Origin of the sequence: Aeromonas sp. 1805 (assembly GCF_013085525.1) — a bacterium.
Classification (GTDB): domain Bacteria; phylum Pseudomonadota; class Gammaproteobacteria; order Enterobacterales; family Aeromonadaceae; genus Aeromonas; species Aeromonas hydrophila.
In genome coordinates this window covers 1,334,929-1,391,709 of sequence record NZ_CP038515.1, presented here as the reverse complement: position 1 = coordinate 1,391,709, position 56,781 = coordinate 1,334,929, and the positions used below count along the sequence as shown (strand labels likewise).

Below are 56,781 nucleotides of genomic sequence, written 5' to 3'. Positions count from 1 at the left end.
CTCGCTCGATGACCTCTCGCTGGTGACGCCGGCCGGTCTGGCCGGCGGCTTCATGGCGCTGCGCCGTGCCATCGAGTGTCTGGAGCTGGACGAGCGCTGCGAGGTCACCGTGCTGGGCGAACCCCAGCTCGGCAAACGGGGGCTCTACCCGGATTTGTCGACCCGCTATTCGGGCTGGCAGGTGCGGGAGATGATGAATCTGCTGGCCTACAGCGACGGCAAGCTGACCCTGTTCGAGATCGCCGAGACCATAGGGGCGCCGTTCTGGCGGGTGGAGCCGCTGGCGCGGATGCTGCTGGAGGCCGGGCTGCTGCGTCGCCTCAGCCCGCAACCGGACTACTCGATCACCAGATAGGCCGGTCCCGGGTTGTGCGGGGTGCGACGGATGGCGTAGCGATCCAGCCCCAGCACCTCCTTGAGGGCCAGGGTCTCCCCCGGAAAGGCGGGCCAGTTGAGCTCATCGAATGCCAGCACCGAGCCTTTGGTCAGGTGCGGCTTGATGAGCTCGAGGCAGCGGCGGGTCGGCTCGTAGAGATCAAAGTCAAAATAGGCCAGCGCAACCATGGTCTCCGGCTGACGAGCCAGATAGGCCGGCAGCGTCTCGGTCACATCCCCCTTCACCAGCTCATGCTTGACGATATGGTCCAGCGGGCTTTCCGCCTCATGGGCGGCGAGCAGCCGGGCCAGATGTTGCTCATAGCCCGGCGTCACCCCGTAGGCACCGGGCTGGATGGCGGCGTCGCTGCCATCTTGCGGGGCGTGGGAAGGGAAGCCGCTGAAGGTATCGAATCCCACCAGCTTGCGGTTGTAGTTGTAAGGCTCATACATACCGCGAAACGAGGAGAAGAGCGCCAGGTTCTGACCCCAGCGGGTGCCGAAATCCATGATGACGCCGTGTACCGGCACGATCTTCTGATACAGCTCGTGCATGAACAGGATGCGGGAGAGCGACTGGCGCTTGAGGTAGAGGCCCAGGTTGTTCTGCAGCTCGGCCGCGGGCAGCGGGCTGGCGTGCAGCAACTCGCTGAAGGTCTGGCGGCGTGACAGCACCTGCTCGGAGGCATTGGACATGGCCTTGATCATCAGTGGTCTCCTGTGGTGGTGTCGCCGGCCGGGGTCGACAGGCAGTGCACCACTTCATATTCGAGGTAGTCGGCCAGTCCCAGCCAGTCCTGGCGCTCCTGGCACTGCAGCAGGGCGGCCACCAGTCCGGGCGGCAGGTTGCCCTGCTCGGTGAGTACCGCTTGCAGCAGTTCCGGCAATGCCTGACTCGCGGCAACCGACTGCCCCAGCCGAAACTGGTGCGCCAGGGCGGTGAGGCGGGTGATCTGGCCGTTTTTCATTGCACGTACTCCGGGTGATAGCGGCAGCCGGCGATCTCCGCCCCTTCCCGGCTGCAGTTCCAGAACTGCACCTCGGGGTGGCGCGCTATGTAGCGCTCGAGCTCGGTGCGGTAGGCGGAAAAGTTCGGATTGGTCTTGACCCGCCGGCCATGGCCGTCGAGGGCCCAGCTGAGTGCCAGCGCGGCGCTGGGGCCGAGGGCACCGTCGGCCCAGCCCGAGTGGGTGAGCTCGCCGGGAAAGGCGAAGTCGGTGCCCAGCAGGATGACCTGGTGGCAACCCATCTGCACGGCAAGATCCACGGCGGGATGAATGACGCTGCCGCCCGAGTGCAGCACGCCCTTGGGGAGCGTCTGCCGCAGTTGCTGATACATGGGGCTGCGGGAGTAGGCGGTCTTGCGCGGCCCCTGCCAGGCCAGCAGGGCTGCCGTGGGAACCGTGGGGTAATAGACCAGGGTGGTCTGGGCCGACTGGGCGGCGGGCAGCCGGTTGCCGTCGATGGCGTCATCTATGGTGACGACGATGTCGGGCTGGATGCCATGGCCAAGCAAAAACGCCAGCGCGGTATCGACGCTGATCAGCAGGTAGTCCTGCCGACGGCGCTGCAATTGGGCCTGCAGGGTGGTCAGGTTGTGCTGCAGGGTCGGACCGCTCGCCACGATCAGCGCCTGCTTGCCCTGAGCCAGACCGAAAAGGGACGCCACATCGCCGTCGCCGGCCAGCAGATCGCGGTTTTCGGCCAGCCGCCTAGTGACGTCGGGGTGCTCGGCGTCGAACCTGGCCCGGGCGAACGGCAAGTCGATTTCACTCACCAGCCGGTCGCGGATGCGGGCGGCGGCATCTTCCACCAGCAGCAGCTCGGGCGGCAGGGCGAAGAAGGGCAGCCGCACTTCCCCTTCGTCGCCAGCCATCATCAGCTCGACCCTGGGGTCCGTCAGCCAGTCCTGCTGGTCCAGCAGCCGCAGCACCAGGGCAAACAGGGCGCCATTCATGATCTTCACTTCCAGCCGCTTGAGGCTGCTGCGCCCCAGCAGGGCGCGCGGCAGATCGCCGAGCCCGGTGCCGTAGAGGTGCAGCACCGGCTGCTCGGGCAGGCTGGCGGCCTGCAGCTCGGCTTCCTTCACCCGGTCGTGCCGGCTGGTGAGCTGGATGCCGTGGAGGCTGAGGGTGGAGCCGAGCCCCTCGGTCAGCTCGGCCGGCAGGCTTTCCACGTCCTGTGCCAGCAGGCGGGGCCAGAGGGCGGGCCAGCGCTGGCTGATGAGCCTGCCATGCTGGTTGAAGAGATCATCACTCATCGTTGTCTATCCACTCCCAGCTCAGCGGTTGATTGGCGCTCAGGCTGCGGTTGACCCGCTTGCCGATGAGCCGATCGTAATCGGCGGGGGGCAGGCCGAGGGCGGGGCGCACTGACTTGATGTGCGCTGCGGTGAGCACCTCGCCGGCGGCCATCTCCTTGACCAGATAGAGGGAGCGGCGAAACGCACGGTTACCCTGTTCACTGGCGGTGAGCTGGTAATCGGCCACCCCGAGGGCGGCATGGGCGGTATTGACCGAGGCTACCAGCTCGGTGAGCTCGGCTGGTTCCATGGAGAAGGCGCAATCTGGCCCGCCGTCGGCGCGGGCCAGGGTGAAGTGTTTCTCGATGAGGGTAGCCCCGAGCGCAGTGGCGGCGATGGCCGTGGCCGACCCCAGAGTGTGATCGGAGAGCCCCACTTCGACCCCGAAGCGCTGGCGCAACATGGGGATGGTACGCAGGTTGTACTCGGCCGCCGGCGCCGGATAGCCGCTGACGCAGTGCAGCAGGGCCAGCTGGCCGTTGCCGTGCTTGAGCGCCATCTCGACCGCAGCGGCGATCTCGGCCTCGTTCGCCATGCCGGTGGACATGATGAGTGGCTTGCCGGTCTGGGCGGCATAGCGGATGAGGGGCAAGTCCACCAGCTCGAAGGAGGCGATCTTGTAGGCAGGGCAGTCGAGGGATTCCAGCAGATCCACCGCGCTGAAGTCGAACGGGCTGCTGAAGACCGTCAGGCCCAGCTCGCGCCCCTTGGCAAACAGCGCTTGGTGCCACTCCCAGGGGGTGTGTGCCCACTGGTAGAGATCGTACAGGTTGTGACCATCCCACAAGCCGCCATGGATCTGAAATTCCGGCCGATCGCTGTTGAGGGTGATGGTGTCGGGCCGATAGGTCTGCAGCTTGACCGCACTGGCCCCGGCCTCCTTGGCGGCGGTCATGATGGCCAGTGCGCGATCCAGGTTGCCGTTGTGGTTGGCCGACAGCTCGGCGATCACATAGGGAGCCTGCGCTGGGCCGATGGATTGATGGGCGATCTGCATCTGTGTTCAGACTCCTGTGCCAAGTTGCCAGCCTTGCGGCGCCGGCTGCCAAGGGGCAGGGGGCGCTATCTGCGGTGGCTCGGCAAGATAGAGGGGAAATTGGGAGAAAATGGTCTGCAAGCGATGTGCCAGCTCTTGCCACTGCGTGGGCTGAAGTGGCCGGGTGGCCAGCCATGTCAGCCGCTGGCCGTTCAGGGTCAGGGTGAGCAGCGGCTGGTCATCATGGCGTAGTTGCCACTGTTGGCCATCTGGTAACAGCTGATAATCCGATTGTTGCAGCAACCGGGCGGTGAGGCGATCCAGCCCCAGCCCGTCCACCTGCTGCTGGCCACGGTGGCGGTAGTCGTCTGACTGTTGCTCCAGCCGTTGCAGAGCTTGCTGCAGCCGCTCAGGCTCGGCCAGCTCGCTCAGGGTCAGCCGCTCGGCCAGCCGAAAGCGGGCGATCACCTGGTCGTTGAACTGCTGGTTGTCGACGATGGGCACCGCCAGGGTCGGCAGGCCGAGACAGGCCCGCTCCCAGGTCATGCCGCCGGCGGCGCCGATGGCGAAGTCGTGCCGGTTCATCAGGTCGGCCATCTGGTCGCTCTGGCGCAGCAGCACCAGGTCGAGGTCGGCCAGTTCGGCCACTCTCTGTTCCAGCTCGGGCCAGAAGGGATTGGCGCCGCCCGCCACCAGGGTCCACTGGATGGTGCGGGCCCAGGGCAGCCGTGCCAGGCTGTTGAGGGTGATGAGGCAGGCACCCGCCGGGTCGGCGCCGCCAAAGCAGACAAGCCCCCGTTGCCACTGACTGGCGTGTTGCCGCGCCAGCTGGCGATAGGCGGGGCGCAGCAGGGCATAGTCGGTACCCAGCAGCAGCTGGCAATCGGCGGGGGTGAGCGGCTGGTAATCGGCGGCGCGGCGCAAGGGGCCCTGATCCAGCAGCAGCTGGCAGTGATGCGGTCGGTCGGCCAGATCATCGATCACCAGCACGCGGCCGCAGTGGGCGGCCAGCTGGGTTTCGAGCCGCTGGTCAATCTGGTAGTGATCGACGATCAGCCAATCGGGCTGCAAGCCAGGTAACGGGCCGACGTCATCGAGCGCGCTCAGGGGATGATGGTGATGGGGCCGCAGCAACGACAGCAGGTGCGCCGGCAGATCGTGGCAGAGGAAGTGGCACTCGGCCCCGGCGGCGTGCAGCCGATCGGCGATGGCCAGGCAACGCATCAGGTGGCCCAGCCCTATTTCGGCGCCGGCGTCGAGCCGGAAGGCAACCTTAAACGTCATCTTGGGCCAGCACTTGATAGAGCAGTTCGGCCAGGTGCCAATCTTCCGGCGTGTCGATGTCGACCACCCTGTGCCTTGGCAGTATGTGGCCAATCCCTTCTCCCCCCACCGGGCTGATGCCCCCCAGCCAGGCCGCGCGGCTGCCCCAGTAGAACTGGCCGGCATCCTGATAGGCGGGCTCCAGATCCTGAGAGCGTTTCGCCATCTGCTCCGGCCAGAAGGGGGTGACTCTGCCCTGTGCGTCCATGCGTACCGCCCGCTGGATCGGGAAGCCGAATTCGGACACCGTGTAGACGAAGGGAGCCTGGCTGGCGAGCAGGCGAGCGTGTGCGGCGCGCAGGTCGGCCGCCTGGATCAGCGGCACGGTGGCATAGATGCAGCAGTAGTGTGCTGCCTGGATGCCGAGTTGGTCGAGCCGCTGGATGGTGTCGATCACCACAGGGGTGGTGCCGGTATGGTCATCGGCCAGCGCGGCGCCCCGCAGGAAGGGCACGTCAGCCCCGAGGCGACGGGCCACCTCGGCGATCTCCGGGTCATCGGTGGAGACCACCACCCGACTGAAACAGCCCGAGTCTCTGGCCGCCTCAATGGCGTAGGCAATCATGGGCAAGCCGCAGAAGGGACGGATGTTCTTGCGGGGAATGCGCTTGCTGCCGCCCCGTGCCGGGATGATGGCGATGGCCATGATGCTCTCTCCCTGAGGAGCCCGACGTGGTCGCCGGGCCGGATAATTGATGACAACTCGTTGATTATTTTTGAGATTATACCGAGTTTTCATCTTATATTATTGAGCTTTGCTACGGAATTGCCCGGCGATGGTCGATAACATGGGCAAGTGATGGGACGTCATTGGTATTGAACATGAGTTATGGTGTCGAATTGCGCCCGCTCCAGCCCTGGGATCTGCCCACTCTGCGACGCTGGCGCAACCAGGACGAGGTGCGGTTGCAGATGGTGGAGCAGACGCTCATCTCCCCCCGCCAGCAACGGCAGTGGTTCGTCAGCAGCCTGGAACGGTCTGACCAGCAGCACTGGGTGCTCTGGTGCCGCGGCCTGCGGGCCGGCTACGTCAACCTGAAAGGAGAGACTCGGCAATCGCTGCAGGGGCAGCCGGTGGCGGATGCCGGCCTCTATCTGGGCCGCTCCAGCGTGCGCCACCCCATGCTGGCCGTCGCTGCCGCCCTGTCACAGCTCGATCAGGGCTTCGATACCTTCGAGCTTGGCTGCATCCGTACCTTGGTGCGCACCGGCAACGACGCCGCCCTGCGCCTCAATGCGCAGCTCGGCTATCGCCAACAGGGGCAACAGGGCGACTTCATCGCCCTCGAACTGCAGCCCGCCGACTATTATGCCGCCCGAGAACGGCTACGGAGATTTTTCAGATGACTACAGCGTTGGAACAGGTTTTTGCCGATGCCCTCGGCATCGACGTCGGTAGTGTCAGCGACCAGCTGGCCTACAACAGCATTCCCCAGTGGGACTCCGTCGCCCACATGGGCCTGATCGCCCAGCTGGAGGACTGCTACGGCGTGCTGCTCGATACCGATGACATCATCGACATGAGCTCGGTCGCCAAGGCGCGGGAGATCCTCGCCAAGTACGGGGTCGCCCTCTGATGCAGGGGCTGCTGCAAGGCAAGCGGGTGTTGATCACTGGTGCCGGGCGCGGTATCGGGCTCGCCATTGCCCGGCTGTTTGCCGCGCAGGGGGCCGAGCTGTGGCTGGCGGGACGTGACGAGGCGGCCATGAGCCGGCTGGCCGATGAACTCGGCGCCGAGTTCGGCGTGCCTTGTCAGCCGCTCTGTGTCGACGTGGCGCAGCCGCAGGCAGTCAAACAGGCCTTTCAGCAGCTGTTTGCCCAGACGCGCCAGCTGGACGTGCTGGTCAACAATGCCGGCATTCTGGAAGAGGGGCTGCTCGGCATGGTCAATCAGGCCCAGCTGGAGCAGACCTTCAGTCACAACACCTTCAGCGTGGTCTATTGCAGCCAGTATGCCGCACGCCTGATGCAGCGCAGCGGTGGTGGCAGCATCATCAATCTCACTTCCCTGATGGGACGGGTGGGCGCCGCCGGGCTCAGCAGCTATGCCGGCAGCAAGGCGGCGGTGATCGGCATCACCCAGTCGCTGGCCAAGGAGCTGGCCGCCAGCCGGATCCGGGTCAATGCCATCGCCCCCGGCTTCATCGATACCGAGATGGCCCACGCCATCCCGGACGACAAGTTTGCCGAGCGACTCGCCAGCATCGCCATGGGGCGCATCGGCACGCCGGACGAAGTGGCCAAGGTGGCGCTGTTTCTCGCTTCCGACCTGGCAAGCTATGTGACCGGTCAGGTCATCGGCGTGGATGGAGGCATGACAGTCTGATGGATCACGCGCACGCACTGCTCGCCCACCTGCGGGAAGACAACCCGGCGCCGGCCTGGTGCGATCCGCAAGAGGGCTGGCTCTCCTACGGCGAGCTGGCACGGCGGGTGGCGCGGCTGGCGGCCAGCTATCCGGACGAGCGCAGCCTGGTCTATCTGCCCTTTTTCACCCGCACCGCCCACCTGCTGCACTATCTGGCCGCGCTCAAGCTGGGGCATGTCGTGATGCTGGCAGACCCCACCCTCCCAGCGAGCCAGCACGATGCCAGCTGCCGGCAGTTTGGCGTGAGCTGGCGGGTCAATGACGCCGGCCAGCTGGAGCGGCTTGCCGCGACGACGCCCACCCTGCACCCGGAACTGTCAGTATTGCTGCCGACTTCGGGCAGCACCGGCAGCGCCAAGTGGGTGCGGCTGTCGGGGCGCAATCTGGCTGCCAACGCCACCTCCATCGCCGACTATCTGGCGCTGACGGCGGCCGAGCGGGCCATCACCAGCCTGCCGCTGTACTACTCCTACGGCCTGTCGGTGCTCAACAGCCATCTGCTGGTGGGCGCCTCCCTGGTGCAACACGAGGGGAGCGTGCTGGAGCGCGACTTCTGGCAGCAGATCGATCTGCACGAGGTGAGCAGCTTTGCCGGGGTGCCCTTTACCTATCAGATGCTGGCCCGGCTGCGCTTTGACTGGGCCCGTTACCCCTCGTTGCAGACCCTGACCCAGGCGGGCGGGCGTCTCGAACCCGCGCTGGCGCAGCAGTTTGCCGAGCAGGCCATGAGGCTGGAGCGGCGCTTCTTCGTCATGTACGGCCAGACCGAGGCCACCGCCCGCATGGCCTGGCTGGCGGCGCCCGAGGTGGCTGTTCATCCGGATGCCATCGGCCGCGCCATTCCCGGCGGCCAGTTCGCTTTGCGCGCGCTGGAGGGGGGCAAACCCGGGGAAGGGGAGCTGGTCTATCGCGGCGACAACGTCATGCTGGGCTACGCCGGCACGGCCGAGGATCTGGCGCAGGGCGCCCAGCTGCAGGAGCTGGCCACCGGCGATCTGGCCCGTTGCGATGAGGCGGGCCGCTACTACATCTGCGGCCGGCTCAGCCGTTTTCTCAAGCTGTTCGGCAAGCGGGTCAGCCTGGCGGAGGTCGAGAGCCAGCTCCATCGCTGGGGCTGGACGGGGGCCTGCGGCGGGCGTGATGACAGCCTGCTGGTGGTCGTCGAGCCCCGCGGTGACCAGCCGGCCGACGGCTTGCAGCGCGAGCTGGCGCAGTGGCTGCAGGCCCCGCCGTGGGCGGTGCAGGTGGTGCAGGTGACACAACTGCCGCGTACCGCCAATCACAAGATTGACTACGCTGCCTTGGCCAGACTGGCGGGGGAAGCGTGATGGAGCACTTGCTGAGTGCGCCGGTCTTTGCGCTGCCCCAGGCCGCCAAACAGGCGCTGCTGCTGGCGCGGCTCAACGCGCTGACTGCGCATCATCGGGCCCACTGCATGGCCTATGACAATGTGCTGCAAGCCTTCGGCTGGACGGCAGCGGCGACCGATTACGATGCGTTGCCCTACCTGGCGGCCCGGTTGTTCAAACTGGCCCAGTGGCAGAGCGTGCCGCAGAGCGAGGTGTTCAAGGTGCTCACCTCGTCGGGCACCACGGGCTCGCCATCACGGATCGTGTTGGACAGGGAGACCGCCGCCCTGCAGAGCAAGGTGCTGGTGAAGATCCTGCAGGAGTTTGTCGGCAAGCAGCGCCTGCCCATGCTGCTGGTGGAGCAGCCCGCCCTGATCCAGAACCGCAGCGGCTTTTCGGCGCGCGGCGCGGGCGCGCTGGGGCTCTCTTTCCTCGGCCGTGATCATACCTATGCCCTTGACGAGCAGATGCGGCCCAACTGGCCGGTGATAGAGGCTTTTTGTGACAAATATGCCGGCCAGCCGGTGCTGCTGTTCGGCTTCACCTTCATGATCTGGCAATGCCTGCTGGAGCCGCTGCGCGAGCGCGGCCTGCAACTGCCGCTGACAGAGGGCATTTTGTTTCACAGCGGCGGCTGGAAGAAGCTGCAGCACCTGGCGGTGGACAATCCCGCCTTCAAGGCCCGCTGCCGTGACCAGCTGGGTTTGGGTCGGGTTCATAACTTCTACGGCATGGTGGAGCAGGTGGGCTCCATCTTCGTCGAGTGCGAGCAGGGACACTTGCATGCTCCGGTGTTTGCCGATGTACAGGTGCGCGATCCGCTCACCCATCAGCCGCTCGGGATTGGCAGCCCAGGCTTGCTGCAGGTGCTCTCCGCCATTCCCGGCAGTTATCCCGGCCACAGCCTGCTGAGCGAGGATCTTGGCGTGCTGCTGGGAGAGGATGATTGCCCTTGTGGCCGCCATGGCCGTTATTTTCACGTAGCGGGACGCCAGCACGGCGCCGAGGTGAGGGGATGCAGCGACACCTTCCAATGACCCCGCCCGGGACGACCACCGGGCTCTGGCAGGAGGGGCCGGCGGTCGGCTTCGTGGCCCCGACGGCGGGCTGGCACACTTTCTGCCCGCAGTCCTTGCCCTGCTTTGCCCCCGTCATCTGTGACTTCGTGGCGGCGCTGTCGGCCCGCCTGCAGCAGGAGGGGCGTCGTCACCCCGATCTGGCTGCGTTTGGTTTCTGGCTGCGACCGCGCCAGCTGGCCAGAGAGCAGCAACGCTTGCAGGGACGAGGGCCGCTGGGGGTCACTTTTCACCTGGTGCCCTCCAATGTGCCGACGGTGGCCTTCTACTCCTGGCTGGTGGCTCTGCTGATGGGCAACCCCTGCGTGGTGCGGCTGTCGTCACGCCGCGATCCGCAGCAGGAGGCCATGTTGGCGATCCTCAACGAACTGTTCGACCTCGGTGAATGGCAAGAGATCGCCGCCCGTACCCGCTTCATTCGCTATGACCACGACGAGGGCATCACCGCCTGGCTGTCGGCGCGCTGCCGGCTGCGCATCATCTGGGGCGGCGACGAGACTATTCGCCAGGTGCGGGCCATTCCACTGGCGCCGGCGGCGCAGGAGGTGGTGTTTCCGGATCGCCGCTCGATGGCGGTGCTCGACAGCCGCTGGCTGGCCGGGCTGGAGCCGCAAGAGTGGCAACGGACGCTGGATGCCTTGCAGCAGGACTGCACCCGTTTCAACCAGCAGGCCTGCGCCTCGCCAACCACCCTCTGCTGGCTGGGTGAACCCGACGAGGAACTGCGCCGCCGCTTGCTGGAAGCCCTGTTTGCTCCCTTTGCCGCCGATCCCGCCCTGGCGATGGAGAGGCTCATCCACAGTCAACAAAATGCCGCCGAGCAGGGGGCAATGAAGGTGACCAGCTTGCCCGGCGTCACCTTATTGACTCCGGCGAGCGGGCTGCGGCTCGCACACGTCGGAGGAGGTACAGTTGCCGAATTTGTGGCCGATACCCTGAATGAGCTGCTGGCACAGCCCTGGGACATGCAGACCTGCGTCTGGGTCGGCGGTGACAGGGCCGGGGTCGAAGCGGCGCTGCCGACTGCCCCCACCTGCCGGATTGACCGGGTGGTGGCGCCGGGACAGGCGCTCGCATTCGAATGGCATTGGGATGGTATCGACATGCTGCAACTGTGCAGCCGTGGCCTCAGCCGACGCGAATAATCGGGTGTGGCTCACATAAATCCCGCAGCTTCAATGGATTAGCTTGGTCAGGCATACCTCTTGCAGTAAAACCTGACAGAGAGGGAGAAGGGTTGACAGGGACCGTGCGGTAGCCTTGCCCATTTTCTCCCATCCGCTTCATTTCTATTCATTTTCCCTTGGATTTCCCTATGAAAGTCAGCGTATTGGTGCCCGTCTACAATCTGGCGCGCTTCATCGAACCCTGCCTGCTCAGCCTGCTCGAGCAGCAGACGGATTTCGAGTTCGAGGTGATCGCCATCGATGACGGCTCGAGTGATGACTCCTGGTCCATCATGCAGCGGCTGGCACGGCAGTGGCCGGCCCTGCGGGCCCTGCAAAACGAACAGAACATGGGGCTGGCCAGAACCCAGAAGCGGCTGCTTGGTGAAGCAAAAGGGGCCTACCTTGCCTATGTGGATGGCGACGATCTGGCTTTGCCGGGCAAGCTGCAGCGTCAGGCCGACTATCTGGACGCGCACCCCGGCTGCACGCTTTGCTATCACGAGGCGGAGATGTTTGATGATGAGACCGATGCGCGCATCAAGCTCTTCACCCGCGATTACTACAATGCCCGTTACCTCGAACCCGTGATGACGCGGGAGGCGCTGATCCGCTTCGGAGTCTTCGTCAATGCCAGCTCCATTATGTTTCGTCGTTATGACGGCATGGCTGATGCCATCGATGAGGGGTGCAAGATCATTCTCGATTACCCCTGGCACATCCTGAATCTCTCCCGCAATCCGGGCACCCTGGATTTCATCCCTGAGCTGCTGGGGCGTTATCGCTTCCATACCCAGAGCTTCGGCGGGCAGACCCGCAAGTCGGCAGAGCGCCGTGAGCAGTCGCTGCGCGACCTGCTACGCGCCTGTGACAATGCGGCTGCATTCGGCGCTGATCCCGTGATCATTGCCCAGGGGCGCGCCCATCACTGCTACTCTGCCGCGCTCTACTTTTTGCGGCAGGATGACGTCGCCCGCTTCACACAGCTCATCGAGCAGTCGGTGGCAGAGGTTGCGGAGTTGGCGCCAGGCTGGTTCTTCGACGAGCGGCATCAACTGGCGTGGGCGCAGCGGGCCCATCCTGCCCGGGTCGTACAACAACTGTTTGGAGAAGCGGCGTGAGTTATCAGGCAATCGTCATTGGCGCCGGGCTGTCTGGCGCCGTCATGGCTGAACGCATGGCCAGCCAGCTTGGCTGGAAGGTGCTGGTGCTGGAACAGCGCGACCACATCGGGGGCAACTGCTTCGACGAGTATGACGAGCATGGCGTGCTGATCCATCGCTATGGGCCGCACCTCTTTCATACCGACAGCAAGGAGGTGTGGGATTACCTGTCGCAGTTTACCGAGTGGTTGCCTTACGAGCATCGCGTGCTGTCACGTATCGACGGGCAACTGGTGCCTATCCCGTTCAACCTGACCAGCATCGAATGCTGCTTTCCCGCCGACAAGGCCGGCGCCATGATTGAGGCCCTGCGTACCCGGTTCGGGGATGACGCCAGAGTACCGATTCTCGAACTGCGCAAGGAGCAGGATCCTCTGCTGGGTGAACTGGCGGATTTCATCTATCAGAAGGCTTTCGTCAACTACACCAGCAAACAGTGGGGGGTACCACCAGAGCAGATCTCCCCCGAGGTGACGGCACGGGTACCCGTGGTGGTCAGTCGGGATGATCGCTACTTCACCGACCCCTGGCAGGCGGTACCGGCCGCAGGCTATACCGCTATGTTTGAGCGCATGCTCGCGCACCCACTGATTGACGTGAGGCTGTCGACCCCCATGGCACAGCACGTCAGGCTGGATTGGCAGCAGAAGCGGGTGCTGCTGGATGGCGAGCAATTTGACGGCCCCTTGGTCTATACCGGGATGCTGGATCATCTGCTGCCGGCAGAGGGGAATTACCTGCCATACCGTTCACTATGTTTTGAGCATCGCCATCTGGCGCAGGAACAATTTCAACCGGTTACTACCGTCAATTATCCGAATGAAGAAGCCTTCACGCGGATCACCGAGTTCAAGCATTTCAGCAGGCAGGTACATCCCGGTACCAGCATTGTTTACGAATATCCCTGTGACTATCGGCCGGAACAGGGGCTAGAGCCTTACTACCCGCTATTTACCAATGCAGCCAAACAGCATTATCAAGCGTGCCGTGATGAGTTGACCGGGTTCCCGCAGCTGATCGCCCTGGGGCGCCTTGCCGAGTATCGCTATTTTGATATGGATGATGCGGTTATAAACGCTCTATTGTATTTTGATAAAATGCGGAATATTCGGTTGCCATTAATATCAGTAGTTATGCCCGTCTACAATTGCGAAGAGTTTGTTGGAGAGGCTGTCAATAGTATTCTTTCTCAAACCTTTAGAGATTTCGAATTCATCATCATAGATGATGGGTCAACAGATAATACACACCACATCCTACAAGCTCTTTCCAAACAAGACCAGCGAATAAGACTATATCGTCAGAGCAACAAAGGTCTGGTATATAGTTTGAATAAAGCTATTAAACTTGCACGAGGGACTTTTATCGCTCGAATGGATGCTGATGATATCTCTATAAAAGATAGATTCGAACTGCAAGTTGAATTTATGAGAAGTAATCCTGATGTATATATATTAGGAGGGTGGGCTAAGCTTTTCGGTGAGATAAATGAAGTATGGCATCACAGACAAGATGACAATTTCATAAAAAATCTGCTTATGTTTAGAACATCTGGTTTTCAGCATTCTTCGGTGTTAATTAGAAAGTCTGTGTTTGATAAATATGAATATGAGTCTCAGTGGCCTCATATTGAGGATGCAGCTCTTTGGTGCAAAATAGCGGCCAATGAGAAATGGAAGTTTCACAACCTGAGATGTATTCTTGTTTACTACAGGACACATCACCAACAGGTAAGCGAGATATATCGAGAAGTACAGTCCACAGGCTTCACCAAAATTACTGAGCTATATGTTAATCAGCTTGGTGGAAATATTGGCCCTCTTGCTCTATGGCGTAAAATAATTGAATTATCCTCAATGGATACGTCGGAAGTGGTAGCTGCTGGCTTGATTTTGACTGATATCAGGGCAGAGTTAAAACTGTCTGATGAGTTTTTTGTAATTGAAGAGCGATGGTTAAAAATTTGCTTGGCAAACAAGGTATCACACCACCTTTATAAAAGCCATGGGCCATGTCGAGATGATTTTGTATTCTTGGCTGAGTCACAACTAGCTTGATGGGCATAAAAATGAAGAAAGTGATTGTCTTTGGTGCTGGTGGGTTGTTTAGAGTATTTCTTCCATTTATAAAATCCAGGTATCAACTGGCGGCTATTTCAGACAACGATACAACGCGACATGGACAATTTGTTGATGGGGTTAGGATTGTATCACCTTCGAATATTATATGTTTGGACTTTGAACTTGTTATTGTCGCGAGCATGTATTTTGAAGAGATAAAGGAAAATCTCATTTCTCTTGGTATAAATAATAATGCTATTGTAAATATATATGATGATCTTTTGATTCGTGAAAGTGTTGCTAATTACTTGAACGAGCATGATGAGTTCATTATAGCAATAAATAAAATATCATCTCTTTCATTAACAAAGAAAAAATTAATAGTGATGAACTCTTTAGGGAATGGAGGGGCTGAGAGAGCATTATTAAACTTATGCCGCAGAATTGAAGAGAAAGAAAAAATATTTCTGATTGTCATTGAAGGCGGTGGAGAGTATTTTGATGCACTTAGCCATATTCTTCCCGTAGTAGAGATCTTTTCATCTATTGAAAACAGGCTGCTTTCTCGTTGTTTTTTTATGTATTTTTCCGCCAAGGATATATGCTCTCGGTTATTTGGCCGAAATGCATACGATATTACTATTGCATATATTGAAGGACTTTCTACCTATCTTGTCTCAGGAATAAATAGCAACTATAAAGTCGCTTGTGTACATGCGAATCTATTTTCCCATCATGTTAGTGCGCCTTATTACGCATCATTAAAAGCAGAGTATGATGCTTATGCTAGCATGGACCGGCTTATCTTTGTATCTAATTCTGTCAAAGATGGATTCAGTGAAAGAATAGAATTGAGAGACTATGAGTCAAGCGTAATAGGAAATATCTTTGATATTGAGGTCATCAATAGCAGGTCTAAAATGGAGGATGACTCTCATATCTTATATCCATATATCGTTGCTGTTGGGCGACTAGTCGAAGTAAAAGGGTTCGATAAGTTGATTCGAGCCTTCACCAAGATTAAAAAAAATGGTCAGGAAGATCTCAAGTTGGTTATTATAGGGGATGGTCCCCTAAAGTCAGCCCTGGATGATCTGATATCTACATTGGGAATGAAAGAGCATATTACTTTATTAGGAAAGAAAGAGAATCCCTATCCATATATTAAATCTGCTCAATGTTTAGTATCGTCCTCAGTTAGTGAGGGACACCCACTGTCCATTGGCGAGGCTATAATCCTCGGTACACCGATCATTGCAACTAGTTGTGAAGGGAATGTAGGGATGCTAGCACATGGCCGTTATGGCTATCTATGTGAAAGCGATGAGGATGGCTTAGCGTCAGCACTCTATAGTTTAAGTATCATACCGATGCATCATGCGACCTTGATTTTTAAATCAACAGATGGTCAGAGCAGCCTGTCTGGGAAAAATGAAAGTAATCAATGGAATGAGATGTTATCAGGGGAAAGATAGTATGAGGAAAAGAATAATCATATTTGGCTTAGGCAGTTTGTATAGACGAGCGATTATTTATATCAAAGATCTGTATGAGATAGTTGCGTTAACAGATAACAATCAGTCTCTGCATGGCACTATATTTGACGGAGTTTTGGTAATTCCTCCCTCTGAAATTTCATCAAAGAAATGTGATGGGATTATCGTCCTGAGTTCATTCTACAAAGAAATACATAAGCAGATAATTAGTTTTGGTGTTGATATCACACTTATCAACAACGGTTTAAATATTCTTGTGGATGTATTCAGACCTCTACTTGAAAGCGCCTTGATTAATAAAAGTGAAAACATGAATGACACCGAAAGCAACGTGTCATTTTTTATCGATACATTAGGCAATGGTGGCGCTGAAAAAGCTTTAGTTGATCTTACAAAGATGCTTTCAAACGAGAAAATTTCAGCGTCTATAGTGGTTACTTTTAATATCGGGGATTACTTCAGTTCGATCCCTAGCCGATTTCCAATAAGAACACTATTTGATTATAAAGATAAAGAATTGATCGACCTTATTTTTACATTAGTTGAATGGCAAGTCATAAGAAAGATAGTAAAGATTAATGATAGTCGGATTGAAGTATCCTTCCTCGACGGGTTTAGCTCATGCCTTGTTGTCGCTAGCAGTGCAGGTAAAAAAATTGGGTGGGTACATTCAGATTTATCTTATTATCTAGATAATGAGCAGAAAAAGAAAGAGGCATCGGCTTTATATTCATTGTTCACCGATATTGTCTTTGTGACAGGAAATTCTAAAGTAGCATGGGAAAAGTTATTTCCTGATAATTCAAATATTAAAAAACACGTAATTTACAATCTGGTAAGTGTACAAGATATTACAGCTCATAAAGGAAAGAGTAGTCTAACATTTGATAAGTTGACATTTATTGCTGTAGGGCGCCTTGATTATGTAAAAGGTTTTGATTTACTGATAGAGATTTGTCATAGATTAAATAATGAAGGTTATGATAATTATCAACTTCTTATTATCGGAGAGGGAAGTGATAGACCTCATCTTGTGAAGAAAATAGAAGAGTTTCATATACCAAATGTTAGTCTTTTAGGGCATCTTGCATATCCATATCAGTATATTGAGGCTGCTGACTTTGTTATCTCATCGTCCCGAGCAGAAGGTTTTTCTCTGGTCATTCTCGAGGCTCTCTTACTCGGCACCCCAGTGATTGCGACAAGAACAGCAGGCTCTATGGAGCTGATGACTCGTTTAGGGGGAGGGGTACTGGTGGACAATAATATTGACGCTCTTTATTCTGCCATGAAGAACGCATGTGAAGGAGAACTAAATAATGCCATTCCTCCTACCAGAGAAAGCTTCGAAGATATATATAGGGATACATGTGATGCAATAATCGGTATTCTGGGAGGCGGAAAGGATGTATTTTGATGTTACTGTTATGGCAGGCTATCGAGTGGGAACTGACTCACTCTGTAAATATATATCAAAACACCCAAACATATATTGCCCAGGATACTATGGTACGAAGTTTAGAGCTAACACATATTCAGACAAAACATTTATTGATGTTATAGGCTGTAAACGAAATGTTTTTATTTGGCATGATATTAATGTCGATTTCATATACAGTGGCGATATACCATTAAAGAATCATCATTTAATTCATCCAATTCGACATCCATATGAACAAGCTATCGCAAGTTATAACTCATTCTTACAACAGTTAGTTCTTGATAGCAAAGATATCCCTGACGTTGAAGAGTATATTCTGCGAAATGGCGAGTTATATTTTAATAGTTCATTACGCTGCTCCAAGTATTATGATAAATATGAAAAAGTGAAGATCGTTGATTTTTCTGAACTAGCACGTTGCTCTGTAAATAGAACAATGAATGATATTTATCAATGGTTAGGGGTTGAGGAGTGTGCAAATTTTGTTGATGACTCTGCATTCAAAAAAAGCTACATCGATACTTTTCTCGAAAAGTTACCATTACGAATAAGTTACAAGGGAATTTATTGGACTATACATTTTGTCAGGCTTGTTGATTTTATTCCAAAGTATCTTTATAAAATTGGCTCTATCAATACAGATGACTTTGGAATATTAGCAATGTGTATGACCAAAGATGAGATCTACATTAATAGGGCTCGGTACAATGACATAATAGCTAAAGAGTTGGAGTTAATTATTGAGAGTCATTTTTCAACATGGTCAGATGAGTTAAATCATAAACTTGATTTTTTTATGATGAAGAAGATAAACTCATTACCACAAAAAATTTATAGCCTTATTGATAACGAATGTGAAAGTGACTATGAAAAAATTATAGAATACTGCCCTAAAATAGAGATGTTATGGAGGGACAAATGGATATAAAGATAGACCTCGACTTTGAAGCTGTATACCGAACACTGGAATTAGATGGAGAGCGTGATAAAAATTCATTTCTTTCTATTACAAAGTTAAATCAAGTGTTTAATCGATTGCACAAATCTAATGGTGCACCAGTGTATATATTCGGGCTGGGTGTCGGTGGCCGCAACATAATCGGATCGATGATTTTTGATGGTATTCTTTCGGGAATAATTGATAATGATAGTAAAAAGTGGGGAGAGCATTATAATGGGTTGGATATATTATCTCCTGATATATTGAAAGACAAAAAAAATGCGTTGATCTTTGTGATAAGTGATTGGTTTCATGACATAAGGCTGCAATTAATTAATATTGGAATCTCAAATGAGAATATTATAAATGTGATGCCAATATATACAGCGTACCAATGGTTGCTTGAGACATCCCCTATAGAGTATTATATATCTTCATGTGAAGGGATATGATGTATGGATCCTAATGAACATGTAGACAAATATGATCTTTTCGTCATGTCTCTTGCTCGATGTGGTACAAATTTCATTTCAAGATGTCTAAATGGACACCCCTATATAAACCCTCTTGATTATACTAGGAATGAAATAGTAACAAGGCATCATAGGGTCGATGTTTTTAATAACCACAGACTTTCATACTATCATCTTCATGTGGTAAATCATCTATCTCATTGGGATCTATTTAGTAAAATCCTTACAAAAAAGCACTTCTTATATACAGTAAGGAACCCTCTTGACTTGGCTGTATCATTTTATAACTTTAGTTTATTACAATATTACTATGGCTATAGAGTGCAGCGCCCATCATTAGATTCTATTTTATTAAGTAGAGATTTTCTGGTTCGCCAAAACTCTATTGCAATTGGTCTCAGTTTGGAATCTGAATTTCATGATTCAAAATGTATTGGTTTTTCCTCATTGAGGTTGGATAAAGCTCAAAATACAATAAATGATATCTCACATTGGCTGGGTATTGAAAGTTACAATATTGATGATTTATCTAAGCAGGTCGAATCTTCCCTATCACTTGTTTTATCTTTTATTCCTATGACTTTGATTGCTTATTCTAAGCCAGTTCAAATTTTTTTCTGTGAACATGAAGGTGGACCTGCAACGAGTGGTTTCGTAAAGCACATATTCAGAAGATATATCAAAGTAGTTGAAGTTGATTTTTGTGAGTATAATAAGTTATATGGATTTGTAGATAGTGATTTCTTTGCGAGTATAGCACCTCATGAGCTTGATAGTGTGCTCTACGAGCTTGGTTATAAAATTCGAACAGAATTTAAAGAATGGATTGAAATACCACTTTCAATGCTTCATTCTGCCCGGTCAGGATATATTGAACGTCTACCTAAAAGCATTGAAAATAAAATAACAAATTATTATAAACCCTACGTATCACAACTTGATAAATCCCATCCGAACATTTCGGATGAATGGTGAAAATATGGTCATATGGATTACCGGTCTTTCTGGTGCAGGGAAAACGACGGTTGCAAAGCATTTAGTATCTATACTAAAACATGAAGGAATACATGTCGTTCATTTGGATGGTGATATTCTTAGAGATATATTTTTTTCTGATATTTCAGGGGATCCACATTCATCTGGTAATCGACTAAGAATCGCTTATAAATACTCTGCTCTTTGTGACATGTTATCTAAGCAAGGTGTAACAGTTGTAATATCTACAATATCACTATTTCACGAAATACATAAATGGAATAGGGATAATATACTAGGATATTATGAAGTATATTTAGATGTTCCTTTGAGTGTTCTGTCATCCAGGAATCAAAAAGGACTTTACAAAGACTATGCCGCTGGCTATATAGATAATATCTGTGGACTTGATATACAAAGTGAATTCCCACAGCACCCAGACTTAAAGATAGAATACTCAGAAGAAATTAATGCAGAAGAAAATGCTGAAAATATATACGAGAAATTAAAGGGAGTTATAAATGAATGTAAATAAAGGTGACTTTACCGGTCTGGCTGAAAGATATTCAAAAAATCGCCCAGATTATAGTGTTTCTGTATTAAAGGCTCTGCTGTCTCTTGTTGACAAACCTGTGTATGAGATTGATTTTGTTGATGTTGGTGCTGGTACAGGAATTTGGACTAGAATGGTCAGGGAAGCTGGCGTTAAGAGTGTTATTGCTGTTGAACCTAATGATGACATGAGACGATTTGGTATTTCTGACACATCTAATAATATTAAATTACCCGACGTAATATGGAAGTCTGGCTCTGGTGAAAATACGGGGCTATTATCCGGAAGCTGTGACTTGATTTCTATGGCCTCATCATTTCATTGGGCTGATTTTGATAAGGCGACACAAGAGTTTCATCGGGTTTTAAAAGACAACGGTCGATTCGTTGCATTGTGGAATCCTCGTCTGATAGAAACAAACCCACTTTTAGTGGAAATAGAGAATTATTTAACTTTCTTAAAAAGTGATATAAATAGAGTATCATCTGGACGATCAGGTATTACTGATATTTTAACTCAAAAATTAAACGATAGTCCATACTTTGATGATGTGATATATATAGAAGGGCGTCACTCTGTATACATGACACCAGAGCGTTACTTGGGCGCATGGCATTCAGTTAATGATCTTCAAGCTCAACTTGGTAGCAAGCTATTTGATGACTTTATTAAATTTGTTGAATCTAAGGTCAAAGGACTTGACTTTATTGCAGCTGATTATTTAACAAGAGCTTGGTCTGCCAGAAAAGCCGTCTAAATTGTTATCATTAATAAGAGTTTAAAATAAAATAAGTGGCTACTGTTTAGCAACCGTGGCCTTATATTAAATGTGGTGACTAATGATGCTTAAATTTGGTACTAAAGCGGAAACACTGGCTACTTTAAATGGGGTCAGACTAAGTGCGAGCATTCCATTTTCTATATATTTTTCTTATGGAGAATGGATTGAGAATCACCATACTATCATAAGGTCAGTACACGATAACATTCCTGGTAGATTAATTGTAAGATCTAGTTGTTTGGCAGAAGATAACCATTTTCATTCTAATGCGGGGGCATTTCTCTCTGTTGCGAATGTCGAAATTGACTGTTTGGCATCAGCTGTCTCTCAAGTCTTTTCATCGTATGGCGATCACCCTGACGACAATGAACAGGTGTTAATACAGCCAATGCTGGAGCATGTTGTCTTGTCCGGCGTCGCGTTCAGTCACGATCCAAGTACTTGCTCTCCTTATAGAGTTATTAATTGGCATGAAGGTAATGACACTGCTTTTATTACATCAGGATGTGGAGGGAGAATATGGGTCTCATCCAGCCATGTTTCTTCAAATAAAATTGAAAATCCTCATATATCACAAGTTATAAAATTGATTGATGAGCTTTTGATATATTTTGGAGGGACGCCTGTCGATTGTGAGTTTGCTTTTACAAAATCAGGTAACCGTTCGACTCTGTGGTTATTACAAGCCAGGCCTCTCATATTGAAAGCTCAACCTGACTCGGATAAAGAGCATCATAATAAATTAAGGCAAATTGCAGATAAAGTGGAATTGGGCATGTGTGAACACCCATTTCTGATGGGCAAGAGGACGGTTTACGGTGTGATGCCTGATTGGAATCCTGCCGAAATAATTGGGTTAAGACCAAAACCACTGGCTTTATCACTATATCGTGAACTTATAACAGACAGCACATGGGCCTATCAACGAAATAACTACGGCTATCGTAATCTTAGAAGCTTTCCTTTGATGCTACATTTTTATGGCATGCCGTATATTGATGTTCGCATATCATTCAACTCATTCATTCCTGCCCACTTGCCAGATAATGTTGCCGGAAAATTGGTCGATGCTTATATAGACAGGTTACTTGAGAAACCTTATTTACATGATAAGGTAGAATTCGAGATAGTTTACTCATGCTATACACTTGACCTTCATGAGCGACTGCAGTCATTGAAAAGTGAAGGTTTCTCTGAGCGTGAGATAGCGAGTATTACTGAGCATCTCAAAGAATTGACGAACAAGATTATTGATCCGGAGTTGGGGCTTTGGAAAGAGGATGCAAGCAAGCTTGATATTCTTAAAGAGAGAAGAGAAATACTTCTTCAATCAAGCATTGGTACATTAGATACAATTTACTGGTTAATTGAAGATACCAAGCGTTATGGAACTCTACCTTTTGCGGGATTGGCTCGTGCCGGTTTTATTGCAGTGCAATTTCTAAAGTCTCTGGTTAGAGTCGGTGTGTTTACTCAACATGATTATGATGCTTTCATGAATAGCTTGACTACAGTTAGTGGTCAGTTATCCCATGATAGAGCCATTTTAAGCAAGGAGCTTTTTTTAAATAAATATGGGCACTTACGCCCTGGAACATATGATATAGAATCCCCCCGTTATGATGAGGCCCCAGATTTGTATTTTGATTGGAGCTCTTCATCACCAAGTTCGACAGCAATAAATCCTCCTTTTTCGCTGACGATTAATCAGATGAAGGCGATCTCTGCGTTGCTTAAAGAGCATGGGTTAAAATCGGATGTAGTGGGTTTGTTTGATTTTTTGGAGTCAGGAATTGAGCTAAGAGAATGGTCTAAATTTGAGTTTACGAGGAATTTATCTGATATTATTGCGTTAGTAGGTTCCTATGGTGAGTCTTTAGGCTTTAGTCAAGATGATATGTCATATTGTGATATTGCTGTCTTCAAGGAGTTGCAAGTCGGAGCTATGAACCCAGTAGATTCCATTCGACGCTCTATTGATGTAGGAATGAGCAGATATAAAGACAGTTTGAAAATAATTCTGCCTCCCGTGATTACATCACCGAATGATGTTTGGGGATTCGAATTGTCCGAAGCAAATCCTAATTTTATCACCCAAGGGATTACGACTGGACATGTGGTAACTGATTCCAATAAAGATAACTTCAGTGGAGCGATTATATTTATTCAGAGTGCAGATCCTGGCTATGACTGGATATTTTCATATCCGATAGCAGGCTTGGTGACCGCCTGGGGGGGGCAAACTCTCATATGGCTATTCGTGCTGGTGAGCTGGGTATTCCTGCAGTGATTGGTGCAGGTGAGGTTCTGTTCAAAAAATGGTCATCATTCAGCAGAATAACAATCAATTGTGCTGCTAAGAAAGTCGATATATTGAGTTGAACTAGATATGTTCAAAGTGATAATTACTCAGCGTGTGGACCATCTCAAGGAGCGGAATGAGAGTCGTGACGCCTTGGATGAGAATCTTTGTCGATGGGTGATAGCTGCTGGCGGGCTACCTTTTCCAGTGTCTAATGTATTGGATGATGTATTGCTGTTTGAATATCTTCATCATATAGATCCTGATGCGGTCATTCTCTCTGGCGGGAATGATATTGGTGATTTTCAGTGTAGGGATAATACGGAGACCCAGATACTGAACTGGGCTCACTCACATAAAGTACCTACCTTGGGTATTTGTCGTGGAATGCAAATGCTGATCACTTGGTCTGGGGGGACATTGAATGAGGTAACCGGGCATGTAGGGAAAAGACATAATATACATGGTGATATCTCTGCCAGCGTTAATAGTTTCCATCGTTACGGTGCATTATCTGTTCCCGAAGAGTTAAGAGTTATAGCAAAATCTGCTGAAGGCTGTATTGAGGCGATTGCACATAGAGATTGGCCGTGTGAAGGGTGGATGTGGCACCCTGAGAGAGATTTACCTTTTAGTCCATTATGGCTTGATCGATTTTATAAAATGGTGACGAGAGGATAATATGACAAGAGCGATTATTTTGGCCGCAGGGCGAGGTAGCCGAATGAAAGACATGACAGCAGAGAAACCAAAATGCCTTACCATGCTGTATGGCAGACCTCTTTTAGAACATCAACTTTCAGCCTTAAGAGCGGCCGGCATTACAGATATCGCAGTTGTAACAGGTTATATGAGAGAGGCTCTCACATCCTATGATTTAGTAGAGTTCTATAATTCAAGGTGGGCTGAAACCAACATGGTTGCCTCACTATGCTGTGCGCGAGAGTGGCTTATGGATGAAGAGTGTATTGTTTCATACTCAGATATATTTTATAGTCCCGAGGCTGTAACTACCTTGCTTAATACTAACAATGATGTTGCTATTACTTATGATCCAAACTGGTTGAATTTATGGCGCCAACGTTTTTCTGATCCCTTATCTGATGCCGAGAGCTTTAAGCTAGATGAGGAGAGCTATCTCATCGAAATAGGAAATAAAACTACAGATGCTGCTTTGATTCAGGGACAATATATGGGGCTATTGAAGTTTTCCCCAGTAGGGTGGAAGCGTGTAGAGGAATATCGTGAACGGTTACCAGTTGTAATGCAAGATAATATGCATATGACTGGAACTTTAAATTCAATGATTCAACAAAATGATATAAAGATAAAAGCTTTGCCTTATGACGGAGAGTGGGGAGAAATTGATTCACCAGAGGACTTAGCGTGTTATGAACAATCATGAGTTACCATTGGGTAACTCATGATTATCAGAGATTTTTTGTCTGATGGATGATCTCTATCAGAGCTTCTTCTTGTTCCAATAAGGTAGGGTACAGCGGTAAAGTAATCAGTTGTTCGTAGAAGGATGCAGCCTCCCCATAATCACCTGTATGATAAGGATGATTCCCTATCGGGATGTAGTGCACATTTACGCCTATGCCATGTGCTCTGAGCTTTTCGAATTGTGTTTTACGATATTTCGCTGGAACTTTGATAACAAACAGATGCCAAGCTGAGAGTCGATTATTACGGTCTGATAGAACTTCTAAGCCAAGACGTGGTAATTCAGCCTGATAACGTGCGGCAATTTTCCGTCGTTTAACCAAGAATTCCTCGAGTCGAGCCATCTGACTCAACCCCAATGCAGCCTGGATATCGGTCATGCGGTAGTTGAAGCCCAGCATTTGTTGCTCGTAGTACCAGGGGCCGTCCGGCTCATTGATGAAGTCTTCCGGATCCCGGGTGATGCCGTGGCTGCGCAACATGCTCATGGTTTTGGCGAGCGCAGGGTCATTGGTCATCGCCATGCCGCCTTCGCCGGTGGTGATGATCTTCACCGGGTGGAAGCTGAAGACGGTGATATCACTGTAGCGTCCATTGCCGGTGGGCTCACCCTGATAGCGAGCGCCGAGAGCATGACAGGCATCCTCGATGATCCGAAAGCCGTACTCTTGTCCCAGGCGATGGATCTCTTGCATGTCGCAGGGCAGGCCGGCGAAATGTACCGGGATGACCACCTTGGGCAGACATCCTTGCGCCTTGGCGGCTACCAACTTGCGCTCCAGCTCCATGGCGCACATGTTGCCGGTATCGGGCTCGATGTCGACGAAGTCGACCTGGGCTCCGCAATAGAGAGCGCAGTTGGCCGAGGCGACAAAGCTGATGGGGGAGGTCCAGACCCAGTCACCCGGGCCGACACCCAGTGCCAGACAGGCGATATGCAGGGCGGCCGTGCCTGAGTTGACCGCCACCCCGAAGCGGGCTCCGCAGTAATCCGCCACTGCCTGCTCGAAGCGGGGCACCACAGGCCCCTGGGTCAGAAAATCTGACCTCAATACTTCGACTACGGCTTCGATATCCGCTTCGCTGATCGACTGTCTGCCGTACGGGATCATTCCATTACCACCTTGCTGTTCAATGCTTTCAGCTGTTCAACCGTCAGGAAATCCTCGTTGTCACGGGAGTTGTATTCGAATCCCTGGGCTACCATGGTTCCCTTTTCACCTGAGGCGGTGACGGAGAAGTCATTGTTGCGATTGTTGAAGTTGATGGTCGGTCCGATGATGAAGAAGTCGTCGAACTCGAAGGTGTGGTAGGAATCGTCACACGGGCACATCACTTCATGCAGTTTTTCACCCGGGCGGATGCCGATGATCTCCTGGTCCAGCTGAGGGGCCATGGCGGTAGCCAGGTCGGTGATCCGCACCGAGGGCAGCTTGGGCACGAAAATCTCTCCCCCCTTCATGCGCGGGAAGTTGTTCATCACGAAGTCCACCCCCTGCTGCAGGGTGATCCAGAAGCGGGTCATCTCGGCATGGGTGATGGGCAAGGTGGTGACACCCTGATCGATTCGTTTCTGGAAGAAGGGCACCACAGAACCGCGCGACCCCACCACGTTGCCGTAGCGCACTACCGCAAAACGGGTTGGATCCTGGCCGGCGATGTTGTTGGCGGCGACGAACAGCTTGTCGGAGGCCAGCTTGGTGGCGCCATACAGGTTGATGGGGTTGGCGGCCTTGTCGGTGGAGAGGGCAATCACCTTCTTGACCTGATTGAGCAGGGCGGCCTGGATGACGTTCTCGGCCCCGTGGATATTGGTCTTGATGCATTCCATGGGGTTGTATTCAGCGGCCGGCACCTGTTTGAGCGCCGCCGCATGCACCACATAGTCAACCCCGCGCATCGCCATGGTGAGCCGGTTGGCGTCCCGCACGTCACCGATGAAATAGCGCATGCAGGGGGCGTTGAAGACCTGCTGCATCTCGAACTGTTTCAGCTCATCGCGGGAGTAGATGATCAGCCGTTTCGGCTTGTAGCGTTCCAGCACTGTCTTGACCAGCATCTTGCCAAACGAGCCAGTGCCGCCGGTAATCAATAGGGTTTTATTGTCGAACATGACGGATTCTCGCTAGTGATGCCAAGTGACAAGCAATTAATGTGCCTTGGGCCAGTTTAGCCGAAAAGGGTCGGAGGCGGCCTTGTATGATGCCAGTTTTATTCCACTCTGAGTGAACTAACTAGATGATTCATAGAGAAATCCAACTCAGCTCAAACAACTTTATGCGATCTCGGGGTCTTTAACAAAAAGCGGAACCCCGGGGTTTCGCTTTTTTGACGCCTAGCTGGAGAGCAGTACTCTGGCCGAGTTGGCGGGGATAGTGAGCTGCACCTCGCCCTGCACCACTTCGAATTTGTCGCCGTTGAAGGCGTCGGTGAAGCGGCTGGCGGGGCTCGCGGTCTGCCACAGGGGCAGGCTGATGGTACGCGGCTCGCTGGGGTGACGGTTGCAGGCCACCACCACCTGATCGCTTTGCAGGGTGCGGGCAAACACATAGCTGTGTGGACCGGCATAGAGGGTCTGGATGTCGCCGCGACGCAGGGCCGGACGCTGCCGGCGGATCTGGATCAACCGGCGGTAGTGGTCGTGCAGCACGTGATCCCAGGCGGTGGTCTCCCACGGGAAGCAGCGGCGGCAGTCCGGGTCATTGCCGCCAGAGAGTCCCACTTCATCACCGTAGTAGATGGACGGCACGCCGATGTAAGTGAGCAGCAGGGTGGCCGCGAGCCGCATCCGCTGCTTGTCCTCCCCCAGCAGGTGGAGGAAACGGGCAGTGTCGTGGCTGTCCAGCAGGTTGAACTGGGCCAGCTGGTTCTTGAACGGAATATGAGCCCGCGCCAGCTTGAGCCAGCGATCTAGCTCTTCGGCGCTGATCTTGATGGGGTGGTAGGCGATGTCCTGCCCCGCCAGGAAGGCGCGGATCGGGTGGGCGAAGCCGTAGTAGTTCATGGCGCCGTCCTCCTGATCCCCCTGCAGCCACTGGCTCGCCTCGAAGAAGTGCTCGCCCAGCACGTAGGCGTCCGGGTTCTCCTGCTTCACCGCGCCGCGAATGGCGCGTACGTGGCCGCGGTTGCCCTCGGCTGTGCCACGCTCCCCCAGCATGTGGATGACGTCGAAGCGCCAGCCATCGATCTGGTAGGGGGCGCGCATCCAATAGCGCAGGATGGCATCGTCGGCACGATAGACGGCGTCTTGCACCTGCTCGCTGGAGAAGTCGAGCTTGGGCAGGCTGCGGATGCCCTTCCAGCTGACATAATCCCCTTCGTTGTCAAAGGTGTAGAAGCTACGCCACGGTGAATCCGGGTTGCTTTGGGCGCCCAGCGGCGGGCAGAACCAGGGGTGCTCGGTCGAGGTGTGGTTGACCACTGCATCCAGGATGATCTTCATGCCGCGCTGGTGCAGGTTGCGGGTCAGCTCGGCAAACTGGGCGTTGGTGCCCAGATGCGCATCCACCTTGAAGTAGTCCTGAGTGTCGTATTTGTGGTTGCTCGGCGAATCGAAGATGGGGTTGAGATAGAGCGCCGTTACCCCGAGAGATTGCAGGTAGTGCAGCTTGGCATCGATGCCCGCCAGGTCGCCACCGTAGAATTCGCAGGCGCCGTGGCCCTCTTCGTGGCGGCTGACCGGCTCGCCCCACGCCTTGCTGATCACCGCCTTGCCGCGGTACTCGTACTCGTGATGCTTGACGCTGAGCGACGGGTCGCCGTTGCAGAAGCGATCGGGGAAGATCTGGTAGAACACCTGGTCCTGCACCCAGGCCGGTGGCTGGTGCAGGCTGTTGAAGCGAAAATGCTGCTCGCGCGGCGGCATGGCGGCGCTGACGCCGGCCCCGTGCAGCCACCACTGCTCCTCATCGGTGAGGCACTTGAAGCAGTAGAGGTGAATGTCCTGCCCCTTGATGAGCGGCAGGGTAGCCTGCCATACCTGCAGCCGGTCGCGGGTGGAGACCGCCGTCATCGGGATCAGGTACTCCTCGTTGTCCGGCTCGTGGCGCAGCCACACCTCGCGGATCGGGGCATCCAGCTCGCTGAACAGGGTCAGTTGCAGGACATCGGCGCTCTCTTTGAACCAGGGCGCCACCTGGGGATGAAACAGAAATGGATGGGTCATGATGCTTATTGAGTCAGAAGATCGGCGAGGGCATTGCCCTGTTCATGCAAGGTTTCGAGCTGGCCGGCGAGCGACTTGGGATCCAGCCCCAGCTGGTCGGCCAGCGGCTTGGGGAAGCGGGCGATGATGGCCTGGGCCGGCACTCCTGCGTTCCAGGCGAAGGAGATGAAGACCGCCAGGCGGATCAGTACCGCCTCCTTGCTGACCGGGTCGTGGGAGAGGGGATCCAGCTGCTGGGAGATGGCATCGACGAAGGCCTCGGAGAGGTTCCAGCGTCGTGCCAGCTCGGCGCCGAGCTGGGCGTAGTCATAGCCCAGCATCTCGCGCTGGGCCTCGACCCGGCTGCTTCCCTTCTGGATTGCCAGACTGATGAGCTCGGCCTCTTCCGGCAAGGTGCTCTGGATCAGCAGCTCGCCAATGTTGTGGATGAGGGCGCAGGTGAAGGCGGTCTCGGGGTCGAGCACCTTGGCCTCCTGGGCCAGGGTCTTGGCGATGGTGGCGACCTGGAAGGTCTCGGTCCAGAACTTGTTCTTGTCGAAGCTGGGAGGCGCCTTGAAGCTGCCGATGATGCCGGAGGCGACCACCACAGATCGCAGTCGGTTGAAACCGAGGCGGATCACCGCCTGTTCGATGGAAGTGACTTCGTTGCCACGGCGCAGGGCGGCCGAGTTGGCCATTCGCAGCACCTTGACGCTGATCACCTGGTCCATGGCGATCTTGGCCGCAATCTCGTCGATGCGGGCATTTTCATCGCTGAAGCTCTGCATCAACTCATGCAGCAGCTGCGGGATAGTGGGGAGTTGTTTGATCTTGTCAAACAGACGGTCCATCGACATGGCTGAGGCAGCCTCCATTGCGAGCACTGCCTCATATTGTGCCACAGGCGGGGCACATGTTCCTGTTTGTGATGCCGGTTTGTGAGCCCTAGAGCACCCAGTCGCGCAGGGTGTATTCCAAACGATGCCGTTTGCCCTGCAGGATCAGGGTCTGGGTGGTGCCGTCCAGGGTGGCCCCTTCGGTGAGGGTGGTCAGCACCGCCTGCTCCACCGCATCGAGCGGGGCCAGACAGGCCATCTCGGTGCTGCCCAGACTGGTCACCCAGAACTTGTTCCCCTCGAGGTGGCCCTGCCCGAAGTAGCGGTTGCAACCGGCGATGCCGTTGACGGTGAAGTGCTCACCTATCTCGAAATCGGGCGGATTGTCTCGCGGCGCGGCAACGGGCTGGCCATCCAGCTTGTCGAGCACCCAGTGGTGGTGCTGCAGGTCTTGCGAGGCGAAGCGGGGAGTACTGCTGCAGGCGCTGAGCAGAAGCAGGGCGAGCAGCAGTAGCAAGAATCTGGGCATGAAAGGGCTCCGGTAGTGGGAGTGACAAGCATACCCTCTGTGCGCGCCCTCAGGCAGGGCGAGGGGGAGCGCCCCCGACTGCTTCTGTCGCCCTGTGGGTGGGGCCTGTGTCGTTAAATGGCAACACAGCCCCCATGCCTGGCTGCAGTTGGGTCAGATCGGGGTGGGTTGAACGCTGCCAAACAGCCGCTCGGCGTAACGGGCCAGGCCGGAGGCGACCGAGCCGAAGTCATCACCCCCTTCCAGCGGCACCTGGGGCAGCTTCTGGCGGATGAAGGCCTGGATCAGCGGGGAGCGGGCGCTGCCGCCGGTGATGAAGACCCGATCCGGCTGCACGCCGGCGGCGGCGATGGCTTCATCCATCAGCTCGCCAATTTTCTCCAGCAGCAGGGCAGAGGCGTTGGCCAGCTGTTCGCGGGTCAGCTCCGCCTCCAGCCCTTTTTCCAGCTCGCTCAGCGATTGGTGATTGGACTCCTGCGTCGAGAGGGCGATCTTGCCCTGCTCGGCGCGCCACACCAGCTGGTGGCTCAGTTTGTGGGCGCGCAGGCTGGCGAGGCGGCCCAGCTTGCTGCCGGGCTGGCTGTCGAGTTGCAGATCCTGCAGCTGGCGGGCGGTCTCCAGGCTGTAGAAGCGGCTCTGGGCGCTGACGTCGTTGATGGCGGCAGCGTCCCAGAACAGCGGGTGGGGCAGCGGCTTGCCGGTCTTGAGGGTCTCGTGCATGCCGAGCAGCGGCATCATGCCCTCCACCGTCAGCCGGATGTCGAAGTCGTTGCCGCCGATGCGCTGGCCGCTGTGGCCGAGCAGATCGCCGTCGCGATCGAGCCGGTCGCGGTGACTCGGGCCCATCCGCAGCACCGAGCAGTCGGTGGTGCCGCCGCCGATGTCCACCACCAGCACCACCGCATCCTCGGTCAGGCGGGCCTCGAATTCGAAGCCGGCCGCCACCGGCTCATAGAGAAATTCCACCTGTTCGAACCCGGCGAGGCGGGCCGCTTCGCTCAGGATGGCGATGGCCTGGCGGTTGCTCTCTTCCCCCGCCAACCCCTGGAAGTTGACCGGGCGGCCGACCACGGCCCGGCGGATCGGTGCGCCGAGCTGCTGCTCCGCCTCGCGCCGCACGTGCAGCATCATGGCGCAGACGATGTCTTCGAACAGGGCGATCTGCGGAGCCTTGAGGCCGTAGGCGCCGAGGAAGGATTTCGGCGACTTGAGGTAGTAGCCGTCGTCCGGCTCTTCCAGATAGCGCTCCAGCGCCGCGGCGCCAAAGCTGAGCTCGTCGATCAGTCCCTCTTCGCGCATCTGGCGGCGTACCGCCTGGGCCCGGGTCACCACGGGGCCGCGCAGCTTGAGGTACTCGCTCTGCTGGGCGGGTGCCAGCCCTTCGGCCAGCAGGCCGGCAATGGCATCCCGGTGGGGGGCGTGCAGGGTGGAGGGAAGGTAGTGGGCACCGCTCAGGTTCAGCAGCCTGGGGCTGCCTTGTTCCATCACGGCGACGGCACAGTTGGAGGTACCGTAATCAAATCCGATAAACATGGGCAGCCAGACTCCTGAGCAAAAAAGGGCTGGTAGCCTACCCGAAGGCGCCGGGTCTCACAACCCGGCGCCTCGCTTATTGCGTGGTGGTTTACTCCACCTCGTTGTCGCAGCGCCCCTGGCTGTCGATGGCGCGGATGTTGCTGAGGGTGGTGTCGGCGATGGCGTGCAGCGCCTCGCGGGTCAGGAAGGCCTGGTGACCGGTGAACAGCACGTTGTGGCAGGCCGACAGGCGGCGGAACACGTCATCGGTGATCACCTCGTTGGACTTGTCGGCGAAGAAGAGATCTTCTTCTTCCTCGTAGACGTCCAGCCCCAGCGCGCCGATGCGGGCGGTCTTGAGCGCCTCGATGGCGGCATTGGAGTCGAGCAGGCCGCCCCGGCTGGTGTTGATGATCATCACCCCGTCCTTCATCTTGGCGAACGCCTCCTTGTTCAGCAGGTGGTAGTTCTCCTTGAACAGCGGGCAGTGCAGGCTGATGACGTCGGACTGGCGGAACAGGGTATCGAGATCCACGTACTCGGCACCGAGATCGATGGCCGCCTGGTTCGGATAGGGATCGCTCACCAGCAGGCGCATGCCGAAGCCCTTGAGGATGCGCAGGGTGGCGATGCCGATCTTGCCGGTGCCGATGATGCCGGCGGTGCGACCGTGCATGTTGAAGCCGACCAGCCCCTCCAGCGAGAAGTTGGCGTCACGGGTGCGCTGATAGGCTTTGTGGATGCGACGGTTGAGGGTCATCATCAGGCCCACCGCGTGCTCGGCGACCGCTTCCGGGGAGTAGGCGGGCACCCGCACCACCTTCAGCCCCAGCTCCTTGGCGGCGGCCAGATCCACGTTGTTGTAGCCGGCACAGCGCAGGGCGATCACCTTAGTGCCGTGGGTGGCCAGCTCGGTCAGCACCTCGCGGTCGGCATCGTCGTTGACGAACAGGCACACCACGGGGAAGCCGTGGGCCAGTCGGGCAGTCTTGGCCTCCAGCCGCACGTCGAAGAACTCCAGTTCATAACCGTACTGGCTGTTGGCCTGATTGAAGTGCTCTTTGTCGTAGCTCTTGGTACTGAAAACGGCGACTCTCATGGTGCGCTCTCCGCAGATAATGATGTAGTTAAATTACAACAAATATGGGTCTTCATCACGGGATAAATGGTGGGAATTCAGCCCCACGGCATGATAGGCACGGCGCTGACCGCACTCTTGTAAGAACCATCCACCAGCTTGGTGCTGTAAGTCAGATAGACCAGCGCGTTGCGCTTTTGATCGTAAAAGCGCACCACTTTCTGCTCCTTGAACACCAGCGAGGTGCTGACGTCAAACACCTCTTCCCCTGCCTTCAGCTTGGCGGGCAGGGTGATGGGGCCGATCTGGTGGCACGAGAGGGAGGCGTGGGAGGGATCTTCCGCTAGCCCGAGTCCGCCCTTGACGCCGCCGGTCTTGGGGCGCGCCAGGTAGCAGGCGACGCCATCGATGCGGGGATCGTCGAACGCCTCCACCAGGATCTTGTGGTTGGGGCCAAACAGCTTGAAGGCGGTGCTCACCTCGCCGACGGGGTCGGCCTTGTCGGCCAGCGCCGGGCCGGCAATCAGTGCACCCAGCAGCAGCGGCAGGGGGCGAGCAAGGATCTGAGGATGTCTCATGGTCTCTCCTGTTGGCTTCCCTCAGTAGGGAATGCCCAAACGACGATAGAGGCTGGCCAGCACCCAGGCGGGGCCGATCAGCAAAAACTGCAGGTCGGCGAGGAAGGAGGGGCGCTTGCCCTCGATCTTGTGGCCGACGAATTGGGCTATCCAGAGCAGCACGAACCCGGTCAGCGCCGGCCACAGCAAGGGGCCTTGCCAGCTGTGGCAAATGACCAGCCCCAGCGCGGTCAGCACCGTCATGCCCACAAACAGCGCAAATGACAGCCGCAAGTAGAAGGCCAGCACCGGGATGGCGACCAGCGCGGCCCAGTTGAGCGACGGCGGCAGCGGCCCGGTCGGCAGGCACCAGAGCAGGGCCAGGGCACAGAGATAGATGCCGGGTACCGCCAGCTTGTGGATCGCCACATTGACCGGGTGCCGGTGGCTCTGGCCGTACAGTTCAAACCACTCCTCGATTCCCTTCATGGCACCTCCCTGGCGCGCTGTGGGTGCCACCCCGGTTGAGGTGGCAGATTCGTCATCCCTGCGGGGGATACTCCCAATATTGGGCCGGAATGGATTTTAGCAACGGTGTCATATCGGGATTGGGCAGGGAGATGGTGACCCGCCGCTCGAGATTGGCGCTGGCCAGGGCCTCGCGGATCTTGGGGTTCTCCCGAAAGAACTTCATGAAGCTGCCGTCGGCATAGGCCCGCTCAAGCCCGGTCTGGATCGCCTTGGCCAGCTTGGGGGATTCCGGGCTGACGAAGAAGAACTCGGCAAAGGGGTAGCGGATCAGCAGGTGCTGATCGATGACCAGGTTGGGATATTGCGCCACCAGCTCGCTGCGCTCGGCAAAGATCTCCACCAGGTTGCGCGGGAAGAAGTCCAGTTTGTCGCCGTCGTTGATCAGTCGAAACAGGTTGCTGTAGCGCCCCGAATAGGTGGGGATGCCGGCGTTCTCCAGGATCTTGTTGTCGGCCCAGCCCACCCCTTGCGCCGCCTTCAGTTTCTTTAGGTCGGCCAGCGAGTTGATCTGGTTGAACTTCTCCTGGGCATCGGCGTGGATGAAGGATAGCCGCAGCCCTTCCAGACCGCGAAACAGCGGGATCGGCACGGCGATGAGCGAGGATTCGAGGGCGCTGGAGGTGCCCATCCAGAACACATTGATGGTTTGGCCCTTGCTCAGCTGTTGCTGCAGGCTGTACTGGTTGAGGTTGAGTTCGACCTGCTTGATGCGAAACGGCTGGTCGGCATGGGTCAGCGCCAGTTCCAGCAGCTTGAGCTGGTACTCTTTGTCGAGGTCGTTGATCGGCCGGCTGGGAACCTTGACCGTGAGGGTCTGTGCTTGTGCCAGCAACGGCAGACACAAGCACAGTTTGAGGAACCATTTCACTCTCTGCTCTCCTGTAGATTCCGGGCTTGCCCGGAGTCTAACAGAACTTGTCACTCTCTTGCTGCGTAGCCGTGATCCGCCAGGGTGAGCAGCCTGGTGTCCTCATTGTCACCTGCATGCCCACCCCGCTGGCGACGCTCGCCGCACGACAGTGAGCAGGCAGCGAGGCGTCAGGCGACGCGACGATACACGTGGGTATCGTTGAACTCCTTGGTGCTCTGGCATTCAACGCAGAAGCGGGACTCGGGACGAGCCTGCAGCCGCTTGAGGGAGATCTCGTCACCGCAGGATTCGCAGTAACCGAAATCCCCTTCGCTGATGCGCTTGAGGGCACCACGCAGCTTGCGCAGATGCAGCTTGTCATGCTCGATGCGGTTCAGCTCCAGACGACGGGCTTCCTCGATGCTGGCACGGTCAATTTCATCAGCCATCTCGTTGGTATCGGTGGCGATGGCCTGGCTGGCCTGGGAGTTGAGGCGATCTTCGAGTTCGAGGATCTGGCGCTCGATCTGTCCCTTGTAAAAGGCCAGTTGGTCTTCAGTCATGAAATCACACATACGATTTACTACCAGTCAGTTTACTAACCCAATTATCCCTGTTTATGGGGGCTGTCTGCCTGCAGACCAAGCCCTGTGTCCTGAATTTGCACCAAATCCAAGCAGGAGAGTGCAAATCAGGGCGGGCCTTGTACCAAAAAAATGCAGGCATGCAAAGCAAAGAGGACAAGTATTGTGCGCCCTTGCAAAAAAATGACCCGATTCAGACAGGGTCTGACTGAGAACATGGGGGATCCTGCACGCTTGTTGGCACCGGGCTTGCAGTGAGTCGTTACCACGCCAGGGTGTTTAGTATTTGTCCCCGCCATGGTCATTATATGCGCCGTTATTTATAGTTTTTTAAACACCACCGCTTGACATTGCCCCTGATGGCGGGCTTTTATGGTGGTGTTGATTACAATTTGATAACAAGGGTGTTCCATATATTAGACACCCTTGCCAATGGTAACCGTAGAGTCGGGGTTTAACATGGACAGTATCAAGGGCTGGATGGAGAGCAATCGCATCACGGAAGTGGAGTGCCTGTTTCCGGATTTCACCGGCAATGCCCGAGGCAAGATCATTCCAGCCAACAAGTTTCTGCGCGAGGGGGGCATGCGCCTGCCCGAGGTCATCTTCACCCAGACGGTGACCGGCGAGTATCCGGATGACGACAGCATGATCGACCCGCTGGAGCGGGACATGCAGCTCTATCCCGATCCCAACACCATTCGTTTCGTACCCTGGGCGCTGGAGCCGACCGCCCAGGTGATCCACGACTGTTTTGACATCAATGGCAAGCTGATCGACATCGCGCCGCGCTCCGTGCTGCGTCGGGTCCTGTCATTTTACGAGAAGCAGGGCTGGAAGCCGGTGGTGGCCCCCGAGCTGGAATTCTATCTGGTCAAGCGCAACGAAGACCCCGACTATCCGTTGGTGCCGCCGGTAGGGCGCAACGGCCGCCCCGAGACGGCCCGCCAATCGTTCAGCATCGACGCGGTCAACGAATTCGACCCCATCTTTGAAGACATGTACGACTACTGCGAGGCGCAGGAGCTGGAGGTGGACACCCTGATCCACGAGTCCGGCGCTGCCCAGATGGAGATCAACTTCCTGCACGGCGACGCCGTCGATCTGGCGGATCAGGTGTTCCTGTTCAAGCGCACCATGCGGGAAGCGGCCCACCGCCACGGGATTTACGCCACCTTCATGGCCAAGCCGATGAGCGACGAGCCCGGCTCCGCCATGCACATCCACCAGAGTCTGGAAGATGTGAACGGCCGTAACCTGTTCGGCACCGAGAACGGCGGCCACTCCGAGCTGTTCATGCACTTCATCGCCGGCCTGCAGAAATACACGCCGGCGGTGACCGCGCTGCTGGCCCCCAACGTCAACTCCTACCGCCGCCTCACCTTTGGCGAGAGCGCGCCGCGCAACGTGCAGTGGGGGGTGGAAAACCGCACCTGCGGGCTGCGGGTGCCCTTCTCCGAGGCCAGTGCCCGTCGGGTGGAGAACCGCTTCGCCGGCGCCGATGCCAACCCCTATCTGGCGCTGGCCGCCACCCTGGCCTGTGGCTACCTCGGCATGATGGAGAAGCTGGAGCCGCTGCCGGAGATGAAGTCGAGCGCCTATGAGTTGCCCTACAGCCTGCCCCGCTCGCTGGAGGAAGCGTTGAGCCACCTGGAGCAGTGCGACCCCATCAAGGAGATGCTGGGCGAGCGTTTTACCCGCGCCTTCGTAGCGGTCAAACGCAAGGAATATGAGACCTACTTCGGGGTGATCAGCCGCTGGGAACGGGAGTTCCTGCTGCTGAACGTATGACCCGGATGCGCGCCGGTCGCGCATCACCCTGCCCGGAGGGGCCGCCGGCCCCTCCCGCGTGAATCGAGACAGTTGGGGTGCAGGCACTGCACGACACCCGGTGAATCACCGTGACCGGGGGAGTGTCTGCCCCTCATCAACTGACCAACAAACATCGCTTAAATCGAAGGAACCGAGGAGCAAGCAATGCAGCATACCACCCGTGAGTGGCAGCAACTGGAAGCCAGCCATCACCTGCATCCGTTTACCGATTTTCAGGCACTGAACAAGAAAGGCAGCCGCATCATCACCCGGGCCGAGGGGGTCTATCTGGAAGACTCCGAAGGCAAGCGCATTCTGGATGGCATGGCCGGCCTGTGGTGCGTCAACCTGGGCTATGGCCGCCAGGAGCTGGTGGACGCCGCCACCCGCCAGATGCAGCAACTGCCCTACTACAACCTCTTCTTCCAGACCAGCCACCCGCCCGCTGCCGAGCTGGCGACCCTGCTGGCCGAGATCACGCCGCCGCACCTCAACCACGTCTTCTTCACCGGTTCGGGCTCCGAGTGCAACGATACCGTGCTGCGCATGGTGCGCCACTACTGGGCCAGCAAGGGGCAGCCGGACAAGCAGGTGATCATCAGCCGCCACAACGCCTACCACGGCTCCACCGTGGCGGGCGCCAGCCTGGGTGGCATGAAGGGGATGCATGCCCAGGGCGGGTTGCCGATCCCCGGCATAGTGCACATCGACCAGCCCTATCACTTCGGCGAGGGGCAGGGGATGAGCGCCCACGAATTCGGGCTGGCCCGTGCCCGTCAGCTGGAGGAGAAGATTCTGGCGCTGGGGGTGGAGCAGGTGGCCGCCTTCATCGGCGAGCCGATCCAGGGCGCCGGCGGCGTCATCATCCCGCCCGACAGCTACTGGCCGGAGATCCAGCGCATCTGCGACAAGTACGGCATCCTGCTGATCGCCGACGAGGTGATCTGCGGCTTTGGCCGTACCGGCCACTGGTTCGCCAGCGAAGGCTTCGGCATCAAGCCGGATCTCATGTGCCTGGCCAAGGGCATCACCTCCGGCTATCTGCCGATGGGGGCCGTGATGGTGGGGGACAGGGTCGCAAAGGTACTGGTGGAAGAGGGGGGCGAGTTCAATCACGGCTTCACCTACTCCGGTCATCCGGTGGCCTGCGCCGTGGCGATTGCCAACATTACGCTTATGCAAAACGAAAGCATAGTTAAGCGAGTTCATGATACCATCGGCCCCTATTTGCAGCGCCGCTGGGCGGAGCTGGCGGACCATCCGCTGGTGGGCGAAACCCGTGGCAAAGGCCTGGTGGCCGCGCTGGAAATAGTGCAGGACAAGCAGACCAACAGCCGCTTCCCGGCTGGGCTGCAGGCCGGTATGACCTGTCGGGAGTTCTGCTTTAACAATGGCTTGGTGATGAGGGCTGTCGGCGATACCATGATCATATCGCCCCCCTTGGTGATCACCGAGGAACAGGTGGATGAATTGGTCAATCTGGCCAGGCTCAGTCTCGATCTGACGGCGGCAAAGCTGCGGGGATAGGCGGGCGCCGGGCAGGTTGGCTTGCGCATACAATTTGCTTAGGAGACAAGGACGATGTCTTTCAAAACGGGAATGATTGCAGCCTCTGTGGCACTGGTCATGATGAGTACCGGGGCGATGGCCGAGGACAAGGTGTTGCACGTCTACAACTGGAGCGATTATATCGCGCCAAACACGCTGGAAGACTTCCAGAAAGAGACTGGCATCAAGGTGGTCTACGACGTGTTCGACAGCAACGAGGTGCTGGAAGCCAAGTTGCTGGCCGGCAGTTCGGGCTATGACATCGTCGTGCCGTCCAACCCCTTCCTGGCCAAGCAGATCAAGGCGGGCGTGTTCCAGAAGCTGGACAAGTCCAAGCTCTCCAACTGGCAAAACCTGGATACCTCGTTGCTCAAGGCGCTCGAACCGAGCGACCCGGGTAACCAGTACTCCATTCCTTACCTGTGGGGCACCATCGGTTATGCCTACAACCCGGAGAAGGTGAAAGCCGTGCTGGGTGACAAGGCGCCGGTGGATTCCTGGGATCTGGTGTTCAAACCGGAAAACATGGCCAAGTTGAAGGAGTGCGGTGTCTCCTTCCTCGACTCGCCGACCGAAATGCTGCCGGCCGCCCTGCAATACCTGGGCTTCAAGCCGGACAGCCAGAAGCCGGACGAGCTGAAGAAGGCGGAGGAGCTGTTCCTCTCCATCCGTCCCTATACCGCCTACTTCCACTCCTCCAAATACATTTCGGATCTGGCCAACGGCAACCTGTGCGTGGCGGTCGGTTACTCCGGTGACTTGCAGCAGTCCAAGTCACGGGCGATCGAGGCCAAGAACGGCGTCAACCTGACCTACGTGATCCCGAAAGAGGGGGCAGGCAGCTTCTTCGACATGCTGGCCATCCCGGCCGATGCCAAGAACGTGGAAGCAGCCCATGTGTTCCTGAACTACCTGATGAAGCCGGAGGTGATCGCCAAGATCTCCGATGCCGTCAGCTACCCGAGTGGCAACAAGGCCTCCGTGCCGCTGGTGTCCGAGAAGATCCGCAACGATCCGGGCATCTACCCGAGCGACGAGACGCTGGCCAAGATCTACACCTTCCCGGATCTGCCGGCCAAGGTGCAGCGTCTGATGACGCGTAGCTGGACCAAGATCAAGTCAGGCAAGTAAGTGACGAGTGCCCCTCCCGGTCCGCAGTTCGGCCGGGAGGGAGGTGACCCACCCGACAGGTTGGACGGCGCGTAAGGATGCGCGACTGGCAAATCACACATTAAGAGGACTGAGTAAGTGCACACAACCAAGATAGTGACGATGGCCCTGGCTCTGGGGTTGGCAAATGTGGCTCAGGCAGCCCCTGTGGTCCACTTTTACAACTGGTCCGACTATATCGGCGAGACCACCCTCAGCGACTTTCAGCGGGCGACCGGGATCCAGACCGTCTATGACGTGTTTGATTCCAACGAAACCCTCGAAGGCAAGCTGCTGACCGGACGCACCGGTTACGATCTGGTGGTGCCCTCCAACAATTTCCTGGCCAAACAGATCAAGGCGGGGGCCTTCCAGAAGCTGGATCCCGCCCTGCTGCCCAATCTGGCCAACCTGGATCCCGTGCTGCTCAAGCAGCTCGACAAGGTAGATCCGGGTCATCAGTACGCCGTGCCCTATCTGTGGGGCACCAACGGCATCGGTTACAACATCGACAAGGTCAAGGCCGTGCTGGGGGTCGACAAGATTGACTCCTGGGCCGTGATCTTCGAACCGGAAAACATGCAGAAACTGGCCCGTTGCGGGGTCGCCTTCCTCGACTCGGCAGACGAGATGATCCCGGCGGCGCTCAACTATCTGGGGCTCAACCCCAACAGCCAGGATCCGGCGGATCTCAAGCGCGCCGAGGAGCAGCTGCTCAAGGTGCGCCCCTACGTGGCCTATTTCCACTCCTCCAAGTACATCGGCGATCTCGCCAACGGCGACATCTGCGTGGCCGCCGGTTTCTCCGGCGACATCCTGCAGGCGGCGGCCCGTGCCGACGAAGCCGGCAAGGGGATCAAGATCGCCTACAGCATACCGAAGGAGGGGGGCAACCTCTGGTTCGACATGATGGCGATCCCGGCCGATGCCACCAACGTGAAAGAGGCGCACGCCCTCATCAATTATGTGCTGCAGCCTGAGGTGATTGCCCAGATCAGCAATCATGTGGGCTACGCGAACCCCAACGCCAAGGCGGGGGAGTTCATGGAGGAGCACGTACGCAATGACGAGTCCGTCTACCCACCCCAGGCGGTGCTGGAGCGGCTGTATGTGCAGCAGGCACATCCCCGCGCGGTGCAGCGCCTGATCACCCGGAGTTGGACCAAGATCAAGTCCGGAACCTAACCTTGGCGCCCATCCCGGGGCGCCAGACTGTTTTATGGATCGGCCCCGGCCGGTATTACCTTTGGGAGTTTGGTAATGGCGATAGCCTCCAGTGCCTACAAGAAAGCCCTCGAGGGCAGCCAGCAACGCAAAGAAGTGCTGGTCAAGATAGACAGGGTAAGCAAGCAGTTCGATGAAACGCTGGCGGTCGACAACGTGTCCCTCAACATCCACAAGGGCGAGATCTTCGCCCTGCTGGGCGGGTCCGGCTCCGGCAAGTCGACCCTGCTGCGGATGCTGGCGGGGTTCGAGCGTCCCACCGAGGGACGCTTGTTCCTCGACGGGGTCGACATCACCGACATGCCGCCCTATGAACGCCCCATCAACATGATGTTCCAGTCCTACGCCCTGTTCCCCCACATGACGGTGGCGCAGAACATCGCCTTCGGCCTCAAGCAGGATGGCCTGCCCAAAGCGGAGGTCGATGCCCGGGTGGAGGAGATGCTCAAGCTGGTGCAGATGACCCAGTATGCCCGCCGCAAGCCCCATCAGCTCTCCGGTGGCCAGCGCCAGCGGGTGGCACTGGCGCGCTCGCTGGCCAAGCGGCCCAAGCTGCTGTTGCTGGATGAGCCCATGGGGGCGCTGGACAAGAAGCTGCGCTCCCAGATGCAGCTCGAGCTGGTCGAGATCATCGAGCGGGTCGGGGTAACCTGCGTCATGGTGACCCACGATCAGGAAGAGGCGATGACCATGGCCGAGCGGATCGCCATCATGCACCTGGGCTGCATCGAACAGATCGGCAGCCCGATGGACATCTATGAGACCCCGGCCAGCCGGCTGGTGTGCGAGTTCATCGGCAACGTCAACCTGTTTGACGGTCTGCTGGTGGAGGATGAGCAGGACCACGCCACCATCGCCTGCGCCGATCTGGAGCAGCCCATCTATGTGGGCCATGGCATCAGCTCCCGCGCCGAGAACAAGAAGGTCACCTACGCCCTGCGGCCGGAAAAACTGCTGATGAGCCTGCAAAAGCCGGTGGAGATCGAGCATCCGGACTTCAACTGGACCAAGGGCGAAGTCTATGACATCGCCTATCTGGGCGGTCATTCGGTTTATCACATCCAGTTGCCTTCGGGCAAAATCGTTCAGGCTTTCATCGCCAATGCCGAACGCCACGGCAAGCGGCCGACCTGGGATGACCAGGTGTTCCTCTACTGGGAAGATGACAGCGGCGTGGTGCTGCAATCATGATGGCATTGAGACGACTGAAGGCACTGGGGGGGCGGCAGCTGGTGATCGGCATCCCGTTCTTCTGGCTGTTCCTGTTCTTCCTGCTGCCCTTCATCATAGTGGTGAAGATCAGCTTCGCCGAAGCGGACGTGGCGATCCCGCCCTACACCGACGTGGTGAGCTGGGCCGACGATCAGCTCACCATCTTGCTGCACATGGGCAACTACCTGCTGCTGCAGGAGGATGAGCTCTACATTGCGGCCTATCTCGGCTCCCTCAAGATGGCCTTCATCAGCACTGTGCTCTGCCTGCTGATCGGCTATCCGATGGCTTACTCCATCGCCCGGGCCAACAAGGAGACCCAGACCGTTCTGCTGCTGCTCATCATGATGCCGACCTGGACCGCGATCCTGATCCGGGTCTACGCCTGGATGGGCATTCTCAGCAACAACGGCCTGCTCAACAGCCTGTTGATGGGCATCGGTCTCATCAACGAGCCGCTGCAGATCCTCAACACCAACCTGGCGGTCTACATCGGCATCGTTTACTCCTACCTGCCGTTCATGGTGCTACCGCTCTACGCCAACCTGGTCAAGCACGACCAGAGTCTGCTGGAGGCGGCCTCCGACCTCGGCGCCCGCAACCTGACCCGGTTCTGGCAGATCACGGTACCGCTCTCCAAGAACGGCATCATCGCCGGCTGCATGCTGGTGTTCATCCCGGTGGTGGGCGAGTTCGTCATTCCGGAGCTGCTGGGCGGCCCCGAGACCCTGATGATCGGCAAGGTGCTGTGGCAGGAGTTCTTCAACAACCGTGACTGGCCGGTGGCGTCCGCCCTGGCGGTGGTGATGCTGGCGGTGCTGATCATTCCGATCATCCTGTTCAACCGCAACCAGGCCAAAGAGCTGGAGGGTAAAGTATGAGGCGCTTTGGTTTTGCCAAGCTGATGCTGTGGCTGGGGCTGCTGTTCATCTACCTGCCGATGATCATCATGGTGATCTACTCCTTCAACGCCTCCAAGCTGGTGACGGTATGGGGCGGCTGGTCGCTGAAGTGGTATTTCGGCCTGCTCGACAACAAGCAGTTGATAGGTTCGGTGCTGCGTTCGCTGGAGATCGCCTTCTATACCGCCATCGCGGCGGTGGCACTGGGGACGGTGGCGGCCTTCGTGCTGACCCGGATCCCGCACTTCCGTGGCCGGACCCTGTTTGGCGGCATGGTGACGGCGCCGTTGGTGATGCCCGAGGTGATCACTGGTCTGTCGCTGCTGCTGCTGTTCGTGGCCATGGCCCAGCTGGTGGGCTGGCCCGCCGAGCGGGGCATGGTGACCATCTGGATAGCGCACACCACCTTCTGTACCGCCTATGTGGCGATCGTGGTATCGGCCAGACTGCGGGAGCTGGACCTTTCCATCGAGGAGGCGGCCATGGATCTGGGGGCCAAACCCTGGAAGGTGTTCTTCCTGATCACCATCCCGATGATAGCCCCGTCGCTGGCGGCGGGCGGCATGATGTCGTTTGCCCTGTCGCTGGATGACCTGGTGCTGGCGAGCTTCGTCTCCGGCCCGGGCTCGACCACCCTGCCGATGGAGGTCTTCTCGGCGGTGCGACTCGGGGTGAAACCCGAGATCAACGCGGTGGCCAGCCTGATCCTGCTGTCGGTGTCGTTGTTCACCTTCGGCAGCTGGTATCTGATGGCCAAGGCGGAGAAACGTCGCCGCGCCGAGATCGCCATGACCACCCAGATGCAGGCAGTCGCCTGACCTCGTGTTAAGATCCGCATTCTCTCGTCAATCCGGAGGATGAGAATGCGGATCTCCATCTTTAGCGGCCAGGGTACCGAACTGGTTCCCGGCCTTGTCAGTGCCATCCACAAACAAGCCACCTCCATACCGCTCTGGTGCGGTGCCAATGGTCTGGCTGGCGACGAACAGTGCGACCAGCGCCACCATGGCGGCCCGGATCGGGCGCTGCACTACTATCCCGCCGATCACTACCCCTGGTGGCACAACTGGCAGACGGCGCTGGGCCTGCCGGCCCCGCGTACACCCTGGCAACCGGCCGCCTTCGGCGAGAACCTCTCCGGAATCGGGTTGACCGAGGCGCAGGCCTGCATCGGCGATGTCTATCGTCTCGGCGAGGCGCTGATCCAGATAAGCCAGCCCAGATCCCCCTGCTTCAAGCTCAACCAGCGTTTCGGCTATGGCCAGATGTCGCAGGTGATGCAGCTCAGCGGCCGCTGCGGTTGGCTGCTGCGGGTGCTGGAGGAGGGGATGGTGATGCCGCAGGAGCGGCTGGAGCTGGTGGACAGGCCCTACCCTGAACTCACGGTAAAGCGCACCGCCGACATCCTGTTCAACCAGCTGCGCAACGAGGCTGACCTGCTGTTGCTGCTGGAAAATCCGGCCCTCTCGCCCAACTGGCGCAAGCATGCGGCAGACTGGCTGGAGCATGGTGTGGTCGCTGACTGGCGTCGCCGCTTGCTCGGCCCGGCCGAATTCCAGCTCACTGTGTCATAAGCGTTGCCAGGCCATTTTTTGGCCGCTGACGGCTCAGGACGGATGGAACTGACGAATAGTTGAGCGAACAGCCATTTTTTTGCTTCCAAACGTAAAAAAGGCTTGTGTCGAGTCGGGGCTTTCGGTAAATTCCCGTCCCGCAGACATCGGTGTGTAGCGCAGCTTGGTAGCGCACTTCGTTCGGGACGAAGGGGTCGGAGGTTCGAATCCTCTCACACCGACCACATTAGAAAAGGCCGCTCAATAGAGCGGCCTTTTCGCATTTGGCGTTCACGCAAGTCGAGGGCGATATTCAGGCTGGCGGCTTGTTAGGGTAACTGCAATGCTCCCCTGTCTCTCTGTCTCTCTGTCTCTCTGTCTCTCTGTCTCTCTGTCTCTCTGTCTCTCTGTTTAATCCGTCTCGTCAGTTCCGTTGCCCGGCGCAGGGCAATAAAAGGGCCACCGCTCGGTGGCCCAGGGTGGAGTCTGATCCTGACTCCGGCACTCTAGATTGTGGCAATCTCTGGTTGGGTTCTGTCTATGGTGCCCTCCTTGCGCGCCAGGCGCCTGTTAGATATGCCAGTGCTGATGCCGCAATGCCTTGAAGCCATGCTGAGGTTGCAAGGCCGCGTGCTTGGGGTACTCACTAATGAAATGTTCGATTCCCTCCATCAGTTGTTCACGTAATGAAGACACGGGCTCATGCCAGGCTTGCAGGCATAGATGGCCGGGGATCAGCTGCTCCTGATAATCTTCCAGCAGCTGTTCTGGCCAGGGCTCAATACCGGAATTGCGTTGCAGCAAATAGTGGGCGGCGGGCTCACGGGCATAGATGAACTGAATTTGGGCCAGATCGCGTTGGCTTAGCGTTTGACTGTTGATATGACAAGTCAGGTATTTTCCCGTCTTCAGGTCCAAGAAGTGACCGCGTTGCCGACAGGCTATGATGCGATACCAAGGCAGGGGCGAACAGAGAGAGTATCCCTCAAGCTCCTGTTCCAGCCAGTGGCGACACTCGGGTGTCTGCACCTCGTCGAGCATGGACTCGAGCTGCCTCAACAAGGCTCTGGATGGTTTGGTGGCCAGTTTCGCACTCATCGCCTGCAATCCTCCCTCTGCACACAATCCCGACTTTCAGTATGAACCCGGTGGCGGCAGAGGGGGTAAGGTTTCTAATGATTAAAATCAGATTAGCAGCGTGGTTTTTATGCAATAGGCTGGCTCAGCCCACCAGGTAGGTGCCGGTACCGAAGGCGATATGAGTCCCTTCTTCGTTGTGCAGTTCCATGCGGGCAACCGCGACCTTGCTGCCGGCCCGGATGATGTGGGCGGTGGCGATGAACTCGTTGCCGCGCCCCGGCCGCAGGTAGTCCACCCGCAGATCGATGGTGCCGAGGCGGGAGAAGCGCTCCTTGAGATAGCTGGGGGAGAAGTCTTCCAGCTCGTCGATGCAGGAGGCTGCGACTATCATGCCGCCGGCCACATCGAGCAGGCTGGCGGTGACGCCGCCGTGCAGGATGTTGTGGAAGGGGTTGCCGATCAGCTTCTCCTCCATCTTGATGCGCAGCTCCACCTTGTCGAAGTCGTAGTGCGTCACCTGCATGCCGATCAGCTTGTTGAACGGCATCCTCTCGGCGAACAGGTTGGCAATGCCACTGAGCGCCATCTTCTTGAGCATCTGTTTCATTCCTTGAGTCCGATCCCTGGCAGTACGACCGAGTAAAAACTCCAGCCAGTCTGCAACACTTCCTTAACAGTCGCAATGGCAGGTTTATTGTGGGCGGCGGCTGCTTTAGAATGGCGACCCCAAAGGAGAGCCCATGACCGCCATTGCCGAAACCCTGCCTGACCCCCAGCCAGAGAATCCGCTTGCCCTGCTGCAGGCGGTGTTCGGCTATCAGCAATTCCGGCCGGGCCAGCTCGAAATCATCGAGCAGATCGTGGCGGGGCGCGATGCGCTGGTGCTCAAGCCCACCGGCGGCGGCAAGTCGCTCTGCTATCAGATCCCTGCGTTGTTGCGCCCTGGGCTCGGGGTAGTGGTCTCTCCCCTCATTTCGCTGATGAAGGATCAGGTGGACAGCCTGCGCGCCAACGGCGTGGCGGCGGTCTACATCAACTCGGCCCTCAGCCGGGAGGAGATGATCCAGAATTTTGCCGCCATGCGGCGCGGCGAGATAAAAATCGTCTATGTCTCCCCCGAACGCCTGCTGCAGCACGAGTTCATGGATCGGCTGGCCGAGCTGCCGCTCGGCCTGTTTGCCATCGACGAGGCGCACTGCGTCTCCCAGTGGGGGCACGATTTTCGGCCGGAATACGCGGCGCTGGGCCGACTCAAGCAGTGGTTCCCGCAGGTGCCCGTGGTGGCGCTCACCGCCACCGCCGACGAGGCGACCCGCAGCGACATGCTGCATCGGCTGGAACTCCACGACCCCTTCATCCACACCGCCAGCTTTGACAGACCCAATATCCGCTACAGCCTGGTGGAGAAATTCAAGGCGGCGGAGCAGCTGCTGCGCTATGTGCAGAGCCAGAAGGGCAACTGCGGCATCGTCTACTGCTCCAGCCGCAATCGGGTGGAGGAGGTGGCCGAGCGGCTCTCCCGCCACGGCTGCAAGGCGGCGCCCTATCACGCCGGCCTGCCGCTCGAGCTGCGCCAGCGCACTCAGGAGTCCTTCCTCAAGGACGACATCGAGATAGTGGTGGCGACGGTGGCGTTCGGCATGGGCATCGACAAGCCCAACGTGCGCTTCGTGGTGCACTACGACATTCCCAAGAACATCGAGTCCTACTATCAAGAAACCGGCCGGGCCGGCCGCGACGGCACCCCGGCCGAGGCGCTGCTGCTCTACGATCCTGCCGACATCGGCCGGGTGCGCCGGCTGCTCGACAACATTGAAAACCCCCAGCAGTTGCAGGTGGAGCAGTACAAGCTCAACGTGATGGCGGCCTTCGCCGAGGCGCAGACCTGCCGGCGCCAGGTGTTGCTCAACTACTTCGGCGAGTACAACGACAAGCCGTGCGGCAACTGCGACATCTGCCTCGACCCCCCCCAGAGCTATGACGGCACCGAAGATGCCCAGAAGGCGCTCTCCTGCGTCTGGCGGGTGGGGCAGAACTTCGGGGTGGGTTATGTGGTGGAGGTGCTGCGCGGGTCGCTGAACCAGCGCATCAAGGATCACGGCCACGACAAGCTGTCGACCTACGGCATCGGCAAGGATCAGAGCCACGAGTACTGGATGAGCGTGATCCGCCAGCTGATCCACAAGGGGTTGCTGACCCAGAACATCACCCGCAATCTGGTGCTGCAGTTGACCGAGGCAGCCCGTCCCGTGCTGCGCGGCGAGGTGAAGCTGGATCTGGCGGTGCCGCGCCTGCAGCCCATCTCCAGCCGCAAGGAGAAGCGCAACGGCCTGCTCGACAACGCCAACTACGACAAGCGGCTGTTCAAGGAGCTGCGCGCCCTGCGCAAGCAGATCGCCGAGGATGAAGAGGTGCCTCCCTACGTGGTGTTCAACGACGCCACCCTGGTCGAGATGGCGCAGCTGATGCCGATGACCGAGGCGGAAATGCTGGCGGTCAACGGCGTGGGTCACCGCAAACTGGAACGCTTCGGCGAAGCCTTTATGGACCTGATCATCGACTACTGCCGTCGGTAAAAGGTTGGTGAAGTTGCACCGGACGGGTGCGTCGCCAACGGAAGGTGCCCGTCTGCCGGGCGCGCCTGGTTATTTGAGGCTGGCGTAATAGGCCGCCAGGTTCTCCATGTCCGCATCGGTGAGCGGCGCCATGAAGGGCACCATCAGGGGCTCCTTGCGGCTGCCATCCTTGAAGGCCTTCAGCTGTTTCACCAGATAGGCGGCGTTTTGTCCCGCCAGATGGGGATAGTTGGGTATCAGAGCCTTGCCTTCGACCCCGTGACAGGCGGCGCAGACGGCGGCCTTGGCCTTGCCGGCCTCGACATCGGCCGCCTGGGCCGGCCCCCACAACAACAGCAACAGGGGCAAGGCGCCCAACCATCTTTGCATCTTCTTCTCCTTGAAATGAAATAGCGCATCGTCCGTTAGCCAGTGCTGGCCGACGGCGGTATAAAGAGTGACACGAGCATACGCAGGGACGAACCGCACCACCATGAAGCTGATCAACACTTTTGCCACCGAACTGCCCTGGGCCTGTGAGCCCGTTGCCCCCCAGCCACTGCATGCCCCCGGTCTGCTGCACCTCAACCGTGCGCTGCTCGGCGAGCTGGGACTGGGGGCGGTGAGTGAGGCCGACTGGCTGGCCTGCTGTGGCCATGGGCTGCCCTTGCCCGGCATGCAGCCGGTGGCCCAGGTCTATGCGGGCCACCAGTTCGGCGGCTACAGCCCGCGTCTTGGCGATGGCCGTGCCCTGCTGCTGGGGGAGCTGCAGGCGCCGGATGGCAGCCGCTGGGACCTGCACCTGAAAGGGGCGGGCAAGACCCCCTTCTCCCGTTTCGGCGATGGTCGCGCCGTGCTCCGTTCCAGCATTCGCGAGTATCTGGCCTCCGAGGCGCTGCATGCCCTCGGTATTCCCACCACCCGGGCCCTGGTGCTGGTGGGCAGCCAGGAGCCGGTCTACCGCGAGCAGGTGGAGACGGGCGCGACCGTGCTGCGTACCGCCCCGAGCCATCTGCGCTTCGGCCACGTCGAGTATTTCGCCTGGAGCGGGCAGGGGGAGCGGATCCCGGCCCTTATCGATTATCTGCTGCGCCACCATTTCCCCGAGCTGGCCGATGGTGCCGAGCTGTTTGCCGAAGTGGTGCGCCGTACCGCGCGGCTCATCGCCAAGTGGCAGGCGGCAGGCTTCTGCCACGGGGTGATGAACACCGACAACATGTCGCTGCTCGGGCTGACCCTGGATTATGGCCCCTACGGCTTTATCGATGCCTATGTGCCGGACTTTGTCTGCAACCACTCGGATCCGGGCGGTCGCTATGCGCTGGATCAGCAGCCGGCGGTCGGTTACTGGAATTTGCAAAAACTGGCGCAGGCGCTGGCCGGCCACGTCGATGGGGACGCGCTGGCAGCGGCCCTGGTCCAGTACGAACACCAGTTGATGCTGCACTACTCCGAACTGATGCGCGCCAAACTGGGGCTGGCGGTGTGGGAAGACGACGATCCGGCGCTGTTCCGTGAGTTGTTCCGGCTGTTGGCGGCGCACGGGGTGGATTACCACCTGTTCCTGCGTCGTCTCGGTGAGGTGACGCGAGAGGGGGCATGGCCCGTCAGCCTGCTGGCCCTGCTGCCGGAGCCTGCCGCCTGGCAAGGGTGGCTTGAGGCCTATCGGGCGCGCCTCGACCGGGAAGGGAGTGAGGATGGCGTGCGCAAGGGGCTGATGGATGCGGTCAACCCCAAGTATGTGCTGCGCAACGCGCTGGCCCAGCGGGTGATCGAGGCCGCCGAGCAGGGCGACATGGCACCGTTCGAGCGGCTGTTTGCGGCCCTGCAACGCCCCTACGACGAACAACCCGAATACGAGGATCTCGCTACTCCGCAACCGGCATGGTATTGCGGTGGCGAGCTCTCTTGCAGCAGTTGAGGAACCGCAGATGAACTGGCGTATCGCGCAGACAGACAGGGAAGCCGGGGTGGTGACGCTGGTGAACCCCGCGCTCGACTGGGACAGCTTTCCGACTCTGGCTAACACCCTGTTGCAGGAGTGGGAGCTGGTAGCGCTCGAGCGGGAGTGTGGCGCCGATCGTCACAGCTGGCTGCTGGAGTTTGAGGGGAGCCGCTTTCGGCTCGAATACGAACACTACAGCGGCTGCTGGCTGGCGGCGGAGCAGCCGGCCGATGCCGAGGTGCTGTTCTGGCTGGCCCGCCAGCATCAGGGGTGAGGATGGTACGGCAGCCTCAACCAACCGCATAAAGATTGAACTATCAGTATGGGGGCGTATAATCTCGCCCCTCAATTATCGCCAATGGTGGCGGTATGGGTTCCCTAACCCCATTAACCAAAAAGGTCACAATATGAATCTGACCCCTGCTCAGCACCAGACGGCGCTGGTGCGCCTCTCGTTGTTTCACATCCTGATCATTGCCAGCAGCAACTACCTGGTGCAGCTGCCGATCACCATCTTCGGCTTCCACACCACCTGGGGTGCCTTCAGCTTCCCGTTCATCTTTCTGGCCACCGACCTGACGGTGCGGATCTTCGGGGCCGGTCTGGCGCGCAAGATCATCCAGACCGTGATGCTGCCGGCGCTGGCGATCTCCTATGCCCTGTCGGTGCTGTTCTTCGAGGGCAGCTTCCAGGGCGTCGGCAACCTGGCCGAGTTCAACCTGTTCGTGGCGCGCATCGCGCTGGCGAGCTTCATGGCCTATCTGGTGGGCCAGTTCATGGATGTGGTGGTATTCAACCGGCTGCGGCTGCTGAAAGCCTGGTGGGTGGCACCGGCGGCCTCCACCCTGTTCGGCAACCTGGTGGACACCATCGCTTTCTTCACCATCGCTTTCTGGCGCAGCACGGATCCCTTCATGGCCGAGCACTGGGTCGAGATTGCTACCGTGGACTACGTGTTCAAGCTGCTGATAAGCTTGGGATTGTTTGTGCCGCTCTACGGCGTGCTGCTGCGTTATCTCAGCCGCAAGCTGGTGGGCGAGGCCGGATTGGCCGGCCTGCAAACGGCCACGCGACAAGCCTGACGAGATTGACCACCCCCAGGGGTGGTCAATTTTTTTGCATTTTTGGCAAATAAGGGTTGCTAAGTTAAATGAGAATGATTATTGTTACCTTGTTTTCCGGGAAAGACTTCATTCGTTCCAACGTGATGGACTTCTTGTGAAGGCACGACATTGCTCACATTGCTTCCAGTTAAGGGGCCAGTTTTTACTGGCCCTCTTTTTTTGCGTGTTTTCGGCCAGCGACGGGCATAAAAAATGGGAGCCTTGGCTCCCATGTTCACTCTGCTCTGCTTACTCGATGTCGAGTGCATCGGGGGAGAGGATCACCCCTGTGGTATCGGCGTAGAGATGGTCGTCCGGCAGGAAGGTGACGCCGCCGAAGTTGACCGGTAGATCGGTCTCGCCCACGTCCTTGCTGTCGGCGCCCACCGGAATGGCTGCCAGCGCCTGAATGCCGATATCCAAGTCTTCCAGAATGTCGACCTCGCGTACGCAACCGTAGCAGACGATCCCTTCCCACTCGTTCTCGGCCGCCGTGGTGGCGATCTCGCTGTCGATCAGGGCACGGCGCATGGAGCCACCGCCGTCGATCAGCAACACCCGACCGACGCCGTTCTCTTTGACGAGTTCACGGATCAGGCCGTTTGATTCGAAGCATTTGACTGTGGTGATGACGCCGCCGAACGAGGCGCGGCCGCCGAAGGAGCAGAGCATGGGTTCGAGCACATCCACCATGTCCTGATAGATGTCGCACAGTTCTGAAGTGTTGTATTCCATTGTGTCAAATCCACCGCTGGAAACAGGTGGGATCCAGTATAAGGAGTGGGACCGGCATTTCAATGAATATTCCTTGAACAACAACGGGGATAACGTTTTCCGCATAAGCTCAATGCAGTCCATCCCGTGCTTGTGAGAGGTTCATCGTGCTGATCCGTCATAAATTGATCCTGAATACCGCGCTGGTCGCCGTTGCCATGCTGGTATTGAGCGGCCTGTTTCTCTACTCCAACCAGGTGAGTCGCCATCTGACCGAGGCCCAGCGCAACGTGGACGGGCTCGAGATCGCCATGCTCAACCTGCGACGGGCCGAGAAGGATTTTCTGATCCGCAAGGATCCGGCCTTTGTGGCCCGCTTCAACGAGGTGCTGGCCAATTTCCACCAGCTCAACCAGACCCTGGGTCAGGATGACAACCTCAGTGCCGTGCAGGGCGAGCTGACCCGGCTGGATCAGCAGATGGGGGCCTATGGCAAGGCCTTCAACGATCTGGTGGCCCAGCAGCAGATCATCGGGCTGGGGCCGGAAGACGGCCTCTACGGGCGTTTGAGAACCGCGGTGCATCAGGTGGAAGAGGGGCTCAAGCAGCTGGATGAGCAGGGGCTGCTCATCACCATGTTGCAACTGCGGCGGGCGGAGAAAGACTTCATGCTGCGCTCGGACATCCAGTATCTGGAGCGCTTCCAGACCCTGCACAAGGATTTCCAGCAGCGGCTGGCAACCTTGCCGGAGGCGGATCGCGGCAAGCTGGAGCAGGCCAGCGAGCAGTACCGGCAGGACTTCGTCGCGCTGGTGCAGGGCATGCAAGTGCTGGGGTTGAGTGAAGATGAGGGGCTGCGCAATGAGATGCGGGGCCTGGTGCATCAGACCGAGCAGGGCTTTACTGCCGTCGGCAAGCACATCGCCGACGAGCTGGTACGGCAGACCTCGCGCCTCAATACCCTGATGCTGGTCTGCGGCGGCATCATCATAGTGCTGATCGGCATCATGAGCATGCTGCTGGGGCGCAGCATTGACCGCCCCATCTCGCGGGTAAACGACACCGTCAACCGCATCCGGCAGGACAACGACCTGCGCCTCAAGATAGAGCTGCAGGGGGCGGACGAGATGGCGCAGCTGGCAGGCAATCTGGACGTGATGCTGGGGGGATTTCGCCACCTCATCGGCGACGTGAAGCAGAGCGTTCACACCCTGACTGAGGCGGCGGATCACCTCTCCGGCAACGTGCGCCGTACCAGCGAGGGGGCCGTTCGCCAGCTGCAGGAGACCGACATGGTGGCGACCGCCTCCACCGAGATGGGCTCCACCATAGAGGAGATCGCCCGCAACACCGAGCAGGCGGCCAACAATGCCCAGACCACCAACAACAAGGCGATGGAGGGACGCAGTGCGGTGGAGAACACCGTTAGCCAGATCCGCTCGCTGGCCGACAATCTGGAGAGCTCCTCCCGCGAAGTGGCCCAGCTGCAGCAGGAGAGCGAAACCATCGGCTCTGTGCTGGACGTGATCCGCGGCATCGCCGAGCAGACCAACCTGCTGGCGCTCAACGCGGCCATCGAGGCGGCGCGGGCGGGGGATCAGGGACGCGGCTTTGCGGTGGTGGCGGATGAGGTGCGCAGCCTCGCCATCCGCACCCAGAAGTCGACCCAGGAGATCGCCGGCATCATCAGCTCGCTGCAGAAGCAGACCGGCAACATAGTGGGCATGATGGCGACCTGCCGCGAGCAGGGCAACAGCAGCTCGGAGCAGGCCAGCATGGCGGGCGAACTGCTGGAGCAGATCACCCAGGACGTCACCCATATCATGGACATGAGCACCCAGATTGCCGCCGCCATCGAACAGCAGAGCCTGGTGGCCAACGAGGTGAACCGCAACGTCAACAACATCCGTGACATCGCCCAGGAGTCGAGCCTGATGGCGGAGGAGAACGCCAAGTCGAGTCACGGCCTGACCGAGCAGGCCAAGCTGCTCAACCAGGCGGTGGCCAAATACCGAGTGTAGCGATCACGCCGAATGAACAAGGGAGCCATAAAGGCTCCCTTTTTATTGCCAAGCGGATTAAAGCAGGAACAGGGTGGCCAGCCCCAGGAAGATGAAGAAGCCGCCGGTGTCGGTGATGGCGGTGATCATCACGCTGGCCCCCACCGCCGGGTCGCGGCCCAGCCGGCTCATGGTCATGGGAATGATGACCCCCATCAGCGCCGCCACCAGCAGGTTGAGCATCATGGCGAGCGTCATCACCGCGCCCAGCGCCGCATCCTGATAGAGGATGTAGGTGGCCACCCCCATGGTGCCGCCCCACACCAGGCCGTTGATCAGGGCCACCCCCAGTTCGCGCCACAGCAGGAAGGAGACGTTGCCGGTCTGGATATGCTGCAGCGCCAGTGCCCGCACTATCATGGTGATGGTCTGGTTGCCGGTGTTGCCGCCGATGCCGGCGACGATGGGCATCAGCGCCGCCAGCGCCACCAGCTGGGAGATGGTGTGCTCGAACAGACCGATCACCCGCGATGCCACGAAGGCGGTGCAGAGGTTGATGGCGAGCCAGGCCCAGCGGGTCTTGACTGCCTTGGAGACGGGCGCGAACACGTCCTCCTCTTCACTGATCCCCCCCATCCGGCGCAGGTCGGTGTCGCTCTCCTCATAGACCAGATCCACCACCTCGGCGACGGTGAGCCGGCCCATCAGCTTGCCGCGGCCGTCGATGACGGCGGCGGAGACCAGGTCGTCCCGCTCGAAGGTACGGGCGGCGGCCTCATCGTTGTCTTCCGGATCGAAGGTGACCGGATCCTTCTCCATCACGTCGCGCACCAGGGTCTCGGGTCTGTGCAGCAGCACTGTGGTGAGCGGCAGCTCCCCCTGCAGCCGGTTGCGCCGGTCGGTGACGAACAGCTTGTCGGTGTTGGCGGGGATCTTGCCGCGCAGGCGCAGGTAGCGCTGCACCGTGGCCAGGCTCACCTCAGCCCGCACCGTGATGAGCTCGAAGTCCATCATGGCGCCGACCGTGTGCTTGCCGTAGCGGATCACCTCCCGCACCCGGTCGCGCTGGGCCGGGGCCATGGAGGTGAGCAGCCGCCCCATCAGGTTGCGGGGCAGGTACTGGCCCAGATAGATCTGATCGTCGATGTCGAGGGTGCGCAGGGCGTGCAGCAGCTCCTTGTCGCTCATGCCGCTGATGAGGCTGTCCCACACCGTCTCCGATGCCTCGACCAGGATCTGGCCTTGCTTCTCCTCGTCCACCTGCTGCCACAGCACGTGACGTTCGTCCGGCGGCAGGGATTCCAGCGCATCGGCGATATCGGCGGCGGGCAGGCTGTTGACCAGCCGGGTGAGCTCGCTGGTCTGATCCCGCAGGGTGGCATCCTGCACCCCTTGCGGGTCGAGCAGGCTGTCGGTGAGGGCATCATCGGCCAGCAGCAGGGTGAGAATGCGCGATCTGTCTTGTTCACGCTGTTTGGCGCTGTTCTTGGCGGGGAGGGACATGAAGCAGAATTCCTGAATTCGGTGGTCCGGCTGACACACCCCATAGGATACCAGACTCAAAACAAGAGGTTATGACAGTAAATGCAGAAAAAGAAACGCCACCCGAGGGTGGCGTTGGAATGGATGCCGCGATCAGGCCGAGGCGAGGGCCGCGTCTGCGGCGCATCCTTGCCCGAACCAGGCAAGCTGGTCCGCCAGGGTCACCACAGATCCCACCATGATGAGGGCCGGGCTCTCGACCCCCACCGCCAGTTCGGGCAGCTGATCGAGGGTACCGCGAATGACCCGCTGGCTTGGCTGGGTGCCACGCTCGATCAGCGCCACCGGGGTATCGCCCGCCTTGCCGTGGGTCAGCAGCTGCTCGCGGATGGTGGCACAGGAGGAGAGCCCCATGTAGAACACCAGGGTCTGCTTGTCTTTGGCCAGCAGCGGCCAGTCGAGATCCTGGGCGCCCCCCTTGCCGTGGGCGGTGACGAAGCGCACGCTCTGGGCGTGATCGCGGTGGGTCAGCGGAATGCCGGCGTAGGCGGCGCAGCCGCTCGCCGCCGTGATCCCCGGCACCACCTGAAAGCCGATGCCGCTGCCGACCAGCGTCTCCAGCTCCTCGCCGCCACGGCCGAAGATGAAGGGGTCACCCCCCTTCAGCCGCACCACCCGCTGGCCCTTCTTCGCCTCGTCCAGCAACAGCTGGTTGATCCCCTCCTGCGGCACGCAGTGGTTGCCCGCCTGCTTGCCGACGAAGATGCGTTTGGCATCTCGGCGCACCAGCGCCATCACCTCATAGGATACCAGCCGGTCATAGACCACCACGTCCGCCTGCTGCATCTGGCGCAGGGCGTGCAGGGTGAGCAGGCCCGGATCGCCGGGGCCGGCTCCCACCAGCACCACCTCGCCACCGGTCTGGCTCTCGTCGGCAAACAGGCTGTCGGCCAGCTGATTGGCAGAGGCGCTATCGCCCCGTGCCAGCGCCTGCCCGAGCCGGTCCGCCCCGAGCAGCCGCTCCCAGAAGCGGCGCCGTTCCCCCATGCTGGTGAAGCGGGCCTTGACCCGCTCCCGCAGGCTGCCGGCGAAGGCCGCGACGGCGCCCAGATGCTGGGGCAGCAGGGCTTCGAGTTTTTCCCGCAGCAAACGGGCCAGCACCGGGGCCTTGCCGCCGGAGGAGATGGCCACCATCAGCGGCGAGCGGTCGATGATCGACGGCATGATGAAGCTGGAGCGTTTCGGGTCATCCACCACGTTGGCAAAGATCCGCGCCTGATTGGCGCTCTGGTAGACCAGGGCGTTCACCTCGC

General features: G+C 57.6%; 56 protein-coding genes, 1 tRNA gene and 1 pseudogene (2 of these 58 cut by a window edge). 35 read left to right on the top strand and 23 right to left on the bottom strand.

All coding sequences use genetic code 11. The features are described 5' to 3' along the window. Positions 1-355: the 3' portion of a DUF4910 domain-containing protein gene (locus E5E96_RS06640; RefSeq protein ID WP_171281790.1), read on the top strand. It extends 1,007 nt beyond the left edge of the window; the window shows 355 of its 1,362 coding nt (coding positions 1,008-1,362); the start codon falls outside the window, past its left edge; its stop codon occupies positions 353-355. On the opposite strand, the gene E5E96_RS06635 is transcribed toward E5E96_RS06640, so the two are convergent. Genes E5E96_RS06635 through pseF form a run of 6 tightly spaced genes read right to left on the bottom strand, consistent with a single transcriptional unit; the run spans position 337 to position 5,622 of the window. Beyond that, positions 337-1,083: a class I SAM-dependent methyltransferase gene (locus tag E5E96_RS06635; protein WP_171281789.1), complete on the bottom strand. Its 747-nt coding sequence runs from the start codon at positions 1,081-1,083 to the stop codon at positions 337-339. The genes E5E96_RS06640 and E5E96_RS06635 overlap by 19 nt on opposite strands. After that, positions 1,083-1,343, bottom strand: coding sequence for a hypothetical protein (locus tag E5E96_RS06630; protein ID WP_049048130.1), 261 nt, complete (start codon positions 1,341-1,343; stop codon positions 1,083-1,085). Before E5E96_RS06630 ends, E5E96_RS06635 begins: the two co-directional genes overlap by 1 nt. Next, positions 1,340-2,635, bottom strand: a complete 1,296-nt coding sequence (locus E5E96_RS06625; protein ID WP_017409712.1) for a motility associated factor glycosyltransferase family protein — start codon at positions 2,633-2,635, stop codon at positions 1,340-1,342. Before E5E96_RS06625 ends, E5E96_RS06630 begins: the two co-directional genes overlap by 4 nt. After that, positions 2,628-3,674, bottom strand: a complete 1,047-nt coding sequence (gene pseI, locus E5E96_RS06620) for a pseudaminic acid synthase (RefSeq protein WP_011707837.1) — start codon at positions 3,672-3,674, stop codon at positions 2,628-2,630. The genes E5E96_RS06625 and pseI overlap by 8 nt, the downstream gene beginning before the upstream one ends. 6 nt (positions 3,675-3,680) lie before the next feature. After that, positions 3,681-4,937: a UDP-2,4-diacetamido-2,4,6-trideoxy-beta-L-altropyranose hydrolase gene (pseG, locus tag E5E96_RS06615; protein WP_171281788.1), complete on the bottom strand. Its 1,257-nt coding sequence runs from the start codon at positions 4,935-4,937 to the stop codon at positions 3,681-3,683. Next, on the bottom strand, positions 4,927-5,622 hold the full coding sequence (pseF, locus tag E5E96_RS06610) for a pseudaminic acid cytidylyltransferase (protein ID WP_171281787.1): 696 nt from the start codon (positions 5,620-5,622) through the stop codon (positions 4,927-4,929). The genes pseG and pseF overlap by 11 nt, the downstream gene beginning before the upstream one ends. A gap of 164 nt (positions 5,623-5,786) precedes the next feature. Here pseF and E5E96_RS06605 point away from each other — a divergent pair, with 164 nt between their 5' ends. The 20 genes and pseudogenes from E5E96_RS06605 to E5E96_RS06520 all read left to right on the top strand — a co-directional run bounded on the left by E5E96_RS06605 (position 5,787) and on the right by E5E96_RS06520 (position 24,524). Beyond that, on the top strand, positions 5,787-6,323 hold the full coding sequence (locus tag E5E96_RS06605; RefSeq protein ID WP_171281786.1) for a GNAT family N-acetyltransferase: 537 nt from the start codon (positions 5,787-5,789) through the stop codon (positions 6,321-6,323). Next, positions 6,320-6,553 carry an acyl carrier protein gene (locus E5E96_RS06600; protein WP_005306726.1) on the top strand — a complete coding sequence of 78 codons (234 nt, stop codon included), beginning with the start codon at positions 6,320-6,322 and terminating at the stop codon, positions 6,551-6,553. Before E5E96_RS06605 ends, E5E96_RS06600 begins: the two co-directional genes overlap by 4 nt. After that, complete coding sequence (locus tag E5E96_RS06595; RefSeq protein ID WP_171281785.1) at positions 6,553-7,302, top strand: SDR family NAD(P)-dependent oxidoreductase; 750 nt, start codon at positions 6,553-6,555, stop codon at positions 7,300-7,302. The genes E5E96_RS06600 and E5E96_RS06595 overlap by 1 nt, the downstream gene beginning before the upstream one ends. Continuing rightward, positions 7,302-8,672 carry an AMP-binding protein gene (locus E5E96_RS06590; RefSeq protein WP_171281784.1) on the top strand — a complete coding sequence of 457 codons (1,371 nt, stop codon included), beginning with the start codon at positions 7,302-7,304 and terminating at the stop codon, positions 8,670-8,672. The genes E5E96_RS06595 and E5E96_RS06590 overlap by 1 nt, the downstream gene beginning before the upstream one ends. After that, positions 8,672-9,730, top strand: a complete 1,059-nt coding sequence (locus E5E96_RS06585) for an acyl-protein synthetase (protein ID WP_171281783.1) — start codon at positions 8,672-8,674, stop codon at positions 9,728-9,730. The genes E5E96_RS06590 and E5E96_RS06585 overlap by 1 nt, the downstream gene beginning before the upstream one ends. Further along, positions 9,727-10,914 carry an acyl-CoA reductase gene (locus E5E96_RS06580; RefSeq protein WP_171283210.1) on the top strand — a complete coding sequence of 396 codons (1,188 nt, stop codon included), beginning with the start codon at positions 9,727-9,729 and terminating at the stop codon, positions 10,912-10,914. Before E5E96_RS06585 ends, E5E96_RS06580 begins: the two co-directional genes overlap by 4 nt. A 158-nt stretch (positions 10,915-11,072) precedes the next feature. Next, positions 11,073-12,056 (top strand): glycosyltransferase family A protein, encoded by a 984-nt coding sequence (locus E5E96_RS06575; protein WP_171281782.1) that lies wholly within the window; start codon positions 11,073-11,075, stop codon positions 12,054-12,056. Continuing rightward, positions 12,053-13,189 (top strand): annotated as a pseudogene (glf, locus tag E5E96_RS22825) (UDP-galactopyranose mutase); the annotation flags it as partial. The gene E5E96_RS06575 and the pseudogene glf, both read left to right, overlap by 4 nt. A gap of 6 nt (positions 13,190-13,195) precedes the next feature. After that, positions 13,196-14,155 (top strand): glycosyltransferase family 2 protein, encoded by a 960-nt coding sequence (locus E5E96_RS22820; RefSeq protein ID WP_353736123.1) that lies wholly within the window; start codon positions 13,196-13,198, stop codon positions 14,153-14,155. A gap of 11 nt (positions 14,156-14,166) precedes the next feature. Next, complete coding sequence (locus E5E96_RS06565; protein WP_171281780.1) at positions 14,167-15,633, top strand: glycosyltransferase; 1,467 nt, start codon at positions 14,167-14,169, stop codon at positions 15,631-15,633. Beyond that, on the top strand, positions 15,590-17,071 hold the full coding sequence (locus E5E96_RS06560) for a glycosyltransferase (protein WP_171281779.1): 1,482 nt from the start codon (positions 15,590-15,592) through the stop codon (positions 17,069-17,071). Before E5E96_RS06565 ends, E5E96_RS06560 begins: the two co-directional genes overlap by 44 nt. Then, positions 17,061-18,023, top strand: a complete 963-nt coding sequence (locus E5E96_RS06555) for a hypothetical protein (RefSeq protein WP_139389955.1) — start codon at positions 17,061-17,063, stop codon at positions 18,021-18,023. Before E5E96_RS06560 ends, E5E96_RS06555 begins: the two co-directional genes overlap by 11 nt. Continuing rightward, a complete protein-coding gene (locus E5E96_RS06550; RefSeq protein WP_144406161.1) occupies positions 18,014-18,487 on the top strand; it encodes a hypothetical protein in 474 nt (157 codons plus the stop codon). Before E5E96_RS06555 ends, E5E96_RS06550 begins: the two co-directional genes overlap by 10 nt. Before the next feature lie 3 nt (positions 18,488-18,490). Further along, positions 18,491-19,483 carry a sulfotransferase domain-containing protein gene (locus tag E5E96_RS06545; protein WP_171281778.1) on the top strand — a complete coding sequence of 331 codons (993 nt, stop codon included), beginning with the start codon at positions 18,491-18,493 and terminating at the stop codon, positions 19,481-19,483. 4 nt (positions 19,484-19,487) lie between these two features. After that, positions 19,488-20,018, top strand: coding sequence for an adenylyl-sulfate kinase (locus tag E5E96_RS06540; protein WP_171281777.1), 531 nt, complete (start codon positions 19,488-19,490; stop codon positions 20,016-20,018). Then, on the top strand, positions 20,005-20,793 hold the full coding sequence (locus tag E5E96_RS06535) for a class I SAM-dependent methyltransferase (protein WP_171281776.1): 789 nt from the start codon (positions 20,005-20,007) through the stop codon (positions 20,791-20,793). The genes E5E96_RS06540 and E5E96_RS06535 overlap by 14 nt, the downstream gene beginning before the upstream one ends. Positions 20,794-20,875: 82 nt before the next feature. Then, entirely contained in the window at positions 20,876-23,107 is a 2,232-nt protein-coding gene (locus E5E96_RS06530) for a PEP/pyruvate-binding domain-containing protein (RefSeq protein ID WP_216368107.1), read from the top strand. Next, positions 23,068-23,199 (top strand): PEP-utilizing enzyme, encoded by a 132-nt coding sequence (locus E5E96_RS22815; protein WP_216368106.1) that lies wholly within the window; start codon positions 23,068-23,070, stop codon positions 23,197-23,199. The genes E5E96_RS06530 and E5E96_RS22815 overlap by 40 nt, the downstream gene beginning before the upstream one ends. A 7-nt stretch (positions 23,200-23,206) precedes the next feature. Then, the gene (locus E5E96_RS06525; protein WP_171281775.1) at positions 23,207-23,800 is read left to right on the top strand and encodes a gamma-glutamyl-gamma-aminobutyrate hydrolase family protein; all 594 of its coding nucleotides are present in this window, start codon (positions 23,207-23,209) and stop codon (positions 23,798-23,800) included. Position 23,801: 1 nt separating this feature from the next. After that, on the top strand, positions 23,802-24,524 hold the full coding sequence (locus E5E96_RS06520; protein WP_171281774.1) for an NTP transferase domain-containing protein: 723 nt from the start codon (positions 23,802-23,804) through the stop codon (positions 24,522-24,524). 25 nt (positions 24,525-24,549) lie between these two features. Here E5E96_RS06520 and pseC read toward each other — a convergent pair whose 3' ends face one another. The 11 genes from pseC to E5E96_RS06465 form a co-directional block, all read right to left on the bottom strand. After that, complete coding sequence (pseC, locus tag E5E96_RS06515) at positions 24,550-25,677, bottom strand: UDP-4-amino-4,6-dideoxy-N-acetyl-beta-L-altrosamine transaminase (RefSeq protein ID WP_171281773.1); 1,128 nt, start codon at positions 25,675-25,677, stop codon at positions 24,550-24,552. After that, positions 25,674-26,678, bottom strand: a complete 1,005-nt coding sequence (gene pseB / locus E5E96_RS06510; protein WP_171281772.1) for a UDP-N-acetylglucosamine 4,6-dehydratase (inverting) — start codon at positions 26,676-26,678, stop codon at positions 25,674-25,676. Before pseB ends, pseC begins: the two co-directional genes overlap by 4 nt. A gap of 222 nt (positions 26,679-26,900) precedes the next feature. Further along, on the bottom strand, positions 26,901-28,730 hold the full coding sequence (gene malZ, locus E5E96_RS06505) for a maltodextrin glucosidase (RefSeq protein WP_171281771.1): 1,830 nt from the start codon (positions 28,728-28,730) through the stop codon (positions 26,901-26,903). 5 nt (positions 28,731-28,735) lie between these two features. Further along, a complete protein-coding gene (locus tag E5E96_RS06500; RefSeq protein ID WP_017409738.1) occupies positions 28,736-29,584 on the bottom strand; it encodes an HDOD domain-containing protein in 849 nt (282 codons plus the stop codon). Between the two features lie 70 nt (positions 29,585-29,654). Next, complete coding sequence (locus E5E96_RS06495; protein WP_016352339.1) at positions 29,655-30,074, bottom strand: META domain-containing protein; 420 nt, start codon at positions 30,072-30,074, stop codon at positions 29,655-29,657. 153 nt (positions 30,075-30,227) lie between these two features. Then, positions 30,228-31,607, bottom strand: coding sequence for a molecular chaperone (gene yegD, locus E5E96_RS06490; RefSeq protein ID WP_171281770.1), 1,380 nt, complete (start codon positions 31,605-31,607; stop codon positions 30,228-30,230). A 91-nt stretch (positions 31,608-31,698) separates the two neighbouring features. Beyond that, positions 31,699-32,688, bottom strand: coding sequence for a 2-hydroxyacid dehydrogenase (locus tag E5E96_RS06485; protein ID WP_017409740.1), 990 nt, complete (start codon positions 32,686-32,688; stop codon positions 31,699-31,701). Positions 32,689-32,765: 77 nt separating this feature from the next. After that, the gene (locus tag E5E96_RS06480) at positions 32,766-33,245 is read right to left on the bottom strand and encodes a CreA family protein (RefSeq protein WP_171281769.1); all 480 of its coding nucleotides are present in this window, start codon (positions 33,243-33,245) and stop codon (positions 32,766-32,768) included. Between the two features lie 21 nt (positions 33,246-33,266). Then, on the bottom strand, positions 33,267-33,713 hold the full coding sequence (locus E5E96_RS06475; RefSeq protein WP_171281768.1) for a DUF962 domain-containing protein: 447 nt from the start codon (positions 33,711-33,713) through the stop codon (positions 33,267-33,269). Between the two features lie 52 nt (positions 33,714-33,765). Continuing rightward, positions 33,766-34,623, bottom strand: a complete 858-nt coding sequence (locus tag E5E96_RS06470; RefSeq protein ID WP_045788800.1) for a hypothetical protein — start codon at positions 34,621-34,623, stop codon at positions 33,766-33,768. Positions 34,624-34,793: 170 nt separating this feature from the next. Further along, positions 34,794-35,180 carry a TraR/DksA C4-type zinc finger protein gene (locus E5E96_RS06465; RefSeq protein ID WP_010635769.1) on the bottom strand — a complete coding sequence of 129 codons (387 nt, stop codon included), beginning with the start codon at positions 35,178-35,180 and terminating at the stop codon, positions 34,794-34,796. Between the two features lie 468 nt (positions 35,181-35,648). On the opposite strand from E5E96_RS06465, the gene E5E96_RS06460 reads away from it, so the two are divergent. From E5E96_RS06460 to E5E96_RS06420, 9 genes are all read left to right on the top strand, one after another. Next, positions 35,649-36,980, top strand: a complete 1,332-nt coding sequence (locus tag E5E96_RS06460; protein ID WP_011707799.1) for a glutamine synthetase family protein — start codon at positions 35,649-35,651, stop codon at positions 36,978-36,980. A gap of 186 nt (positions 36,981-37,166) precedes the next feature. Beyond that, complete coding sequence (locus E5E96_RS06455) at positions 37,167-38,528, top strand: aspartate aminotransferase family protein (RefSeq protein ID WP_168755256.1); 1,362 nt, start codon at positions 37,167-37,169, stop codon at positions 38,526-38,528. A 54-nt stretch (positions 38,529-38,582) separates the two neighbouring features. After that, on the top strand, positions 38,583-39,680 hold the full coding sequence (locus E5E96_RS06450; protein WP_016352333.1) for a polyamine ABC transporter substrate-binding protein: 1,098 nt from the start codon (positions 38,583-38,585) through the stop codon (positions 39,678-39,680). 117 nt (positions 39,681-39,797) lie between these two features. Further along, positions 39,798-40,883 (top strand): polyamine ABC transporter substrate-binding protein, encoded by a 1,086-nt coding sequence (locus E5E96_RS06445; protein ID WP_011707796.1) that lies wholly within the window; start codon positions 39,798-39,800, stop codon positions 40,881-40,883. 75 nt (positions 40,884-40,958) lie between these two features. Continuing rightward, entirely contained in the window at positions 40,959-42,113 is a 1,155-nt protein-coding gene (gene potA, locus E5E96_RS06440; RefSeq protein ID WP_011707795.1) for a polyamine ABC transporter ATP-binding protein, read from the top strand. Next, a complete protein-coding gene (locus E5E96_RS06435) occupies positions 42,110-43,015 on the top strand; it encodes an ABC transporter permease subunit (protein ID WP_017409743.1) in 906 nt (301 codons plus the stop codon). Before potA ends, E5E96_RS06435 begins: the two co-directional genes overlap by 4 nt. Next, on the top strand, positions 43,012-43,854 hold the full coding sequence (locus E5E96_RS06430; protein WP_011707793.1) for an ABC transporter permease subunit: 843 nt from the start codon (positions 43,012-43,014) through the stop codon (positions 43,852-43,854). Before E5E96_RS06435 ends, E5E96_RS06430 begins: the two co-directional genes overlap by 4 nt. 45 nt (positions 43,855-43,899) lie before the next feature. Continuing rightward, a complete protein-coding gene (locus E5E96_RS06425) occupies positions 43,900-44,610 on the top strand; it encodes an MOSC domain-containing protein (protein WP_171281767.1) in 711 nt (236 codons plus the stop codon). 147 nt (positions 44,611-44,757) lie between these two features. Then, positions 44,758-44,834: transfer RNA gene (locus E5E96_RS06420), tRNA-Pro, on the top strand. A gap of 325 nt (positions 44,835-45,159) precedes the next feature. On the opposite strand, the gene E5E96_RS06415 is transcribed toward E5E96_RS06420, so the two are convergent. Next, positions 45,160-45,687, bottom strand: coding sequence for a hypothetical protein (locus E5E96_RS06415; RefSeq protein ID WP_011707791.1), 528 nt, complete (start codon positions 45,685-45,687; stop codon positions 45,160-45,162). A gap of 124 nt (positions 45,688-45,811) precedes the next feature. Continuing rightward, on the bottom strand, positions 45,812-46,276 hold the full coding sequence (locus tag E5E96_RS06410) for a thioesterase family protein (protein WP_029306122.1): 465 nt from the start codon (positions 46,274-46,276) through the stop codon (positions 45,812-45,814). Between the two features lie 133 nt (positions 46,277-46,409). Here E5E96_RS06410 and recQ point away from each other — a divergent pair, with 133 nt between their 5' ends. Then, complete coding sequence (gene recQ / locus E5E96_RS06405; RefSeq protein ID WP_011707789.1) at positions 46,410-48,245, top strand: ATP-dependent DNA helicase RecQ; 1,836 nt, start codon at positions 46,410-46,412, stop codon at positions 48,243-48,245. A gap of 69 nt (positions 48,246-48,314) precedes the next feature. Here recQ and E5E96_RS06400 read toward each other — a convergent pair whose 3' ends face one another. After that, positions 48,315-48,614 (bottom strand): c-type cytochrome, encoded by a 300-nt coding sequence (locus E5E96_RS06400; RefSeq protein ID WP_049045451.1) that lies wholly within the window; start codon positions 48,612-48,614, stop codon positions 48,315-48,317. 103 nt (positions 48,615-48,717) lie between these two features. Here E5E96_RS06400 and E5E96_RS06395 point away from each other — a divergent pair, with 103 nt between their 5' ends. The 3 genes from E5E96_RS06395 (at position 48,718) to E5E96_RS06385 (ending at position 51,251) form a co-directional block, all read left to right on the top strand. Next, positions 48,718-50,145, top strand: coding sequence for a YdiU family protein (locus E5E96_RS06395; RefSeq protein WP_171281766.1), 1,428 nt, complete (start codon positions 48,718-48,720; stop codon positions 50,143-50,145). A gap of 10 nt (positions 50,146-50,155) precedes the next feature. Further along, entirely contained in the window at positions 50,156-50,443 is a 288-nt protein-coding gene (locus E5E96_RS06390) for a DUF3630 family protein (protein ID WP_171281765.1), read from the top strand. A 133-nt stretch (positions 50,444-50,576) separates the two neighbouring features. After that, positions 50,577-51,251 (top strand): 7-cyano-7-deazaguanine/7-aminomethyl-7-deazaguanine transporter, encoded by a 675-nt coding sequence (locus E5E96_RS06385; protein WP_011707785.1) that lies wholly within the window; start codon positions 50,577-50,579, stop codon positions 51,249-51,251. Positions 51,252-51,521: 270 nt separating this feature from the next. Here the strand turns inward: E5E96_RS06385 and rraA are convergent, their stop codons facing one another. Further along, entirely contained in the window at positions 51,522-52,007 is a 486-nt protein-coding gene (rraA, locus tag E5E96_RS06380; RefSeq protein ID WP_005306574.1) for a ribonuclease E activity regulator RraA, read from the bottom strand. Between the two features lie 146 nt (positions 52,008-52,153). Between rraA and E5E96_RS06375 the strand changes: the two genes are divergently transcribed. Next, the gene (locus E5E96_RS06375; protein ID WP_171281764.1) at positions 52,154-54,007 is read left to right on the top strand and encodes a methyl-accepting chemotaxis protein; all 1,854 of its coding nucleotides are present in this window, start codon (positions 52,154-52,156) and stop codon (positions 54,005-54,007) included. Positions 54,008-54,064: 57 nt separating this feature from the next. On the opposite strand, the gene mgtE is transcribed toward E5E96_RS06375, so the two are convergent. Together mgtE and cysG are read right to left on the bottom strand one after the other, a co-directional pair. Continuing rightward, on the bottom strand, positions 54,065-55,489 hold the full coding sequence (mgtE, locus tag E5E96_RS06370; RefSeq protein ID WP_171281763.1) for a magnesium transporter: 1,425 nt from the start codon (positions 55,487-55,489) through the stop codon (positions 54,065-54,067). 132 nt (positions 55,490-55,621) lie between these two features. Next, positions 55,622-56,781, bottom strand: the 3' portion of a protein-coding gene (gene cysG / locus E5E96_RS06365; RefSeq protein ID WP_171281762.1) for a siroheme synthase CysG. The gene runs 247 nt beyond the window's last position; 1,160 of the gene's 1,407 nt are visible here — the last part of the coding sequence; the start codon falls outside the window, past its right edge; its stop codon occupies positions 55,622-55,624.

Bases quoted from the DNA above. Each gene is read 5' to 3' on its own strand.
- yegD (WP_171281770.1), bottom strand. From the start codon at position 31,607: ATGTTTATCGGATTTGATTACGGTACCTCCAACTGTGCCGTCGCCGTG.
- E5E96_RS06410 (WP_029306122.1), bottom strand. From the start codon at position 46,276: ATGAAACAGATGCTCAAGAAGATGGCGCTCAGTGGCATTGCCAACCTG.
- E5E96_RS06550 (WP_144406161.1), top strand. From the start codon at position 18,014: ATGGATATAAAGATAGACCTCGACTTTGAAGCTGTATACCGAACACTG.
- E5E96_RS06485 (WP_017409740.1), bottom strand. From the start codon at position 32,688: ATGAGAGTCGCCGTTTTCAGTACCAAGAGCTACGACAAAGAGCACTTC.
- E5E96_RS06585 (WP_171281783.1), top strand. From the start codon at position 8,672: ATGGAGCACTTGCTGAGTGCGCCGGTCTTTGCGCTGCCCCAGGCCGCC.
- E5E96_RS06595 (WP_171281785.1), top strand. From the start codon at position 6,553: ATGCAGGGGCTGCTGCAAGGCAAGCGGGTGTTGATCACTGGTGCCGGG.
- E5E96_RS06545 (WP_171281778.1), top strand. From the start codon at position 18,491: ATGGATCCTAATGAACATGTAGACAAATATGATCTTTTCGTCATGTCT.
- pseB (WP_171281772.1), bottom strand. From the start codon at position 26,678: ATGTTCGACAATAAAACCCTATTGATTACCGGCGGCACTGGCTCGTTT.
- E5E96_RS06390 (WP_171281765.1), top strand. From the start codon at position 50,156: ATGAACTGGCGTATCGCGCAGACAGACAGGGAAGCCGGGGTGGTGACG.
- E5E96_RS06450 (WP_016352333.1), top strand. From the start codon at position 38,583: ATGTCTTTCAAAACGGGAATGATTGCAGCCTCTGTGGCACTGGTCATG.
- E5E96_RS06425 (WP_171281767.1), top strand. From the start codon at position 43,900: ATGCGGATCTCCATCTTTAGCGGCCAGGGTACCGAACTGGTTCCCGGC.
- recQ (WP_011707789.1), top strand. From the start codon at position 46,410: ATGACCGCCATTGCCGAAACCCTGCCTGACCCCCAGCCAGAGAATCCG.
- E5E96_RS06495 (WP_016352339.1), bottom strand. From the start codon at position 30,074: ATGCCCAGATTCTTGCTACTGCTGCTCGCCCTGCTTCTGCTCAGCGCC.
- E5E96_RS06500 (WP_017409738.1), bottom strand. From the start codon at position 29,584: ATGGAGGCTGCCTCAGCCATGTCGATGGACCGTCTGTTTGACAAGATC.
- mgtE (WP_171281763.1), bottom strand. From the start codon at position 55,489: ATGTCCCTCCCCGCCAAGAACAGCGCCAAACAGCGTGAACAAGACAGA.
- E5E96_RS06480 (WP_171281769.1), bottom strand. From the start codon at position 33,245: ATGAGACATCCTCAGATCCTTGCTCGCCCCCTGCCGCTGCTGCTGGGT.
- E5E96_RS06600 (WP_005306726.1), top strand. From the start codon at position 6,320: ATGACTACAGCGTTGGAACAGGTTTTTGCCGATGCCCTCGGCATCGAC.
- E5E96_RS06580 (WP_171283210.1), top strand. From the start codon at position 9,727: ATGACCCCGCCCGGGACGACCACCGGGCTCTGGCAGGAGGGGCCGGCG.
- E5E96_RS06560 (WP_171281779.1), top strand. From the start codon at position 15,590: ATGAAAGTAATCAATGGAATGAGATGTTATCAGGGGAAAGATAGTATG.
- E5E96_RS06590 (WP_171281784.1), top strand. From the start codon at position 7,302: ATGGATCACGCGCACGCACTGCTCGCCCACCTGCGGGAAGACAACCCG.
- E5E96_RS06385 (WP_011707785.1), top strand. From the start codon at position 50,577: ATGAATCTGACCCCTGCTCAGCACCAGACGGCGCTGGTGCGCCTCTCG.
- pseI (WP_011707837.1), bottom strand. From the start codon at position 3,674: ATGCAGATCGCCCATCAATCCATCGGCCCAGCGCAGGCTCCCTATGTG.
- E5E96_RS06435 (WP_017409743.1), top strand. From the start codon at position 42,110: ATGATGGCATTGAGACGACTGAAGGCACTGGGGGGGCGGCAGCTGGTG.
- E5E96_RS22820 (WP_353736123.1), top strand. From the start codon at position 13,196: ATGCGGAATATTCGGTTGCCATTAATATCAGTAGTTATGCCCGTCTAC.
- E5E96_RS06460 (WP_011707799.1), top strand. From the start codon at position 35,649: ATGGACAGTATCAAGGGCTGGATGGAGAGCAATCGCATCACGGAAGTG.
- E5E96_RS06465 (WP_010635769.1), bottom strand. From the start codon at position 35,180: ATGTGTGATTTCATGACTGAAGACCAACTGGCCTTTTACAAGGGACAG.
- E5E96_RS22815 (WP_216368106.1), top strand. From the start codon at position 23,068: ATGGCTATTCGTGCTGGTGAGCTGGGTATTCCTGCAGTGATTGGTGCA.
- rraA (WP_005306574.1), bottom strand. From the start codon at position 52,007: ATGGAATACAACACTTCAGAACTGTGCGACATCTATCAGGACATGGTG.
- E5E96_RS06475 (WP_171281768.1), bottom strand. From the start codon at position 33,713: ATGAAGGGAATCGAGGAGTGGTTTGAACTGTACGGCCAGAGCCACCGG.
- E5E96_RS06535 (WP_171281776.1), top strand. From the start codon at position 20,005: ATGAATGTAAATAAAGGTGACTTTACCGGTCTGGCTGAAAGATATTCA.
- E5E96_RS06635 (WP_171281789.1), bottom strand. From the start codon at position 1,083: ATGATCAAGGCCATGTCCAATGCCTCCGAGCAGGTGCTGTCACGCCGC.
- malZ (WP_171281771.1), bottom strand. From the start codon at position 28,730: ATGACCCATCCATTTCTGTTTCATCCCCAGGTGGCGCCCTGGTTCAAA.
- E5E96_RS06520 (WP_171281774.1), top strand. From the start codon at position 23,802: ATGACAAGAGCGATTATTTTGGCCGCAGGGCGAGGTAGCCGAATGAAA.
- pseG (WP_171281788.1), bottom strand. From the start codon at position 4,937: ATGACGTTTAAGGTTGCCTTCCGGCTCGACGCCGGCGCCGAAATAGGG.
- E5E96_RS06525 (WP_171281775.1), top strand. From the start codon at position 23,207: ATGTTCAAAGTGATAATTACTCAGCGTGTGGACCATCTCAAGGAGCGG.
- E5E96_RS06400 (WP_049045451.1), bottom strand. From the start codon at position 48,614: ATGCAAAGATGGTTGGGCGCCTTGCCCCTGTTGCTGTTGTTGTGGGGG.
- pseF (WP_171281787.1), bottom strand. From the start codon at position 5,622: ATGGCCATCGCCATCATCCCGGCACGGGGCGGCAGCAAGCGCATTCCC.
- E5E96_RS06540 (WP_171281777.1), top strand. From the start codon at position 19,488: ATGGTCATATGGATTACCGGTCTTTCTGGTGCAGGGAAAACGACGGTT.
- E5E96_RS06625 (WP_017409712.1), bottom strand. From the start codon at position 2,635: ATGAGTGATGATCTCTTCAACCAGCATGGCAGGCTCATCAGCCAGCGC.
- E5E96_RS06415 (WP_011707791.1), bottom strand. From the start codon at position 45,687: ATGAGTGCGAAACTGGCCACCAAACCATCCAGAGCCTTGTTGAGGCAG.
- E5E96_RS06455 (WP_168755256.1), top strand. From the start codon at position 37,167: ATGCAGCATACCACCCGTGAGTGGCAGCAACTGGAAGCCAGCCATCAC.
- E5E96_RS06430 (WP_011707793.1), top strand. From the start codon at position 43,012: ATGAGGCGCTTTGGTTTTGCCAAGCTGATGCTGTGGCTGGGGCTGCTG.
- E5E96_RS06530 (WP_216368107.1), top strand. From the start codon at position 20,876: ATGATGCTTAAATTTGGTACTAAAGCGGAAACACTGGCTACTTTAAAT.
- E5E96_RS06395 (WP_171281766.1), top strand. From the start codon at position 48,718: ATGAAGCTGATCAACACTTTTGCCACCGAACTGCCCTGGGCCTGTGAG.
- E5E96_RS06565 (WP_171281780.1), top strand. From the start codon at position 14,167: ATGAAGAAAGTGATTGTCTTTGGTGCTGGTGGGTTGTTTAGAGTATTT.
- pseC (WP_171281773.1), bottom strand. From the start codon at position 25,677: ATGATCCCGTACGGCAGACAGTCGATCAGCGAAGCGGATATCGAAGCC.
- potA (WP_011707795.1), top strand. From the start codon at position 40,959: ATGGCGATAGCCTCCAGTGCCTACAAGAAAGCCCTCGAGGGCAGCCAG.
- E5E96_RS06630 (WP_049048130.1), bottom strand. From the start codon at position 1,343: ATGAAAAACGGCCAGATCACCCGCCTCACCGCCCTGGCGCACCAGTTT.
- E5E96_RS06555 (WP_139389955.1), top strand. From the start codon at position 17,061: ATGTATTTTGATGTTACTGTTATGGCAGGCTATCGAGTGGGAACTGAC.